This is a genomic window from Vulcanisaeta distributa JCM 11216 (assembly GCF_001315985.1).
GTDB classification, from domain to species: Archaea; Thermoproteota; Thermoprotei; order Thermoproteales; family Thermocladiaceae; genus Vulcanisaeta; species Vulcanisaeta distributa_E.
Genome location: NZ_BBBI01000006.1, coordinates 108,931 through 154,112, shown reverse-complemented (window position 1 = coordinate 154,112; position 45,182 = coordinate 108,931). Strand labels below are relative to the sequence as shown.

The following is a 45,182-nucleotide window of genomic DNA, read 5'->3' as shown; positions in this document are numbered from 1 at the left end:
AATATACTCAGCAGGAGGATGGGGGGGTGATGAACTTTGGTTCTTCGATGGCATTTGCTATAAATCCATAGTTAGTGATTGTCCCGGTGTTAATAAGGAGTACTACGTAACATATTCAGACGGGGCATACATGGTAACTGAGGTAAATGCAGTGAAGAGTGCAATGCCAAGCGGAAAGCCATTCATAGACGAAACATTTCTGTACTTAGACGATGTATTATTAGGATTGGTACTGTGGAATAAAGGGTATAGAATTAAGTATGTACCAATAAATACTGGGTTACATTTTACTAGCATGACCACGAGAGGGCCATTAATATCTCGATATGTCATAAGGAGCTTTACCGCACTAAGTATGATCGTTAAAACTAAGTATTCTAATACTGTGAAGTATTTACTAATGTTTAGGCGAGGTGTTGGTAATAAAATACTATGTTTATTCAAAGATGATTTTTGTTTAAAGTATTATGGCTATGTTGATGGGGTGAGACTTGGGAATTATCTTAGGTCATTCTTAGGAACTTTAAGTCTCTACAAAGCGCCTTACGTTAGGGTTAATACTTATGATGCAGTAAAGGAGACGCTTATGTTGAGAGGGTGGGTAAGAGTTATGCATAGTATGTTAGTAAATCATGAGATATAAGCTTAAATTGCGCAATAGGGGGTTCATTTTACTTTTAGTTTCCTAAAATCTTGTCGCATAATGGAGTGTTATGAGTGCCTATTTTTGTAGTTAATAGATATATAAGGTATCTTAACGTGCCATAAATTAGACCGTACCATTTTATTGAGAAGCTAAGCATTACCCTGTTTGGATTGTTTATGTTTGTTTTTATTATTTCATTTGTATTAATTCCATATTTGAATAATAATTTGTATTTTATAATGAGCTTTTGCGCATCACTTAAGATGCCAGACCCTATTGGTGAGTTTAGGTGTATTATACCTATTTCATTTATTGCACTCTTCCATCCATTACAATTTACGTAATGGTGTAACCACGCATCTTCATAAACGTGAAGCCAGTATGGTATTGTCACATCTTTTATAGCCTCTCTTCTATACAATGTGTCGTGGGTCCCACCCCCCCTTATTTGGAATGCCCTTATTAGGTATTCCCTATACGAATCACCCAATAGCTCCACGTACTCCTTTCTCCTCCTATCAAGGTCCCAATTAATACCCCCCCAGACCTCACCCACCGTTGGATCCTTAATTAATTCCTTAGAAACCTCCCACCAACCAGGTCTTAGTACTGCGTCATCATCTAGGAAAAATAACCATTCATTAATTGTATTCTCAAGGAATGCATTTATTGCTGTTTGACGTGCTATTGCCCTTGTAGGTTTCTCATGGGGGGGACTACGTAATATTATGACTTCTTTATTATACTCATTGGCGAAATTCTTAACGATGAGCCTGGTATTGTCGTTACCATCATCAACAAGTATTATTATGGCGTAAGGAACCTGCAAGCTACTAAGCAATACCCTCCTAAATATGTTTGGACCGATGCGGTTTGCCGAATTCTTCGTAATCATAGATAAGGCAATGCTCATTAAGACTAATGCTTAATGATTGCCGAGTTTTAAAGGATTATTAATCCCTGGGTATTTAATGCTTAATAAGAACTGTTAGTAATGATAATATCAATAGTAGGAATGTTGGTATTAATCCTAAGGTTGGTATTAAGTACCATGGGATCAGCAATTCTCCGGCATATTGTGTTATTACTTTTATTTTTATGACTAATTGAACGTCAGGCTCTATCTTTGGTATGTTCATTGTTAATGACAGTGTTGTTATATTCTTTACTCCTATATTCATTGTTATTTCTTGATTTCCGTTTGTTTCAATTTCATTACTTAATACATCTATTGTTACATTTATTGGTGTTAATTGGGAGTTGCTTTGTACATTTGTTGTTATTATTGTTCCTAGGGTGCATGGTAGTTGTTGTATTGCTTGTCCTGTTGTTGCGTTTATGAGTAGGGCCTTTGGTGTGTTTGGTATTTGTTCGCATATTGTTTGTCCCTGTGTTGGGAATGTTAGTGTTATGTAGTATGTTCCTGGTTTTAGGGTTATGCCTGGGTTTGTGGTTATTGGTGTTGCCCAGGAGTGTGGTGTGCACCACCATGGTGTTGTGAAGGTGTATGTGTATATTGTGTTTTCTTGGTTGGGTGTTGGTGACGTTGTTATTGCTAATTCTGCTGTGGCCAGGTTAGTTGCGTATGATGCGAACACGGTTATTGTGTTTATTTTTGTGGTTTCGTTTATGGTTATTGGTTGTGTTATGTAGGTATCTCCAGGTATTATTATTTCACCAGGTCCAGGGCCGAGTACGTTGCTGCATGCTATTCCCTGGGGGGGTTGTTGTAGTTGTGTTTTGAGTAGTGTTGTGTTTAGTAGTGTGATTGCTTGTTGTGGTTTTGTTTCGGTGGTTATTTGTATTGTTATGTTTGTTGGTGGTATTTGGGCTATTGGGTATTGCCACGTACCTGGTAGTACTGGGTTTATTACATACGTGTTCTCATAATAAAATCCATTAATCACCTTTATTGGCCCCGTATAGTCGGCCTTCAGTATCCATGCACCATCATCAAAGGCGTATGGGCCGTATTCACTACCTCCAGCGCTGTATGGGTAGCCCGTTGGTACAAGAGGTGAGTATACCACGTATTGAGTATTACTGTTTGGTCCGAGGAATGGTACTCCGTGGTTTCCCCCCCATCCGTACCTTGTTATTGAGTACCAGGGGGGGACTGCCGTGGCTGGTACGGCTACTGACGCGTTCCATGGTATGTAGTTGGCTAGTTGTATTATGGCTAGGTCGTATTGGTTGGCTACTGGTGTGTTCCAGTTTGGTATTGTGTTTCCGTAGTATAGTCCGGAGAGTGGTGTTAGTGGTCCCATGAGTGGTCCGGTTATTGCGTTTATTATTAGTAATGCCGTTAGTGCCTTTTTTCTTGTCTCGACATTGAATCTCCTTAATACCCATATTGCTGATGGTAGTGCGACAGCACTAATTAGTATGGTGTAGTATACACTTGGTACGTAGTACGGCGTGAAATTCGTTAGTAACGCCGCTAACCAGGGCATCAATAGTATTGTCTGTGGTTCGAGAAAGTTTATGAACGCCAATGGCCCGAATACATCTATTATGTATTGAGCCTTTATGTTGTATTGAGATGCTGCCTGCTGAATTATGCCATTTAATATGCTCACCATATTTATGTTATCATGTGTCTGCGGATCTATGGCCAGCGTCTTTATGGCATTAAAGTTCAATAGTTTATTTGCTATGCTCGTTAGTAGTGAGCTTAGTGCTGCTCCGTATAGGTTTGAGAATATGTTGTGGGTCCAACCGCTGAAGTACATTACCAGGTAGTAGTCAAGTATTAACCACGCTATTGAGTATGTGAACGTTAATGGGGGGGCTATTTTCCTAGATTCCCTAGTTAACGCTTGGTATATGCTGAGTCCAATGCCGAATAACGGTACATATTCCACAGATGCCATGGCCAGGGTTAGTGATGCCCAGTAGGTTCTTTTGTTGTTTAGATACATGGTTATTAATGCCATTGCCATGAGCGAGCCTGCCAGGGTGACTACTTCGAATGGTGCGTAGGCGGTTGTTATCCATGGGTATAGTATGTAGAGTAGTGCCGTTGCTAACGCATACTTTGGGTTGTTGAGTATTTTCATGCCCAGTTTGTACATTAGTGGCATTGGTAGCATTAGTATTACTACCTGTATCGTCATTAGTGTGAATATTGATGGGTATACCTCGTAGATTGGGTATATTAGGAGTAGTATTGGTGATGCGTGGACCCCCCCGAGAAATGGACCCACGAAGCTTACCAGGAATTGCCTATAATACGTTAGTGATGCGAAGGATTGTAGGTAGGTTGCCGTGTCTAGGCTTGCCCCCCCTAGGCTTAGTCCGTAGTATGGTGGTACTGTGGCTAGGTAGGCTAGTTCGTAGGTTATTGCCAGGAATATTAGTAGTGTTGTTGCGTAGTACTTGTCGTTTATTGCTTGTCTTATCTGGTTTGCTATTGTTGGTGTCAAGAGTAGGAATAGTCCTGCCGTGAATACTATTGCCGATGCATGTATTGCTTCGTAGTTATATAATTGCGGTGTTATGTTTAGGTAGCCGAGTGTGAATATTATGTAGAATTGAATTAGTAGTGGTAAGGAGGTTAGTCTAATTAGGAACTTCTTTTTTCAATCTCATTAATGATGACGTACCCATTAATTACTTGCATGCTATGTGGTATCTCTTCAATATTGATAACATTATTTAAGTATTATTCATAAACGTTTATGCCCCCCCAAGCTCATTCCGCAATCCTACTGTGCATTGCCATTGACAGTGCCTTCATGAGTTTTCTCCTGAAGTTTTCTGGGCTGTATCTTTCCCTACTCTTGAATGTCTTTTCTCTGTCGATTATTTCTTCGGCTTTGTTTATTAGTTGTGGTATTTCCTCTGTGTTTGTGTATCCAAGTCCGTACTTACCCTCCTCGACTATGTCTGTCCAGGGTCCTCCTGTCCTTGGTACTATTGGTATTGTTGCTGTGGCTATGGCGTCTAGTACGGCTATTCCGAAGTGTTCGTTTGGCTTTAGGTGTAGGTATATTGATGCGTGCCTGTATAGTTCCTCCTTTGTCTTTTCGTCTATGTCTGGCATCACGTCTATGTTACTTACACTCCTTAACGCTTGATTACTTCTCTTGATTCCCTCGCGTCTGCCCTGCCGGCTACGATTATTCTCCTGCCTATCCTTGGCGCTATTTTCATTAGTTCCCTGTAGCCCTTGCTCCACTCGAGTCTTCCTAGGGTTAGTGCGTAGTCCTCCTTCTGTGGTATCTTGTCTGTGCTTATTGTGTAGTGTGGGCTTAGTATGTATTCTAGGCTTGGCTCTATGCCCATTTTTGGTAGTAGTTTCTTGGCTAGGTTCATTGTGTATCTTGAGTTGTATATCATGAATGAGCATCGTACATCCTGTATATCCTGGAGAGGACCCAGAAGAGTAGTTGGTTCTTTATGTTTCCGTGTTCATCTATTATGAAGTCCACGAAGGAGAGTCCGTGGAGCACTATTGGCCCCTTGTTATAGGTATGTAGTTCGGGTGGTTGTTTATGACTAGGTCGCAGTCGCTTATGTACTTGCTTAGTAACCCCCCCTGAGCCTCCTATGGTTCATGTAGTTAATGAGTAATGAGATTGGGTCGTAGGATGCCTTGAAACCCACGTCTACGTGCCTCATTGGGTACCTGGGATCAACCTTAATGTCGCCAACGACCACGAACTCCACTGAGTGCCCGAGCTCCGTTAATGCCCTGGCCATTTGTAGGGCGTATACCTGACCACCGCCAAGCCTTGTGAATTCCTCGAGTATGCAAATCCTCATTTTTGTTCATTAAGTCACGTTGAGTTAATAAGCATTGGCTTTAGCTTAAATAGAATCATTGCTGGGCCGTAGGTTAGTTACTTTTCACGCCTAATTCCCTTAATGCCTTGAGTGTATTATCAAGCTACTTAATCCGCTAATCCTTTAATGAACTTAAGGTAGCCATGTGCTCATTAGGTAAAGGATGAGACCATAACCTGGAGTGGACTTTGTAAGTTCTTTGATCCTCTTGTTCATCTTATCGAACTTTTTATTGAGTTTCTGGAGGATGTATCTTGTGTAGTTATTTAGTGCCTTAATGGTATCAGTAATAGCCTTTAGCTTCTCAATAGTCCTCCGCGGTCTCCTTAAGTTTGTTTAAGGTCTATTTACATCAATGGGTATTGAATAGCTTTTATTGAAGTGATTAGTTAATGCGCATGGATTTGTGAAGCAGGGTTTTCGGGATGGCCAGTGCGTGGTGTTGGTCTTCATGGTGTTTGGTCAATGGTTTCTTAAAGTAGGTTGATTAGGTTGGAGGGGGGGAGGATTGCTATGGGTGATTGGTGAGTAGTATTTATTAATGCTGTCTTTATCGTGTCTTTTTGCATGATCGGTTTGTCTGGTGATGTTGCTCGTAGGCTTTTGGAGTTGAGTGAGGCCATTGGTGTTAGCCCTGGTGATTACGTTAACATGCTCCTTACTAGGGCTTCTCAACCTAGGCGTATTGACCTCATGCCCCCTCAGGTTCAAGGCCAGGATCGCTGAGGTTGTGGTTGAGGCTGCCCTCGAGACCTTCAGTAGGCCCCTTGTTGTTTGGAGTGGTGGTAAGGATAGCACCGTGGTCCTGCACATTGTTAGGAATGTGGCCAATAGGTTGGGTAAGTCCTTCGACGTGGTCTTCATTGACCACTACATGCATTTTGAGGAGACCCTGGAGTTCATTAACAAGGTGGCTGGGGAGTGGGGTCTTAGGCTCTTTATTAAGGGTAATGAGAGGCTTAGGGGGCTTCAAGTACGGTGATGTGGTTAGGGTTGATGAGCTTGACCCTAGGGATAGGGAGGAGTTGCTTAGGATTGGTTACTCCAAGCCGGAGTTCACCTTCAGCCTGAGTAACATTGCGGCGAACCACCTCCTCAAGACCGTGCCTCTTCTCGAGTTCATTGGGGGGGATGGGCGGTATGACGGCGTCTTCATTGGTATTAGGTGGGATGAGAATCCGGCGAGGGCTGGTGAGGTTTTCTTCAGTAGGCGTGAGAATCCGCTGCACATTAGGTTCATCCGATATTGCCTTTTACGGAGAGGGATGTTTGGGATTACACACTAGGCAATGGGTTGCCGATAAACCCACTGTACTACAGGGGTTTTAGGAGTATTGATGATAAGTATGAGACTAAGCCACTGGCGATAGGCCGGCTTGGGAGCAGGATCTTGAGGCTACGCCGGAGCGTCAAGGTAGGGCTCAGGATAAGGAGGGTATTATGGAGTTGCTTAGGCGTTATGGTTACATGTGACCATGATGAGGAGGCCGAACGTAGTAATACTAATCATTGACACGCTTAGGGAGGATTACAGCCAGGGCCTGGAGAGGCTTGGGGATCTTGGCTTCGTGAGGTATGAGAATGCCATTGCCCCCCCAGCACCATGGACACTACCAAGCCACGTAAGCATGATCACAGGCCAATACCCAAGCCAACACCAAATACATGAGGCGTATAACGTAGGTCTTGAGGAGTTAGTTAATATATCGAGGGAGGGTATGCAGAGGTTAGGCTATGGTGTGTTGGGTGAGCTTAGGGATTATGGTTATGAGACGTATGTAATTAGTGCGAATCCGTTTGTATCGCAGGACTTTGGGTTTAAGGCTATGAATAATATGCTAATACCTGGTAGGCTCTATTCTCTATTTCACTTTAGGCTTTACAATGTATTGGTTCATGAGTATGGTAGAGATAGTATTAGGACTTTTTTGGGTCTCCTTAATCGTGATAATGTGAGGGACGCCTTGGTTAAGATTGGTCACTCACTTAGGTACTATATTGATGTTTTTTTGAATGGGCTTAAACTGCTTGATTTGACAATGGAGAAGGGCTCTAGGACTATGGTAAAGATTTTGAATGGACTTAAACTTAGTGAGCCCTTTTTCATGGTTGTTAATATGATGGAAGCTCATAGTCCTTACTTCCCCAATGACCTCAATGATAAGCTTTATAATAGTGCCATTGCTGATTGGATTCTTGGTCGTGGTGTTAGTGATGGTTATTTACGTGAGTTGAGGTTTAGGTACGGCATCCACGCTAGGTATGCCGTTGACAGGGCTGTTGAGATTGTGCGTGCCCTAAGCCGTTACCTTGACAACACGCTTTTCATCGTAACGTCAGACCACGGGGGGGAATTACTCGGTGATGGAGCCTCGGTCACGGGTACTTCGTGAAGGACGGCCTATTAAGAGTCCCGCTATGGATAAGGTGGCCAAATTGGTTCAAGGCGCCAAAACAGACAAAACCGTTAATAAGCCTAACAGAGGTACCATCAATAATTAGGATGGTTATTAATAATAATGATAGCCATGAGGTTGGGTCAAGCATAGCAATAACAGAGAGTTTTGGGTTAACGCCCTTCCATAAAATAGACATTAAATCCCTAAGCCACCATGAATTAATGAAGCACTTCAGCCATAAAATCAGGGTATATACAGGCAAGTGCGTCTTCACGTATAATAAGAGCATGGACTTAGTCGAAGAGTCTAGTTGTGAGGATTCCGTCATTAAGAGGATAATTGATGTGGTTAGGCCGTATGCTATGTCGGAATAAGCTATGATGTGGGAATATGAACTTTCGTGTGTGTTACGGGAGGGGGGGAAGGTGTGATTGTTTAGTTTTGTTTCAGGTTAATGATGAGATTATTGTAATGATTAAGCCAATGATAAACAATACGCCGAAGAATCTAAGTATTGCTGGACTATAGAATTGCGGCGCCGTGTTTGTGAAGCCCAGGGCCCAGACTACGTAGAATAATAGCATTAGGCTAGGCCGAGGATTAGCAATGCCCTCCTCATCCTTTGCCTAATCCTTAATCCCGGCATTAGTGGTAATCCAGCGGCTATAGGCAGTGCCGCCAGGCTTATTAACAATGACTTGTCCGGTCTCTCAAGTGCCTTTATTATTATTGGCACTGGGCAGTACGTTGGCTCTAGGGACTTTATTAATACGGGGGGGCCTATGGTTATGTTCGTAGGCAATACGGGTACGTTCGTTGTTATTAATAGGCTTATTGAAGAATTAATCCAATTGGTTATGGTGATTGTACCATTCAATGCATACGTCCCGCCACTGGTTACGTTCATGCCTACTGATTGATTTGCTATGCTCATTGATATAGTCAGCCATGTGGATGCTGTTTTATTCGTCATGTACATTATTGCGTATGCGGGTACATTACTTGGATAGTTAAATGTGGTGTTGCCGCTGATTATTTCCATGCCCGAGCCTCTTGTAACGTATAGGATAAGCGGCTGGTCTGTTGATACGTCTATTTCGTAAATTCCCGGTGTAGTATCTGCATTTAAGTTAAAGGCTATTGGGTATGGTTTCATGCCCTGTGTAATTGACGGTGCCTCGGCGGTTGAGCTGTAATTACTTGCCCGTCCCTAAGTATTGACATTGATAGAATTGCTGGTTGGTCTGTGTATGATACTCCATAGATAATCACTTTACTAACGCTCCCTGTAAAATTAAGTCTCAGGTTAAAGGTTATCGTAGAACCGGCGCTTATTGGTAATACAGTACTCGTGAGTGGTGTTGCCGTAACCTGGGGGTATTTGTGATAAATCTATTATTGTGGTTATTGTGTAGGTGCCCGGCGGTATTACTATCTCACTGGTATTTATCGAAACGATGCCTTGGTCGAGCCCACTGGGTATTGTTAACGAGTAGTAATTCTCCGTATAATTTATTGCATTAGTAATTAATTGATTCGGTATTATTTCGTAATCATTTATTGCCAATGGACCTACGTAGCCATTAATCACTAGTTGGTAATCACCACATATTGCGTATATACCGTTTACTTTATTCACAGGTGTTATATAACCTATGGCCTGCCTGCCCGGATTAATGGCTATTAGGGAATATGTTGGAAGTATGGTGTTATTAATATAACCACCTGGTGCAAGTGATGTAAGGCTGTAAATATCGACATAATCCTTAATCAATGGTTCCCAGTTAATACCTACCTGCCCAATTCCCTGGTATGGCGGCCACATTGGTGATATTGGTGATGTTAGTGCCGTTATTATTATCGCCACGGCAAGCGTTAATACGGCCAATTTACCCTCACGTAACCTGCCGAGAACCTCGACAAGCGTTATCATGAGGATTGCGGGAACAACAGCCACAAAACCAACGCCTCCGAGCACCGTGCTACTAAGGCCGGTATGGCCGTGCCCAGGGTGGCCAGTTGGATGAAGGATGTTGTTGATAGTAGGTAAATGACTTGATTAAGTACTCCCTGCGTTGTTATTTCATGGATTATTGAGTATGCTCCGGCTATCCAGTAGTAGGTGAAGGCCGCCAAGCCTATGGTTATCACGTACTGGCTCGACTCATTAAGCCCCCTCTTAATGAACCAGTGGGTTATTGGGACCAGTACGTTGAGTAGGTTGGTGACTGGGCTTAGGAATGCCATTAATGCCGAGAGGGTGGTGCTGACGAGCTTGTTATCCCTATCAATGTGGTAGTACATGGCTATGGCCAATGCCGTTGATAATGCCTGCGGAAGCCAGGGATTGGTCATTAAATTGATGAGTGAGGCATTAATTATTGATGTGAGGACTATGAGGAGGATGGAGCCCATTTCCAAACCTCTAGTCCTACCTAATTTATACGTGTAGATTGCGATTAATGAGTTTGTGATTACTATGAGGAGCGCTATGAAGATCGGTAGGTAACCACTCATCACCAGTGGACCGAGTAATAGGCTTTGACCAAGGTCATTAGCGTCAACGCTTAATATGCCCATGGACTTCAAGATCAATTCCCCAAGGCCGTAGTAGTAACCGCTCCCATTAAATAATTGTAACCAAACGTAGATAACCTCAATCATGCTGATTATGTACGTCACTACTCCAATCAATGGTTTAATTATTGATTCACATTTCATGAATAATTAATGAAGATAGGCGATGGTTCTTTAATGCTTTACCTCAATGGAGTGTAGGCAGTGCCTAATACCAATTATTAAGTATATTAATTCATTGATTACCTCGCCCAGGGACTTGCCGCTACCCATTATTGTGATCGGCATTTCAATCCTTAATTCATCGCCAACGGCTTTAATCATTAATTGATTAAGCACTGGGTCACCCTTCACGTAACTCATTAGTACATCCATTACTTTGCTGAGTTCATTAACCCTTACTATGCATGGCACGTAATTAACACCATTAATTACGTACTTGCCATAGTCCATGTCACACTCAACGTGGATGTCACCCTCATCCCTAATGAGTGTGCTCACATTAAGTGCTGCTGGGTATAACTTTTTAAAGGGAATGCCCATTAATTGCTTGATGTCATCAATTGAGGAATTAATAACTGGGACTGCGGTTGGGATTAAGGCGAGCGATGGCGTTGTGCTGGCCGCAGAGAAGAGGGTTGCCTATGGATTCACGATGTTTAGCAGGTCTGGTAAGAAGGTGTTTAGGGTTAATGACAGCATTGGCATTGCCTCAATAGGAATACTAGCCGACATGCAGGTCCTCACCAAGATCGCGAAGGCCTACATGTCGCTCTACGCCCTTGACACTAAGACTAGGCCGAGCATTAGGTCCGCGGCCAAGCTCCTCTCATACGTACTATTCTCCAACAGGGTATTTCCATACTTCGTGGAGGTGCTGGTTGGCGGTGTCGATGACGAGGGACCTCACCTCTTCATAATGGACGCACTCGGATCCCTAATTGAGGATGACTACGCAGCAGTGGGTACAGGCACGAAGCTGGCCATTGCCATACTCGAGAGTAATTACAGGCCTGGTATGACTGTTAAGGAGGCCAGGGAATTAGCCATTAAGGCAATAAACCAGAGCATATCTAGGGACCCAGTCTCTGGTGATGGCATTGACATACTAACAATAACGGGCAATGGCTCAACCGAAGAGACTATTCCGCTGCAACCACTGCGATTATAGGATACGTACCTGGATATTTATTTTACTTCTTATCGTCATTACCCATCCACAACTGCCTCGTTAGTTTGATGTACCTGGTCATAAATATATTGCTTTTTAATTAGATTAAACAATTGAGGGGGCATACGGTTATTTTGCCTTTTCCTCGTATAAGGTTCTGAATATATTTACTGCAAATGCATTGTCTATGCTGAGGTAACTGATGAGTATGATATAGAACTGAAATAGTAAGCCCGCTGAAAATGCCCTTATTAGGAAGAACTTGGCTGATTCATCATCACAGATCCTACGTGCCTCCATTGCCTGGAAGGCGGAGATTAGGGCATAAATACCGGAGTTGACGTCATACTTAACAAAATTCATTAATGGCCCATCCAAATACCTCACAAATGCATCCTCTATTTGGCTGGTTTGTTCAGCTCCTTAACCGCCTTCTGAACCAATATAAGCTTGTTCAACGTATCATTTACATCGTTTATAAGCTCCGGGAATAACCTGGCCAGTGAGTCAATTGCATTTTTTGTTATCTTATCGTAGTTTCTCTCTGCACATTCCGTCATTTTAACAGTCAAGCCGTACTTAATTAGTTGCGAAATTTTTCTCAACTTATCGATTGCTTCTGTATTATTAGCAGATGCCATTGGGAATTTAGGATGTGAAGAGGTTTTTAAGTATTATGTAATTAAAATAGTAATAGTAAGTTAAGAAATAATAATGAAAACTACCGAGGTATTATTATATTAACACAGTATGGAATAATAAATTAGTGATACCTAAGAACTGAATGATTAAACAATACATGGTTGCACTAATGACTTAATCAATGAAGATGTGCCCCCCCGCCCTGGAGGAGCCCAGCCTCATTGGTGGGTCAACCCCCCAACTCAGCCGGCCCACGCCAGCGGGGCTACTCATTAGTAATGAGGGGATGTTTTAGTACCTTTTTATCATAAAGACTTAAGAACCACTTATACGCATATCTTCGCGGATGATGTGCCTCCACGGGACTGAGGACCTGATGAAGTTGGTCTTTACTGACCTAGTGCATTTGTGTTTTCATGGTTAGCATTGCCAATCATGGGTGACGTAATCAGTTATTGAGCAAGACTACATTGGTAATGCTAAGTATCGTTCACTTGAGGTAGATTTTTATTCATGGGTGTTTTACCTATAATTGCTGTATGGCGTTGATATTGGTTAGGTATGGTGAGGTTGCGATTAAGGGGGGGGCCGGTACGAGGTCCAGGATGGAGAGGTTGCTCATGCATAACATACTCAGTGGTTTGAGGGGGGGCATTGGTATTGGTGCTAAAGCCATAAGGTCCCAAGGTAGGTTGTTTGTTGAGGTACCTGATGATAGGGTTAAGGAGAGTGTTGATTTGATTAGTCGGGTTTTTGGTGTTAAGTCCTTATCTCCTGTTAGGGCTTATGTGTTTAAGGAGTTGAATGATATAGTAAATGCGGCGGTTAAGGAATGGGGCGACTTAGTTAGGGGGGGTAGGAGGTTCGCGGTTAGGGTTCACAGGGTTGGTTCGCAAAACTTCACCTCAATGGACGTGGCTAAGGCCGTTGGTGCCGCGCTTAAGCCATTCAGTGCGGGTGTTGATCTTGAGAGGCCCGATATCGTGTTGTTCATTGAGGTTAGGGGCGATAATGCGTACCTATTCACTGAGGTGATTAATGGCCCTGGCGGACTACCACTTGGTTCTGAGGGTAGGTTGCTGGCGTTGATATCGGGTGGCTTTGACTCACCGGTTGCCGCCTGGTTCATGATGAGGAGGGGGGGCTCCTACGTAGATGCATTATTCTGTTCCCTGGCTTACCCCATCGATGTTATTAACTTCCTCAGGGTTTCACATGCATTATTCAGTAGGTGGTCCATTGGTTATGACCCGAGGCTATTCATAATAGATTGCTCGCCATTAATCAGCGAGTTTAGGGCTAAGGCTAACCCGCACATGTGGAGTGCGCTGTTTAAGAGGGTTCTTTACGAGGTAGCATCCAGGGTTGCTAGGACAATAGGCGCGTTGGGGGGGTTAGTGACTGGTGAGTCGCTTGGCCAGGTTTCGTCACAGACGCTCCATAACCTAATGGCTATTGAGCATGGAGTTGACATGCCCATCTACAGGCCGTTGATTGGCTTGATAAGGACGACATAATGGATTATGCCAGGAGGATAGGGACTTACGAGGAGTCAATGAGGACTGAGGAGTTCTGTGCCATATTCTCTGAGAAGCCGAGGACGAGGGTTACAATTGATGAGTTGGATGGTGAGTTTAAGAAGCTTGATCAAAACCTCATCAATAACCTACTTAACAGCATTGTGACCCTGAGGGCCAGTGCGGCTGGTAAGGTCATTGACGAGTTGATGCTTGGTACCAGTGATGTGGAGATTGATCACGTGCCGAGAACGCCGTGGTCATTGACCTAAGGAGTAGGGGGGGTGAGTATGAGGCGTGGCATTACCCAGGTGCTGTAAATGTGGATGTTGATAAGTTGGTGAGTACGGCTGAGGCCATGGGTAGGGATAGGGTCTACGTACTATACTGCAGCAGGGGGGGCCTTAGCAGTAGGTGGGGGGGTGCGCTTGAGCTTAGGAGGTTGGGTTTCAGGGCGTTCTCCATAGACATTGATAGGCTGAGGAGGTTGTCATGAGGGTGTCTAGGGGGGGACCTAACGAGGGCTACGTGAGGTCTAGGGTGCCCAGGGGGGGATTCCGCCTCGAGACGGCCAGGAGCATTCAGAGGGCATTGGCAAGTAGGGTTATTGAGGAGGACTTACTCAATGTCGACGATGTTGACCTGGTGTCGGGGGGGATTGACGTGGCGTATATTAACCATGGCGATGCGGAGATAGGAATTTCAGTCGCCAGTACTTACTCCCTGGCCAAGTCATCAATTATTGAATGGAGTTGCTGGGTTGGTCCAGTGACCTTCCCCTACGTACCAACACTACTATCCTTCAGGGAATTAAAGCCTGTGGTGAATGCCTACCTTAGGTTGAGGACTAGGCCTCAGGTGGTCCTCATCGATGGTCACGGTAGGGCACACCCATATAGGCTTGGCATTGCCAGCCACTTCGGCGTGTGCATGCGTGTGCCCACCATTGGCGTTGCTAAGTCATTACTATACGGCAAGGTGGATGGGGGGGTTGAGGGACCAATACTTGACATAGGCACAAACGAGGTTATTGGCTGGGCAATTCAGTGCGCACCGAGTAAGCCGACCTACGTCAGTGTTGGTTATGGAATTTCGCTGAGGAGCGCCGTTAACCTTATCAAGAGGTTGTGCGTGGGTTCTCAAATGCCAATACCAATACTTCACTCGCACAACACAGCCAATAACCTAAAGAGGAGGATTACGAAAAGATTAAGTGAGAGATCAATCGAGGAATTGGATAATGAATGTAAGTCATCAATGGAGAACTACCTTTAATTCATCACCACTTCCCACTGAGCCTCTCAGGTATTAGTAATTTCTGTCTCTCGATAACGTACGTCCTAGCATCCCTAATCATTGAATCAATAACCTGCGGATTAGCCCTTGCCTTGGCAGAGTCCAGTATTGCCTTGGCAGTATCTACGAGCCTTAGGTCATACTCAACCAGCTTCTCCAGGTTCTCGGGAAACACCTTAAACCTATCATGCATACCAGCATCACCAGTTGGTGAGCCCCCCCAGACCTCGGCTATTAAACTCCTTAGGTCACTTAGCACTGTCTCGTACTGCTGTATTAATGGGTCGAATGGGTTATTACGGGCCACCTCCTCCTCAGCCCTCTGAATGAAGTTAAGGGCTTCCTCGAGCATTGAGGCCGCGGTCTTCCTAACGAGGAAGTCATCCTGCCTAATCAAGTCCTTAACCTTATAACCCCCCCTAAACCCAGGCACCATTAATTGCAGCTGCTCTAATGGGCTTAACGGGGACTCCGAAATTGGTGGTTTTGCTTCATTACCCGAGGACATTAATTATTTATCCATGCTCAATTTTATAAACCTAGCTTGGTAATTGAATGGGAATCAGCAATCGACCCCCCCTACGACATCCTTACATGAATTAAGCAATTCCCTGTATAGATGAGTTAAAATCCTGGCAGCCTTAACCTTAGTATCCAATGCCTCAAGCAACTCGTAATAAGCCCTCCTAAGTATTTCCCTAACATCCTCGGGTCTTGTCTTCAGTGATAATTCAAAACTAACGGTGTGGCACACAGCCTTAACAATTGGTTCCTCAACGCACCCCCCCGTCAACCTGATAATCACCCTACCCTCATCAACCCTAAACTCAGGAACTAAATTTAAACTGGACAGGATCCAGTTACTGCCAATTGGCGTTACGTCAGGCATGGCGTATTAGTAAATTCATTTCACCTTTAAAGCAATACACCTAGGAGAATTCCCATGATTTAGTTAGCATCATTAGTCATGCAGTAATTCTTTAACTCTATTAGAAATTAAACGCCTAACCTCGGTGGGGGGGCTTAAGTCCCTTCCTTCGATTATTTTCCTACCGTTAATTATTAATGCAGGTAAGTCAAATATTTCGTATTCCCTCAATTCGTTGATTATTGGCATGAACTCGGCAGGGCCTTCACCGCCAAGTAGCATTCCACGTATTACGTCGATGTAATCCCTACTAATCTTTACTGATATGAACCTAATAATGCTATTACTAAGCCCTAACTCGCCCATTGTTTCCTTAATAACTCTCTTAATCATTTCTAAGTATTTATCATCCCTACCTTCGATCATGTAGAGCTTAATGTTTATTATCATTCAATTACTAATTAACAATTAATTACTAATAAACCCTACCCTTCATTGAAAATAATTAACCAAACCGAGCAGCCAAATACCCACCTATGGTCCCCCCCGCAAGAATGTTCACAGCAATGAAAATGCCGATCTTAGTCCTACTCCAGAGAGGGCCTGGGTACATGTCGAATAATAAGCCCAGTATCGCCACGGCAATTATTACGTAAATAACAGTCCTTTGGGCAGGTCTGAAGTAAATATTGTAGCTCGTCATTTCCTCAGACCTATATGGTTTTGCGAATAATATGAGTAGTCCGTAGAGGACGAGAATCAATACCAGGGATAACCAGTAACCTCTAATTAATGCCCATATTGGGCTAAGGACAAGTGGTGTTGGGTAGAATACGTTAGCCAGTGCCTCAAGTATTAACGTAACCACTGACACGAAGAAGGCATAACCAACACCAGCCACCGCATTATACCTAACCTCCCTTGTCGACATTAATTTTTCAATTTAGCAATAAACTTTATAAATTAAACTAATAATTTAATGTTGCTATGTCGATTAGGGCTCAGGTAATATCCACAATTGATGAGAAGGGAATTGATCAAATGGGTCCGGACGACTTAATAGTGAAGTACCACTCCGTGGATGTTAGGACCAGGTCAAGGCTCATCGTATACTCAAACCAGAAGGCTGTGGTTAGGATACAGGGGCAGATACAGGGCGTCTTTGACCCGGGCGCGCATGATCTTCAAACACCCGCTAACCCAATATCCCAATTCTTCGCCAAGTTCCAATACGCAGGTAATGTGCCTTGGGAGGTCGAGGTACTATTCGCAAGTACGGCAAGGCATGAGGCAAGGAGCGAGGGTATCACCCAGACGAAGGAGTTGGTCCCAATGAGGTATCAAGTGGCCTATTACTTCATGATTACCGACCCGGTCAAGTTCATAAATGCCGTACAATTCAGCGGCTTTAAGTACACGGTTGAGGACTTCAAGAACTACGTATCACCAATCGTAGACCAAGCAGTTAGCCAAGTACTTAACCTAGTCTCATTAAATGAGGTCTATGCCAATCTACATAAGGTCACCGATGCCGTAACTGCAAGCCTCAGGTCATTCCTAGACGAGGTTGGTGTTCACCTAATCACATGTAGGATTGTCAGGCTAGAGCCTGAGGATGAGACTATGAGGAGGGTAGTGCAGTTCATGGCCCTTGGGCTTGACGTTAACACCGCGATTAGGGCTAGGCTCGCGGAGATAATGGCCCAGAGGAGTGATCCGGCGGCCACTAACATGATGCTTGGGGGGGTGCCCTACTACCCAATATACATACTGCCCACGGCCGGGATGCCAAGTGGTTTACCGCAATTAATGGTACCGCCGACACAGCAGCGCCAGCAGTCGCAGCAGGGTGGTTCAAGTCAATCAAGTGACTTTGAGATTAGTGGGGGGGGCTAATGACTGGCTATGAGCCATAGCGTCTTAAAAAGCCTTGGGACGTACAAGAACTCTGAAATAATCCTTGAGGAGGTAAGGATTGATGACTTACCATGCTTCATAAACCTATCAACACTTAATCAGGGTAAGGTACCTGAAATACTCATTGAATTAAGCACTGGCTGTCATCACTATAATGCAATGATTAGGGTGACTAGGAGGTTCATGGAATTATTCGGCGTGGAGACGGCCAGAGTAACGGCGGTTAGGTTAGCTAGGGCGCTTGGTATTGAGGATTACGAGGCAGTTGAGCGTGGGGATATTGAATTAAGGATAAGGAAGAAGCCGAGCCACTACCCAGAGTGGGTTAGTCAAAACATTGATTCCGTAATTAATGCGTTCAGTGAGGTGCTGGCGTCACTCGGCATAATTAATCAATCAATGATTGCTCAATCCTCGGTCACTCAGCCGCAGCAGGAGGTTACGCAAGCACCACAGGAGGCGCAAACACCAGTAAGTACTCCTCGGTCGGTCACTACGAGCGCACTGGTAGCTAGTGTGATTAGGTCCTACGGTAGTGTTGGTAATCAAAGCCTAGTGCTACGGTCACTGGGCGGGAATACTCACGTTGAGCTGTGTCTTGAGAGGATGGGCAGTTGTAAACCATTGGTCACAGTAAGGGCTAAGCCACTTGAGGTGGTAATACATGAGGACGCCGTGAAGGCTTTTGGCGAGAATAGGGCAATCGAGTACGCCACTTGGCTCGCTAACGCCCTCTATATCAGTAATTACGAAATAAACGAGGCGGGTAATGAGGTGGTGCTTAGGTCGAGGGAGGGTGTGGATAATGCGTTAACCAAGGATTTGGTCAGGGTTATGGATATAATAGCAAGTAAGTACCTAAGTAGGGAGTAAATTAAGGAATGAGGAAATTAAAATTAATTACGGTTTTCTCTGGCTTGTGTGATCAATTCCTTAGCCCTAGCTATGAACTTGGCAATTACCTGCCTGGCAACGTCGTCACTCGTTATCTTACTAATAACGCCAGTTGGGTCTGGCCTATTGTATTGATACTCATGTATCACCAGGGCGAGTGATGTTAATTCGACAATGTCGGTACTTCTCTCGGCTAGTTTACTCGCAATTTCCATAAGCATATTCGTAGGCATAACAGCGAGTACCCAGTCGTTCTTCGAAACCCTAACGTTACGGCCAACCCTCTTATAACCTGGGAAATTAAATAAATCCCTATTTCTAATGGCTAAGTACGATAGGTAAGACTTCCAGGCCTGGAAGGCCTTGCTTGCGGCGTTTCTAAGTAATCCATCATTGAGGAACTTCTCGGCTATCCCTATTTCGGCCTGAGCTTCCATGAGCCTTGACTTACCTATTTCATCTAGGTTAAGCTTGATTTCAATCATTTTTACATAAGAATTGTCTATTGAGGGCCTTAAAAGGTATTGGTTTTACTTTTCCCGAGAAAATCTTAAGTAAATACTGAATGAAGCAATACAATAATAATGAAGTTGAGCATTAATAATTTGATTGTTGGTTATGGAGGTAAGATAATCATTAATGGATTAACCGTGGAATTCAATGAAGGCAGAACAGTCATACTGGGTCCCAATGGCTCGGGAAAGACGACGCTGTTAAGGGCCATTGCCGGCGTGTTAAAGCCGTTAAGTGGTTCGATAATGCTTGATGGTAAACCGCTATATAGAGGTGACGTGGGCTACATTAGCCATGCAAGCGGGCTTGATCCTAACATGACCGTGCGTGAAAACCTGGAGTTCTATGCCGAGGTTAAGGGCGCTAATAACTTAGGGGGGGAGGTAATTGATAGACTCGGTATCAGGGGGGGTTTATTGAATACTAGGGTGGGTCCCTTAGTAATGGCCAGAGGAGGATTGTTGAGGTGGCCATAGCCATGTTGGGTAATCCCAGGGTTTACGTGCTTGATGAGCCCACGGACGGGCTTGACGTGAACTTTGCAGGTAGGGTTAGGGAGATTGTGAGGAGTTTACACGGCATTGTTATATACACAACGCACATACCGGCCGAGGCCCTTGAATTGGCTGACGACTTAGTGATCATGAGGAATGGCAAGATGGTTTTTCACGGAGATGTTTCCAGGCTTGGTGGTGTTATGAGGATAGTGGCTAGGAGAGAGCGTGAGACTAGGATTATTGAGGCTGGTTTGAATGAGTTAAATAGCGTTATGAGTAGGTTGAGGTCTGAGGGGTTCAATATACTGGAGGTTAGGAACTCGGCAATTGATGAGTTACTGGGTGGTAGTGAATGATTAAGGCATACCTCAGGAGGGCATGGAGCGTGGGCAGGACCTACTACCTTATAACGTTAATGGTCTTATTACTGGCCACGGTTTTTGTGACCGCCCAGTTTGATTATATAATAATTACGGTTAATCCCGGGAATATTCATGGTGTTAATATGCCCGTGAGTGAGGCCGTAACCTTCACAAGGGTTTTAATGCTAATTATTTTGATCGGTATCGTTTCCACGGTGGTATCCCTATTATCCGCCACTATCGTACTTGGCACGATACAGGCAGATATGCAGAATGGTGTTTTCGAAGTACTGTTTGGTAATGGCTTAAGCGATAAAGAGCTCATTAAGGCCCTCTACATTGTCGGATTAACATCATTTGCGGCATTTTACTTACTGGCTGAGGCCATGGTGGTAATACCACTGTGGCTCACGGTCCCTAACGTATTAAGCACATTATTAATAGCCGTATTGTTGACCCCCCCACTTGGTGTCGGCTTATTCACTACTGGGCTTAGTGCGCTAATTGGGCTCTCAAAGCAAGGTACTTCAAGATATCCACGGGTATTGGGTCAACGAAAAACCTAGCCTTCACCCTCGTTTCACTTCCCAGCATTATAATCCTGTTTTCAGTGATTATACCTGTAATCACGATAACGCCTAACGCGACCTCATACCCAGCGACGCTCCTGCAGCTATTGAACTTTGCCTTAACCGTAGTGTCGATTGCTATGGCTTTAACGTCAATACCCATTGCATTAAGGACACCGGTTAATAGGGTTGGGTTGATAACCAGGGGGGGTGAGGAACCGTAGTCATAATTTAATGATCAAATAGTTAATGCCTAGGTAAGCTAGGAAGAATGGTATTAGTACGAGGTCGGTTATGTCAATTCCAGCCGCCTCAATGGCCCACAGGGTTCCCAAGCTAAAGAGAAGGGCTGAGAGTACGTACTTCAAGTGCGGTAACCTAATCCTGGCGATCTGGTCCTTAATTATTGCCGTGAGGATAATTACTATGCCGCGGCCGATAAAGTGCCTATGAGGTTGATGAGTAACTCCTTGGTATCAATGCGATAAGTACCAGGCAGCCTCAAAGGCCTCTATCGCAGATACCGTAAACACAACGGCTAAATCCCCACGCTCCTCCTCACCGCCCTTGCCCTTTCCGCTTTTCCTGAACGATCTACGCGCACTCCTCAGTAGCCTATACCCGAAGTAGAACAGTATTATTGCTGAGGCGGCCAGTACGTAGTCGAGGGGGGGTAGGTAAATGATGTACTTACCAACAGTGAATGTGGGCACCAGCACCAGGAGTACGCCGGCTATCGCGTAGAGTACTGGCTTAAAGCCTCTGTAAATTCCCTGGTAAATAGCCGTGACTGCACCGGCCTCTGAAAGCTCAAGCAGGCTTATGCCGAATGCTGCAATGAATATTCCAAAGTCCACGGAAGCACCAACAATCACGCCTGGTTTTAAGTATTTCTCATGTGCCTACAATTACGCAAAGCTATATAATTCACCTAGGCATGGTATAAATATAATGACGGAGGAAGTGGTGATACCAAGCATAATCGCCGAGGAATTAAAGAAGAGGGGCTTAATCCCGAGGATGCCGTGCTTGATGCATTAATGAAAGTAATAAACCTAGACCCAAGCGCCATGATTGAGGCGAGAATAGAACTCGCAAATAAATACCTAAAGGAAGGCAAGGAATTAATAGATAAGGACCCCCCCGTGCAGGCCAGCGAGAAGCTCTATAAAGCGGCTGAGGAGTGCGTTAAGGCCCTGGCTCAATATTACGATTTAAAGAACATACTAGGTAGGGTAAATGAAAGGGGGGGCAGATGGACCGTTACGGAGTTGGAAAAGGCTGTTGAAGCCATAAGTGAGAGACTTGGTGATTGGTTTGGGGGGGAAGCGTGGGACAGGGCATGGGCACTACATGTGTGGGGGGATTTCACGAGGCAAAGTTAGACGCTGAAGCCGTGAGAATTAGATATCCGTATATTGAGAGAATCGTGAACGAGACCAATAAGATCATGAAAATGAAGTCCGAACAAACATGAACAATTGGGAAATACGTATAAGCATAAGTCGGATAACACTATCATGCCAAGTTATAAGGTTATTAATGACATCACGAAGGTACGTGAGGAACCACTAAGTATCAGGGGGGGTGCCGTGGGCGTATACACCCAATGGCTTGTGAGTAAGGACGACGGCTCTAAATACGCCGTGAGAAGACAGGTGGTTAAGCCCGGCGGTAAGGCACCACTGCATAGGCATGCCTATGCAGAGACCTTTATAGCGCTGAGGGGGGGTATTGGTAGGATGACTGTTGATAACGAAACTATCGACATAAAACCAGGCATGTGCATATTCGTAAGGCCGAACGCTCCGCACTCAATAATGAATATTGGTAATGAAGACCTGGAGTTAATAACAATAATATCCTATGAGGAGAACATGAATATAGAGACTTTAGAATAACTTTTTATCAAGATTTACGTCATTTCCATACTAATAATACCTATTTTCAATTTCAATTATTAGGAAAAGTTTAAAAATAAATATGTACTATGTTGACTATGACCCACAACTCAGGAATAAATAGCCTAAATACTTCGTTGAGAAGAACAGTAAAGATTATGATCATGATTATCATGTTGATATTCATAGTATTTAACTCAATGGTAATGGCACAGCAATCGCAATGCAATGGTGTTGTTGTTATGAATTTGACAATGGTTGGTCAGGTTTGGTGCACGCCTCATATTTATCAGGGTGATTATAATGGTCAGCCTGTTGGTAATTACCCTGTTTATTACGGCCCTAGTAATGCCTCTCAATACTGGTCCCTAGCAGGCATAAGCAGCAACCAACCAATCCTCGAACTAGTACCACCACAAACAGGCTCCGCAGGCGCCATGTTCTGGAGCGGACACTACAGTGGTGGCCCTGTTACAATAATGCTTGTTGGTACGTACACAACAGGTACAGTAGGATCGGTAGCCGATGGCTTTGAATTCTACCTCTTCATAAAGCCGAGCGGTTGGTCAACAACTAACCCAGCATCAAACTACTCAATACCGTATTATGAGTTGAACTCAGGTGAGCCAAATAGCTATCCCGTAGAGGGTAGTGTAATATTCCCATACGCAATGCCTGGCACGGAATACATAGTGGTTCAGTGGAATCCGTGGTGGAGTTATGGCTATCAGTATGGTCCGTTGAATGGTGGTGATTGGAATGTGTGGATTGGCGTTGGCAATGGTAACTCAACACCAGGTATAACCGATGTCATCGACGGCGTTGGTTCAGGAGCCTTTGAGCCTAATCCGGGTGACTTAATAATGGTGGAGGTAACTTACAACCCAAGCACCAACACCATAAGCGGTTATGCTGAGGATTTAAATACTGGGCAGGTTGCATCACTCAGTTACAGCCTAAATGGTAATTTCACACCACCAAGCCCAGGCCAATACACATTCGGAATAGCAGGAAACACAGGAGGTTGGTATGCAAACTGGGGTGTTATGGCAGTTGGTGAGGAGGGTATCACGTATACGCCAATTACGATTTCCACTAATTATACCGTAACGTTTATTGAAGAAGGTTTGCCCACTGGGGGGGCTCCCTGGTCCGTTACTGTTAATGGTACTACAAAGACCTCTACTACGAACGAGATAACCTTCACATTACCAGCAGGCACATACACATTCTCAGCATCCACAAACGTAACAGGTTACGAAGTATTAAATAGTACTGGGACGTTCACGGTGAGTGGTAATGAAACCCTAAACATACTATTTGCATCAACCAACGAATCCTCATCATTCAAGATATACTCAGAATACATTGAATATTTCTTCACGGGCTTTAATGAGCCCAACGTATTCTACGTACAAGCGCCAAATATCGATAATTCACAACCAATAAGTGTCACAGGATACATAACTCTCAATAATGAGTCGGTGAGCTTCACGTATAACCCATCAATAGGCATGTGGGAAAGCAACACAATAGACATGGGTCAATTACCACCCGGCAAAGGCTACCTAGTGGTAATAGCAAAATATCCTAGCGGACAAATACTAACTAATAACTATACGGTAACGGTAGTGCAATCACCAGCATTAATAGTAAATATATTACTTCTTACTCATTATGCGGTGTTATCTGCATCAGAATTGTATCCTTTAATCACTAATAAAACATTATACAATACAGAAGCAAGTTTTGAGTATAAAATAATATATTCAAGAGTGGGTCTTTATAACAATACGTTCTTAATAGTATCTAACGTTGATGTTAAATGGAATGAAACACATAAGGAAATTGAGGCTTCATACTTAAGTGGTGAATATGAATTTGGTGGATTTAATATTTATGTTCAATTTGATTTTAATTCAACAGGAATTGTAGACATTTCTGGGAAGTACCACCTCTTTACTTTTCATGGAGAAGTACTATCATATCCTATTGATATTAAAGCGGTAGTTGGTGCATCTGGTGTTTTATACGTAAATTATTCGAATTACAGTATTGAATTGCAAAGCTTTAGCGTATTTAATGACCTTTCAGCAGCTGCGTCATTTATAATACCTACGCCATGGACCTGGACAATACCGGTTGTTAATATTAAGGTAGGATTTATACCAGTAGTTTCTGTGGCTTTTAGTAATACCATTTATTTCACCTTCACGCCAACAAATAATCCTCAGCAGGAGTTTCTTGGTTTACCGGTGGCTCTTTCAATTAATGGCCATGCTTTATACCCTTTGGAATAACCGCGTTATTCGGTGGTGGTAGTCAATATGATGATGGAGGCTTAGGAGTATATGCCTGGTTACAGGGGGTCGCTGGAGTTGGTGAATATTATCAAGCTTATCCATCATTATCAGGAAAAGGTGGTGCACTGGTTGGTGAGCTTAATGCAGGAGCTTCAGTTAGTATAATCATCATTTCATGGAGCGGTAGTGTGACTATTTTAGGTCCTGGTGTAATTTATAAATGGGGGGGTGCCATTACTCAATCCGAAATTTCCGAGTTAGAGCATCAACTCGAGGAGGCTGCTTCAGAATTTCAGTTGCAAGCAGTGGGAGCTAGTGACTGGGTTAATGGTTCAACTTACGGTTTAATAGCAAGTAATCTGCCTTTAGGTTATACCTATAGTGCAGCACCGTATAATGGTTCAGTGTATATTTACTATACTGTAACGTTACCAAATGGTTATGCGTGGATTAATGGCGTTATATTCAGAGGTACGTATGAATACTCAGCACCATTACCTAAGTTCAATGACTTAGGTGTGGCATCACCACTTCTAATTCAGCTGCCTAATGGTACCCTAATGATGACTTGGTTCGCAGTACCACATGGAAATTACGGCTTAAATAACCTAACAGTAATACTCCAAGGCTCGGTACTTGAGCCTAATGGTACTTGGGGGGGTCCGGTATTTAACATAACGAATAATGGCGTTGCGCTTTCGGTAACTAGTGATGGCAAATACTTATACATAATTTGGGAGCCGGAGCTTAACTTAAACTATACAAATACGGAGTTGTTGGTAACCTCGTTAACTGGTCAGTTAATTACGGCAATGCAATTACCCAATGCTACAGCATTAAACGGTGCCTTAAATGGTAATGTTGCTATTCAATTATTAAACGGCACATACGCCGTGGTCAATGTATTCAGTAGAAATATTGAGCCATATATTGGTTATTCAGATGTTGGTTTCGTAAATGGTTTATTCTATGCGTTTAGTAATGATACATTAACGATAGTCAATGGTACAAGCAAAATAGAAATACAAACACCGTCTGAAGCATATGCCTGGCCAAGTATAATTAACGGTAAATTACTTGTAATAGCCTATAGACCATCTACACTGAGTATTTATGCATGGAATGGCACCGCACTATTGTCGATAAACAATTACACAATGCCAAACTTCGTAATCGCAAAGCCCACCTACTCAAACGGTTTCATATACATAACCACACTAACTAGGGTTATGAACAATAGCGATCCCACTGCCGACCTCTGGAACATCATATTATACGCATCATCGATCATGCCATCAGCGCCTACGGTATCCGCGACTATTCCACCGCCATCTTCATACCTCTACCTAAGGGTGATAGCTCCAAGTTATGCCGATTGGATGATATACTCAGACGCTTCAGATAATTGGTATGCTAATTATACGGGTGTTGGTTCGGTGGTTTTTGGCCCTGCCTATGTTGGTGGTCCTGGGACTACGGTGATGTTTAATGTCACGGGTCTTGGTAATTGCCCGAGCCCGTCAATAACCTATGAGCCTTCGAATACGTTAAGCCTAGGCTATGGGCCTAATTACGAGACCGTGATAATCAATTGTGAACCGATGATGAACGTGGCACTAAACATAACAAGCGGCGGTGGCATCATAGCAATAATCAACGAACCAGGCCTAGGCCAAAGACAGTTAATACTCAACGGACCAACAACAGAAAACCTAGAACTACCCATAAACACAACAATCACAATATACACATGGCCATACACAGGCTACACATTGAGTGGAATTTATGTTAATGGTACGGAAATTAATTATGTTATGAATATGTACGGTGCGTATGTTTATAAAGTTATGGTAAATAGTAACCAGATAATAATGATAAACTTTAATGCGAAATAGATAAGTAAAAATTAGATTTAAAAGCTTAATTTATTACTTATTTTTTAATGCCTGAGCCAATACTTAAGCTCAAGCCATTTACAGCCGGTAGTGAGGTTGGGAAGATGGTGCTTGCTATGGCTGTCACTAGTGCACTATGGTATGGTATTGGCTATTTATTGCCTCAACGGTATCACGTACCATTGTGGGAGTTGGCATTAATTCAATTATTCTTTGCGTTATTCATGGCGCTTGAGATTTGGGAATTAATAAAAAACGTTAAGGAAAGGAGGGTATACATTAAGGACTTCATACTCTATAAGGATTACGTCTGGTTCGCAACAGTGAAGGGGGGGGATGAGGTCACAATACCCATCGAGGAGTTTAATCCCTGCGTTGTTAAGTATGCATCACCATTAAGTTCATATCCATATCAAGTTAATGTAAGCTCAAACTCAGTACGTGCTGGTTGGACTTGGAACTATCAATATTATCCAGGCAGGGTGTGGTTGAAAATAAGCCACTATGGTGAGGATTACATACTCCATATTGATACAGAACAGTGCAGGAGATTAAACCAAGTCCTCAATATTGACTTTGGGAAGCCCAGGATTGACTGGTGTGGTGGGAGGGTCGTCAAGGACATGGGCAAGTTCGGCAGAATTGAGAGACCGGGCTTAGCATGTTAGGATGGTTACCATGAGCGTTGTTATTGCTCCTGGCCCCTATGGCGATGGCAAGTCGGGCGCGTTAATTAGGCTTAGCCTTGCCTTAATTCTCATTGGGCTTGTTGTAGTGATATTCTCAATACTCGCGCATAGCTGGACTTATTTTAATTACGCCCTTTCTATTATTATACCAGGCGTTGGGTTCCTCATATATGCCTATACAGGACACAAAGGAACCAAGAGGAGGAGGGAGTATGTTGAATCGCATAATGCGATTTGGGGATTTAACAACGCATTGGTCACACCTAGTAAGGGTTTTAAGTCTGGTGAGGTCATTTACACAATATTCATGGCAATAATCACGTTCGTAATAGTGGGGGGGCGGTTGCTACTGACATCATGCATGGTAGGTTCATGTTTAGCGATTCCGTTATCCTCTTAATCTTAGTCGGCTTATACATACCATACTACCTAATAATCAGGAGTGCTAGGAGAGCACTCCAGGCTAGGAAGAATGAGGTTAAGGATATTCTAGTTTACTCAGATTATATTTACGTGAGGACAGCCACCAATGAGGAACTTCAAATACCAGTTAATGGTAGTATAATCTGCATTGGTGAGTTGAATATTCCTGATATGATGTTTGGTATGACAAGTTATGACATATTTAAGATTAAGTATGAGGATAGAGTATTAAAGCTCACGCTGCCTCATGGTGCTGGGAGTGAGCTCATTAACGTGCTTAAGGATAAGTTAGGGCTTGAGGTTCACACGTGTAATTACCTGGGTATTTAAATAATCCTATAGATGTCGATGAATTTGCTATACCATTCATCGTATGCCTTCCTACTGACCACGTGAAACTCAAATACCATGAGTGCTTCATCACGAACCTCTTTAATGATATTCATGATTAATTCCACGTACTTATGTGGGTCATCACCATACACATCAGATAATTATTAGGACATCAACGTCGCTGTCAGGCTTGAAGTTGCCACGTACATAACTGCCAATGAGCATTAATTCTGCATTAGGGTCGAGCCTGAGCATCACGTCTTTAATTCTGTCTAGGTAATAATTAATGTTACCGAGGATTCTATCCCTAATCCTCTTAATATCGATTAGCAAATCTACGAGGGTAGGGTAGGCATTTAACCAGCTCATTGAACTCATGAGCCATGTTAAGTGCTCTCTCCGCATCATCCTTGCTAAACCTAGGTGGCATATAACGACTTGCTATGTACGCAAACTCCAATAATAGAACCACCTTCCTATTTCTAACGTAAAAGTCATTTAGACTGCACTTATTATTCAATATCTTTGTTAATTCAATGAAGAGCTGGGTTAATCCATGGGTATGTGAATAATCACCAACGAGGTTATACAATAATGACTTAAGTTTTAACTGTATAAATTATTCCACATTAAACATTACTAGATCATAGTACCCTCGTTCATACGCAAACCGCGCCTGCTCCAAAAATTCCTCGGCCCTTTGACTTAGGAAACTCATTACTTCGATTACTCAGTACCACATCTATTTAACTATGTCCTTTGGGAACCAATCACTCTTAGTCCTGACCAAGCCCCCCCTCTCCTCAATGTACCTCCTCACTCTATCCCTAATGTCATCAAAGATTCTTGAATCGCCGCAAAGTACCTTACCATCAGTTACGGCATCGAGTATCACCATGGAACTCTCAAGAACCTCATTCAACCTACTCAATGGTAACCAAACCACCTGCCAATATCCCTCACCTCAATCCTAAAATCACCAGTGGGTATAACAGCCATTAAATCCCAATCACTCAACGGAGTATTATCACCTCTAGCCCTGGAACCAAATAGGACTACGACTAAGGACTTACGGCATAACTCATTAAGCACCTCCCTAAACCTAGTCTCCCTCCACTTGCTAACCTCAATTAATGCCTCCAACCACCTGCTGTACATAATCCCGCACCAAGTCCATACGCCTAACGGCTCCCACCTCCTGTAATCGTTAATCCTGGCATCTGAGTAGCGCGCCTGGACGTAATGTTGCTCAAGTAATTCAGCGCACCTAGTAACTTCCTGAGGTACCTCCTTACTCAGGATCTTCACTAGGTATTGAAGTAACTCATATGTTGAGTGTGTGATTGGTCTTGAACCGCTAAACTTAATGAGTAATCCCTTGATCAATGGCTCAACGGACTGCTGGGCAAAAAATGCAGCTGAGTCAAACCTATTATTCGCTAAGTCCTCCCTCGCATAGTCCCTAAATCTCCTCGCTTTATTAAGCCATGGCTCCGCCATTAAATTATTGGGTAATGCATTATGAGGACGCTATTAAGGTTTTATCTCGTAACCTTCGTTGACATTATCATTACTATGAATGCCGTGATCGCGGCTATCACGAAGGATAGTACGAAGGATTCCTTACCAGGTACCTCATAGAATATGGGCATGCCATTTAGGTAGTAGGTGAGTAGTGGAGTCCTGTAGGTGGTCTCTAGGGAACCCGCGATTACTGGGCCTAGCGTATTGCCCATGAGCCTCATGGCGGTGTTAGTGCCGGTCATTGTAGCCATCTTTTCTCTAGAAGCTGATGATATTAATAACGTTATCCTGGTCACGGTCATGCCGCTATGCCCACCATGCTTATGATCATCACGATTATCGTGATCATTAACTCATGTACGTAAACCGTGGTCGCCATCAGTAAGCCTCCAATTGCCGCTATTCCAGACGTTATGATTAACACCCTTCTATAGCCAACGGTGTTCATTAGGATGCCGTATAATGGACCTGCAAAGAGCATTATTAAGGCTATGGGCGCCAGTGTGAGGCCTGTCCTTAGTATTGTCATGCCATAACCAATGGGCTTAGGCAATTCAAACATATACACAAGGGCCTGGAATGATAGGAACATACCAAAGCCAGCGACAAAGGACGAGAGTAGGGGGGGCACTGCTATGTTGGGGGGGTTTGCGAAGTCGCCTATGTTTATTATTGGGTTCTGCGTGGACAGTTCATGATTAATAAATAGGAACAATATGGCCAACCCAAGTGCAATGCCAAGCCAGAAATCCTCCGATAACCAACCCCCCCAGGTCGGAGCTTCTGTGAATGAGTAACCAATTATTACGAAGGACATCGCCAATAGTGCCAGGCCTACATAATCAATGCTTTCACCAACTCTCGCCTCGGACTCAGGCAGTACTAAGTAGGCCATGAGTATTAGCACGGCTAGTATTGGCAATGCCGTCTCATACGCGAACTGCCAGGAATAATACTGGGCTAGGTATGCGCCTATTGGTAATGCTACGGCAGCCCCAATCGCGAATGTTGATGCAATGATTCCCTGGCAACAGGCCATTCCCTGGGCGGCAATTTCTCCCTAAGCAATGTATAGCCAATAGGATTTATGCTGAGTCCAATTCCCTGAATGGTCCTGAGCATTATTAGGATTGGGTATGTCGGTGCCATGCTCGTGAAGAACACAGCAACAAAGTAGATAATCAATGTAATTAGCAATACCTTCTTTCTACCGTAACTATCAGCCAACTTACCAAGGATTGCGCGAGGGCCAGACCAGCCAGCGTCTCCGAGGACAATACCCACGAGACCTCCGACTCTGTTATGCCGTATTGCCTTTCTATGGTTGGTAGGGATGGCATGACAACCATCTCCACGTACATTGCAATTATTGATATAGACGCGAGAACGGCAAGGTACCTCCACGCCTCGGAACTCAATCTAATACCACCGAGGTTCCTTAGCACGTAAACCGATATCAATACTGATTAAAAATCTAACTCACGACCTTACCAAATGCCTCTTATCGGGGTCTCAGTTTCTTTATGTGTTCATGGCATTTAGTCATTTATTGCATCGCCACGGCTTAATGCAGTCCCGGTATTAGCACTAGGTAATCCATGCATGGTATACCAATAGGTTTATTAATTGGTATACCTATACCATCATAATGTCTAGTGTCGTTAGTTTTAAGGTTAGGAGGGAAATTAAGGAGAAGATGGAGAGGTTTAAGGACAGGGTTAACTGGGCTGAGGAGTTGAGGAGGTTTGTTGAGGAGAGGATTAGGGAGTTGGAGGCTGAGGAGAATATTAAGCGTGTCGTTGAGGAGCTTGAGAAGATACCAATAAGCGTTCCCAGGGGGGGATTCTCGGTGGGTTCGGTGAGGGAGGACCGTGATGGTGATTGATGCATCGGCATTAACGGCCTTCATACTTAAGGAGCCTGGTTGGCGGTCATTAATTGGTTATGTCATGAACTCGGTCTCTGTTGATCATGTAATTAAGGAGGTTATGAACGCAATTTGGAGGGCGCAAATTAGAGGGATTATTACTAGGGAGTACTCAATCAAGCTTCGTGACATATTAATGTCGTTAATTGGCAAGAACATTATTATAGAGCCTGAGGAGAAGTACGTCGATGAGGCATTCACGATAGCGATAGATAATAAAATAACCATATACGACACGTTATACATAGCATTAGCAATAAGCAGGGGGGGCTTACCTCTTTTAACGCTCGATAATAAACAGGGAGAGGTCGCGAGAAGGATGGGCATTAATGTGGTGATGCCGTTTTAATAATCACCTCCTAAGAGACTTTATTAGTGGTATTGTATTTAGGTGCATTGTTTCGTCTGGTATCGCCTTATTAATGGCTATCTCCCTGTATATATAGGCCGAGGGCCTCCAGTACTGCTTCTTGGTGGTATAATCGACGTAGAGCAGGCCAAACCTCATGCTGAAGCCTGAGGCCCACTCGTAGTTGTCAGTCAACGACCAGTGCAGGTAACCCCCCCTAACATCAACCCCCCCATCACTCAGGCCCTATGCACTTGGTAAATGTGGCTGACTAGGTAATACGGCCTTAGATAATCAGCCGAGTCGGCAATCCCATTCTCAGTAACGTACATGGGCAGGTGATACCTCCTCCAGTACTTTGTCAATACATCGTATAAGCCCTCTGGTAGAATTCCCAGCCGAAGTCACTACATGGCCTATTGTCAGGGCTTACGGAGTTCCTTTCGCAGTAATGCCCATAGCCAGGGACTATTGTATATGAATTATCGTTTGTGAGTTTAACCACGACCCTTGAATAATAATTAACGCCAATCCAATCAAGTTTATTCCTAAGATCTTCCCTGGCCTCACCATATAAGTTACCGTGAATGATCGCATCAAAGAATAACCACCTGGCGTCTCGTTCAGCCAATTCCACGGCTTTATCATCCTTATCTGTTAGTGGAGTGAAGGAGTTATTTGCGTATATAAGTCCAACAGGCTTCTTACTAATTGACTTTATCGCTTCATAAGCCCTTGCATGAGCTTGAATTAAATTAATTAAGGCCTTAACCGCCAAGAGAGGACTTAGATAACCAGGTGGAAACCCCCCACTTAACATTGATGTAACCATTCCAAGCAACCACATTCGGCTCATTCATTGTTGAATACATATCGACTAAATCATCAAGCTTCCAAGCCACGTAGCTGCGAACCTCGCAAAGTTAATCACCGTCTTAGTATCGAGCCAACCAACGGGTCCGGAAAGATCACCCCTCCTGACCCTTATTGGGTCGTGAATCCACAGTGGTAACGGCCAATGATAGAGGTTCAGTATGAAGAATATGTTCCTATTCTTCAAATCATTGAAGATCACCCTATAGTGCTCAATGGCAGCCTTATTAGCCGCCTCATCAAGTCTCCTTAGGTCACGTTCATCAACATCAACCTTGACTACCCTATCGCCAACAACCTCAACATTACCACTGGGTGGCTCGGGCATTGGTTTCGGGAATACCCTGGACCACTCAACATTGATCCTGGCAATGTCGAGCCCCCATCCTAACGGCATTATCATGAAAAACCCTGTATAGGCTCCAATAACCAGGCCCATTCTCTGGCAGGTCACCACTAACGAGACCAGACATTATGTTATCCCAATCATGAACCCAAACCCACCAATCACTATTTGGATCCTCATCACCTGGGACACCCATCTCATGCTGAAAACCGGCCTGAGACCAGCCAAACCTGAAGTTCTTAGGGAATGATAACGTCACGTATTTAACTTAATTTTAGATTATTTTTAGGAGTTACTATATTGCTATACAGTAATGCCTTGATAATTTTCAGGTTTTAACCATGAGTGGGTTGGCCTACGGGAAAAACGCAGTAATTATTAAAATGATTAACAGGTAAGTTCTTCGTGTGGAGATAACGGCCTTAATTATCAGTACCACTAGGTCTAGGGTTCAATTACTTAAGCACGCTATTTCTTCAGTGATAAACCAAACAAGGAAACCCGATGAATTAATTGTTGTTATGTCATACGATGACAGGGAGATTAAGGACTTAGTTAGTCCACACGGTTTTGTAATCCACAACGTAAGCACCAGAATAGGCCAATGTGGGCCAGGGGGGGCATTGAGGAGTCGAGCGGTGACGTTATTGCGTTCCTTGACGATGATGATGAGTGGCTACAGAATAAGCTTAGTCATGTAGATGAGGCATTCAGTAAAATTGCTGGGCTTGGTCTTTACCATAACCTATTTCAATTCATTGATACTAACGGGAACGAGCTACATCACCATGAATTACCTGCCTATTATCGCTCAATGATCCTTGAAAGAAGCGTCATTATTAGGGGGGGCAATGCCGACTTATACATGCGTTCCAGTGTTAATGATTGGCTAAATGCTAATTACTGGTCATTATTTTACAACACATCAAGCTTGTCAGTGATTAAGGATGCATTAGCCCGTAGGCTTGAACTCGTTGAAAGCACTAACCTATACTCAGATGCCCTATTCTTCATATTGGTACTAACTCAATGCTATGCCGTGCTTCATGAACCAATTATCCTAACCAGGTACAGAATTCATGGAGAACAAACATCAAGGAAAGTCCTAAATGGCGAACTTATGGGCATGGCCGCTAAAGACCACGAACTATTTAATAGAGTAATTAAGGAATACAATACCTGTAGGTAATCTACGGATGCCGACTTAGCACATAACGTAATGCTTATATACATTAGCACCATCGTATCATAATCGTGATCAACAAGAATGAATTCACTAAATACGTAGTTATAACAATACTAATGGCGATAACCACAGTATCGATAACGTCACTAGCGTCACAAAACACAATACAGGTAAATGTAACAATCCAGGGCATAGGTCCTTTAAGTAATGCCTCAATTACGTATATGGAGTTTGTCCAGTCATATACGACCCAGATGCTCCATGCCTACGGCACAACTACCACAAATAATGAGGGTATTGCCGTAATCCCACAACCACCGCCTCCATTACCAGGTAAGGGGGATATTATCACTATCACGATTAACGCGACAATAAATGGAGAAACCATATTCAAAACATACAATTTTTACTTAACAAACGAGAACTTCACAAACCAAATAAACATAACAATACCAATGCCTAAAACAAATAGCCCGACAGGCAATACCAATTATGGCAATCAAAGCATGTTCTTGATAACCGTAATTATAGTAATAATTGTCGTGTTGGTAGCGATAATAATTATATTAATGAGAAGATCGAGGCAATAAATGGCGCGTAACTATAAGATTCAAATTAAAATATCAATTTTCTTCATTTAAATCCTCCGTCCAGGCACTACTTATGGAAATACTACCTCACTCCTCGCCTCCCTTGTTGCGGGCCTTGGCACTATTGGGTATGGCAAATACTCAATCCCAGGCCTACTCGCCCTGGCCTGTGGGTATAGCGTCATTAATTCATAAACCTCAGGCGGCACATCGGTCGATACCTTAAGCCCCATTTCCCTTAGCTGCTCCACGGTTATTGGGTAATCATGAGTGTAATAACCACTCACGAGCTTATCAGCTACTTGCTGCGCCCTCTCCTCACCAACCTTATCCCTTATTAACTCAATGACCAACTCCTTCACCTGGCGAATAGCCTTCTCCGCCATGTCCGCAAGTATTAACGTTTGGTCATCAACCTTATCCCTACCCTTAATCTCAACCGCCCTAAGTATTGACGGCGCTGGTAGGTAAGTTCCACCAGGCCCACCTAACTGTGGGTCTAATGGTCCAAGTACTGCGTTTGGGTCCATTATTATTTCATCAGCTGCCAGGGCAATTAATGTGCCCCCGCTCATGGCGTAGTGAGGTATTACTACGACCTTCTTAGCCGGATGCGCCTTGAGGGCCTTGGCTATTTGTGAGGCCGCAAGCACGAGCCTCCAGGAGTGTGTAGTATGAGCATTATCGGCATGTTGGGTGGGGGGGTCGTCCTGATAGCCCTTATAATGGCCTCTGAATCCTCAATATCTATGTACCTATAAATTGGGACGCCAAGCAAACCAATCCTCTCCTGCCTGTGTATCATAGTTATTACCCTAGATCCATACTTACGCTCCATCAATGCTATGAGTCTCAATCTCGTGCGTTGTAATGACCTCATTGATAGCCACGGTGATAGCATAGCTATGAAGAGGAGTACCCAAAAGAGATAACCAAGTATGTCGGTGTATATATCGAGTATCATCATAAAAATACTATTGATGATTATTAAAAATGTTACTAGGTATTTCATGGCAATAGTGATATAATATTTTAATTTAATTCTAATTATTAATCTATGGGATACCAAATGGGTAAGTACTCATTGATGATGGGTAGTGAGGCCTTGGTCCGTGGTGCCATTTATGCAGGCGTTAGATTTTATGCGGGCTACCCAATAACGCCGGCGACCGAGATTGCTGAGTACATGTCCCAGTTATTGCCGAGGGCTGGCGGTATATTTGTGCAGACTGAGGATGAGTTGGCAGCCATAAACATGGCCATTGGCGCCTCCGTGGCAGGTTGGAAGCTATGGTTGCAACCAGTGGGCCGGGCTTCTCACTCATGCAGGAGGGTATTGGGCATGCTGTTAATGCTGAGGTGCCGTTATTAATCGTTGATGTCCAGAGGGGGGGCGGTCCATCGACTGGCCAACCAACAATGCCATCGCAGCAAGATGTCTTTCAGGCTAGGTATGGCTCTCATGGTCCTACGAGATAATAGTCCTAAGTCCCGCCAATGTTCAGGAATTGTTCTATTTAACGATAGACGCGGTTAACTTATCCGAGCAATACCGCACACCGGTGATACTGCTCACGGAGGAGGTCACCGTGCACCTGTGGGAGAAAATCTACGTGCCAGACCCTGGAGAATACCCGGTGCTACCCCCACGTCACACCACCTACGCATGATGATGAGGGGGGGTTCTTACTCGAAAGTCAGCTTCATGATGAGAGGGGGGGCTATAACGTAGCCAATGATCCTGAACAATCGGCTAAGGCATTGTGGCGATTGATAAGGAAGATTAGGGATAATGTGGATAAGATATCGAGAATCGAGGTTAGGTATGCGGAGGATGATCCCGAGGCCTTTATAGCGTCCTACGGATGTACTGCGAGGTCGGCATTGGCAGCTGTCAAGATGCTTCGGCGGGATGGCTATAAAGTCGGCTTCCTACGGCTTGTGACCCTCTGGCCATTCCCAGAAAACGCCATTAAAAACGCCATGAGGGGCGCGAATACCGTCATTGTGCCTGAGATGAACGCTGGTTATATGGCCAACGAGTTCAGGATGCTCGGCTTAAACGTTGTGCCGATTCCAAAGCTTGGCGGTGAAATGCCGACGCCAGAGGAAATATACAGTGTCGCCAGGGGGGGTGTTACCTCATGAATCCTCTCATTCAGAAGTACCTGCGCAGTGAGTATGCCCAGGGTAGGAGGAGGACTATATTCTGCCCCGGCTGTGGCAATGGCATAATACTTGGATACTTCATTAGGGCGATCGATGAGTTAAAGCGGGAGGGCAGGTTTGATGATTCCAAGCTATACATAGTGACAGGCATTGGGTGCTCAGGTAATATACCAGTACCGCTTAAGTACAACATCGTCCGCGCACTCCATGGTAGGGCATTATCTGTTGCCACGGGTATAAAGCTTGTGAGGCCCGATAGCGAGGTCGTGGTATTTGCTGGTGATGGTGACTTACTATCGATTGGAGGCAACCACCTGATACATACGATAAGGAGGAATGTCGGCATAAAGGTGATCCTCGTCAATAACATGCTCTACGGCATGACCGGCGGTCAGGTGGCCCCCCCAACAACACCCATGGAGGCTATAACCCACACAACACCCTACGGTAACCCAGAACCACCACTTGACGCCTGCAGGTTAGCAGTATCGCTTGGCGCCACATACGTAGCCAGGTGGGCAGTGCCGCTAGCCAAGCAGTGCATTCAGTCAATTAAGGAGTTATTACTTCATAGGGGCTTCGGCCTACTTGAATGTCTATCCCAATGCCCTGTCTATCAGGCAGGTATGTAATCGGCGTTGATAGGCCGTCAAGGATCATGGATTACTTCCTAAAGATAACCGTGGTATCCAATGAGCCGAGGTATGGAGATAAAATAACCATTGGCAAGTTCGCGGATTACGAAAGGCCAACCTATGAGGAAATTATGTGGAGTATGGTGAGTAAGGTGAGGGAGGGTGGTGGTCACGAGGCGTAAGTCGGTTGTGGTGAGGATTGACGTTGATAAGTACCTATGCAAGGGCTGCTACATCTGTGTTGATAAGTGCCCAACGAAGGTCTTTGAGGTATCCAACATCGTTGGTGATTACGGGGCATTCCTACCCGTGGCTAAGTACGTGGAGCGGTGCATTGACTGCGGAATCTGCGAACTCTACTGCCCTGACTATGCAATAACAATTATCAGGGGGGGTGATGAGAGTGAGGCTTGAGGTTAGGTTTGCCGGCTTTGGTGGTCAAGGCGTAATTACGGCCGGCAGGTTATTGGCGTTAACCGTGATAGAGGCCGACCCAGGCTTATACGTGGTCTACAGTCCATCATACGGCTTCCAAACCCGTGGTGGCGATGCGTTGTCAGACGTGATAATCAGTGATGAGGAGATCGACTATCCAAAGGCTAGGAGGTTAGACCTAGCGTTCCTACTCACACAACCAGCATATAATAAGTACTGTGGTTATGTTAAGGATGATGGACTCATAGTCATTGATGACCACGTTAATAAGGGCGACAAAACACAATGTAGTGATAAGAGACACCGTGAATTAGGCATAATAACAGCTGCGAGACAAATTGGCGGTGACGTCTTTGCATCAACGATAGTCCTAGGCGCATCAATAAAATACCTAAGCAAAACCGAGCTACTAAAGGACAAATTATCATTAGAACATGCAAAGCAGATAATTACTAAGTACTTTAAAGAAACACTAATAGGTAGAAGGACCGGAGCCGAGGATATAATTAACAAAAATATTAAGGCAATAGAGTTTGGGTATAAAATTATATAGTTAATGATACATTAAAAATAAATGATTTAAGGTTTATACTTAGCCAAGTATATTTCTTTTTAGTTCCTTCTTATCAATTTTGCCTGTCCTCGTTAGTGGAATCTCCTTAACGAAAATCACATCATCAGACACCCACCACTTAGGTATCCTGCCGGCATCAACCTCTTTATTTAATGCCTCATATATTTGCTCCTTCATTAAGCTATAGCCCTCCTTGGGCTTTACAACGGCTATAGGTCTCTCACCCCCCCACTTCTCATGCGGCCTTCCAATCACAGCCACCAAGTCAACGCCAGGTATGTTTGAAATAATAGCCTCGAGAACGCTTGTTGGTATCCATTCTCCACCGCTTTTGATTACATCCTTAAGCCTATCAAGTATTCTTAATCCGCCGTCATTAAGTATCATTCCAACATCGCCAGTCCTGAACCAACTACCCACATAACTCTCCCTGGTCTTTTCAGGTCCTTGTAATACTCATATGGTAACCATGGAGCTCGCAACCAAACCTCACCAAATTGGCCAGGGCTCACATCCTTACCTGTTGCTGGGTCGACAATCCTTACCTCGACGAAGGGTACGGGGGGTGTGTTGTTAATCTTATGTAGTCGAGGAATTCATCTATTGAATTATAGTTCTTGGGGGGGCTATTGAGATTGACGTGGCAAGCATGTCAGTTCCTCCGTATATGGATGAGAAGTTAATACCGAGCTCATGCATCTTCTTAGCGAGACCGCTAGTTATTGGCATACCACCAACCAACGCCTTTAATCCGCGTAATACGCCGACCTTATTCATCTTTTCAGCCGTGTCAATAAGCATGTACATCATTGTAGGTACGGCATTTACCCAAGTAACTCCTTCAGTCTCAATAAGTTTTAATGCCTTATCAGGTGTAAACCTGCCCATTAATACGTACTTATCGCATAGGTATGGTGCATGAATGAAGCTACCCCCCCATGAGTGAATATGGTAAAATGGTATAAATGGCATTATCGTATCGCCCTGGTGTAGGCTAGCCGGCGTATTGTACATGCTAAGTTGGTATGCTATAGCCAATGCACCATGTACAAACTTCTCATGAGTATACCTAACGGCTTTGGGGAGGCCCGTTGTGCCTGATGTAAATAATATTGAGTAGAAGTCCCTTCCAGTAATCTCAATCTCGGGTTCCTTGGTAGCTTTGGTATTAACTAGGTCATTATAGCAATACTTTGTATTGCACTCAGGGTCCAGTCCTACAGTCTTATCCTTACTTACTAATGCGCTAAGTGCCCTAAAGTCACTGGAGTAAAATAGCCACTCCGTATCGGCCATCTTGATTGTATACGCTATTTGGTCGGGCGGTAATCTTACATTCACTGGGTAAATTATGGCGCCAATCATAGCCGCTGCGTAGTGGAGCTCAAACATCGGTAGCGTATTCCAATCGGCAACGCCAATAACCGTGCCCTTACGAATACCCAATGATAATAATGAATTGGCCAACGAAATAATGCGTTTATACGCTTCGCCGTAACTAATCCTATTGCCTTCCCAAACTATCTCAGTTTCAGGGCACAATATCGCAGCTCTCTTTATAACGTTATGTACCGTAAACCCAATACCGAAGCTCTCCACTCATCATCACCCCCCCTCCTCAATATTTATTATCCTTTTACCTAAGTCATATGAACCAACTTTATAACCACTCTGCAAATACTTCTCAAGATATAACTCAGCCACCAGTGCATACCTATCAATCCCCAATCTCTCTGCAATATGCGTTAGGATTATCACGCAATTGCATGCCCTAGTAGTGATAATACATCCTTAGCCCTGAACTCAACTTCCAATGGACTTAATGACGTGGCCGTCTGCAACGTACTCCTTATAACATTCATCGCCGCCTCAGCAGTATTGTGGTATGCCTTGATCTCGGCCACGATATTCTCAAGGTCATTAAGCATTGCAATATGTGCGTTTTTCTTGGTCATCGCCTCTAGCATGTCCAATGCCTGTATGTTGCTCGTACCCTCCCAAATAGGCGTTATCAAGGCCTCCCTATGCCACCTCTCAATTGGATACTCACTCAGGAACCCAATGCCGCCGTGCAACTCCATGGCAAGTCTGGTTACGTATGCCGCAGCGTCTGCCGTGACATTCTTAGCAATGTGGGTTAGTAATCTGGCATAGTGGTAGTGTTCACTGTATGGTGGTTTATCATGCCATGATTTATCAAATTCATTCACAGCCTTGAAGACCAACGCTGTTGCCCCCTCTATAGTCACCTCCATATCCATCAAGTCCCTAATCACCAATGGATGCTCGATGAGCAACTTACCAAATGCCCTCCTCCTATTGGCATACTCATAAGCTCCAGGTAAGCCTTCCTGGCAACACCAACAGCACCAATAGCGTTGGCAAGCCTTGAAACCATTAAATCTTCCATTATATAGTAAATGCCATTGCTTAAGTCGCCGATGGGGGGGTATGCCTCAGTACCATGAAACTCAACCTCACCGGTGGGTACTGAGTTCGTACCACTCTTCTCCTTTAACCTCCTAACTATGAAATTAAGGTCCCCCCTTCGAATTTAGGCGAGGAACGGCAAATAATGCCAATCCCTTAGCTCCAGCTCTACCACCCTCCGGTCTCGCTGACGTCAATGCAATGTCGGCCAACCCAACCCACTGGCGAAGTACTTATCACCGTAAAGCCTCCATAAATCACCATCTCTTTTGGCAATCGTAGCATTAGCACCCAGATCGCTGCCTCCCTGCACTTCCGTGAACCACGTGGCGCCGAAATTAATTGGACGCTCATCGCCAATTAGCTCGGTACGTACTTCCTCAGTTCATCATTACCATACTTATAGAGTGCATATGCCGTCTGGATTGTTATGGTGATTATGCAGTAAAGACCTGGGTCTGATACTAGGAACCCCCATTGCGTAGTGCTCATGCCAACTACCGCCATGATATGGAGGCTTATTTATGCCGAAATCGAGCACCAACTTCTCAATAGCCCATCTCTCAACCGGATTCAGCCAAACCCTGTCGACCCTATTACCATTGATATCCCACATAATATGCCTTGGTCTCGAAACCTTATCCACATAATCAGTAATTTCAAGTAAATCACGGCCGGCAAAAATCCCTAATTCACTAAAGGAAGGGACCTTACCAATAAAATACTGGAGAAACCGCTGTAATGGCTTATCAGTGTCGTAAACGTTCATACCATAGATATTGGACAGAAAACCATACACGTCTATATTGTTTTCGAGATCATTTGACATACATTATTATTTAATCTAATTCTCTTATAAAGTTTACCTTTATTATAGTACATAAGCAAATATATACATTATATTGAAGATATCAACAAGTACACTCAGGATTTAATATCCTCTCAAGTATCCTATTTACCTCATTAATTACATAATTAGGTATCTTACTATCTACCCATAGGATATATCGTTTAGCTATAAAATCAGCAATGCCCATTAGGGCGAAGGAAAGCACCTCTGGGTCATATCTAGCTATCTCATTCCTATTCATAGCTTCTACTAATCTCATGGAATATCTTTCAGAAAGTTTCATGTAATGCCACTTATAAATTTCAATATTATTCGATTCAGCCTCTATTAATATTTTATAAAGATACTGATTATTGTACATCCAATCAAAGAATGCTTCAAACCCCCCCCTCTTCTCTATTGATACCCTATCAGAAAGTCCTGAGGTACTTAACGTTAAGTAATGTCTCATATCCTTATTTATTCGTTTAATGAGCTCTACCAATAATTCATCCTTGTTATTAAAGTAGAAGTAAAAAAGCCCATGTGATACGCCAGCCCTCGATGTTATTTCATCAATTGACGCATCGTTAAATCCTTTCTCAGCTATTACGGCTATGGCAGCACTTAATATCTTATTTAATGACTCCTCCCCCCCCTCTTTGTTTTCGGAGAATACTTCATGTTTTATTTATCAATAAAACAATGCAATTTAAATTTTACAAGAAAAATTATTCAACGCGTTGAAGTACTGTGGCACCCCCCCATGTCCAACCAGTTCCCGCCGCAACCAAAACTATGATACTACCCTTCCTGACTTTACCGCTTTGTTCCGCTAACCATAATGATAAGAATGGGTCCACAGCCTGCATGTGACCGTAATTCTCAAGGTAAATCGATTTATCAGAAGACACGCCTAATTCTTTTAGTATTCTATCATGGAATGACCTCTTCATATGAAGTATTGCAAAATAATCAACATCATTTATAGTAAGGCCACTTCTCTCCAGGGCATTCTTTATAACATATAAGAAATTCCTTAATGAAATCTCCTCAAAGCTCTTGTTAAATTCCTCATTCCTATTAACCTGTAGTAAATATCCCTGGTTATAATCATTTATGAATCTCTCACCAAGCCTTTGATGCACAACATTAGAGAATCTTCCATCGGTTATTATTGAGCTTTCAAGAACTTCGTACTTTCCATCAACATTACTCAACAAAACCGCAGCGGCTCCATCCGAGAAATCATACATGAATGTTGAGGCTTTGTCCCTGTAATTAACTATCATGCTCTGCTTTGTTGCACTAACTAGTAATATGTAAGAGTCCTCATCCTTTATGGCTAATCTTGGTTTCAATAAGTCAAGCGCGACAATACTGCTAACGCATTGCATTGATACGTCAACGCCATAGGCATTACTTAAGCCCAAATGGCCTATTACATCAGGCGCCACATCCCATACGTACTTATCCTTAAAGTCAGAACCTGCATATACGACTAAATCAATCTTTAAGTTACCATACTTGCTCATTAATTTTTTAGCAACGAGCTTCGCCATATCAGAAACGGACAATGACCTCTCAATGGGCTTCCTACTAATACCCAGTTTATCTCTCACAACCCAATCAGGCAAGCCTGTCTCCAGGGCCAATTGTTTATAATCAACGTATGTACTTGGTATATATAATTCATAATCTACGATATAAGCCTTCCTCATAAATAATCACGAAGTATCAAGTACGTCTTTAAAGCCATCCCTTAAATACCTCTCACGTAACTCCCTTTTTGAAATCTTACCAATCTGTGTCTTTGGGATCTCCCTAACGAATATTATACGCTTTGGTACTTTATATGATGCCAGGACTTTCTTAAGATCTTTCTTTACATCATCCTCAGTCACCTTAAAACCAGGCTTTTTAACCACAATTGCAACAACAGCCTCACCCCCCCAATGTTCATCCGGCCCCCCCAAACACGGTCGCATCATCTATATACGGTAGTTGCTTTAGTGCCACCTCAACCTCTGTTGAATATACATTCTCACCTCCGGTCTTAATCATGTCCTTCTTTCTATCGAGGAATGAGAAGTCGCCTTCATTATCGACGGTGAATAAGTCGCCAGTCATTAGATAACCATCGCTCGTGAATGGTTTTTCACTGGGTCTATTCCAATAACCCTTGAATACGTGGGGGGGTCCCTTTATTAATAGTTCTCCATCACTTGACAGTCTCATTTCAATAAAGAGAAGGGGTTTTCCCACTGACATTAGTTTATCCTTATAGCGTTCCGGCGATATGTAAAAGTTATTGGGACCTGCCTCCGTCAACCCATAGCCCTGAAATAGCCTATAGCCCTTATCAATAAAGCGTTTAGCTACATTTGGCAGTAATGGTCCACCACCACTTATAAATAGCACATGAGAAAGGTCAACCCTATCAAAGAGAGGTGACTTACTTATGGAATCAAGCATTGTTGGCACGCCCATGTATACTGTGCACTTTTCCCTGGCCAAGGTCTCTATTGTCCAATCGGCATCGAATTTATCGGTCTCAGGTAAAACGACACGTCCACCAACTAATAATAGGGGGCATCATTAATACATTCCACCCACCGGTATGATAAAGAGGTAGTGAAACGAGGTACAATCATTTTTTGTTAATCCCCCCCATGACAGCACTGTTATTATGGCGTTCCATAGTATGGATCCTTCATGGATCATCGCGCCCTTAGGAGGTCCCGTGGTTCCACCCGTGTATAATATCATGGCGATTTCATCAAGGTTCATTCTATACTCATACCCATACTCATCGTACGCCTCCTTAAGCACTTCATCCATTCTTACGCCCTCATTGAAGTAATCATCTATTACGAGCGATGGACTAACATCATTAATCACAAATTTTAGGAAGTCCTGCCCAAGCCTTGGATTTACGGGTACTAATACCGCCCCCCCTATTTTCCTTAACGCAAAAAATAATGCTACATGGTATAATGGCGATTTTACGAGGGTGACCACCCTATCACTAGGTTTAACACCCAGCCTACGCAGCGCAAAGGCGACCTTATTCGATAAGGACTCAAGCTGGGAGTATGTGTAGGATTTATCTCCT

At 43.7% G+C, this 45,182-nt stretch carries 67 protein-coding genes and 7 pseudogenes (1 of these 74 running past the window's edge); 35 read left to right on the top strand and 39 right to left on the bottom strand.

Annotation, left to right across the window (positions count from 1 at the left end):
* Positions 1–643, top strand: a pseudogene (locus JCM11216_RS06995) (hypothetical protein); the annotation flags it as partial.
* Between the two features lie 34 nt (positions 644–677).
* On the opposite strand, the gene JCM11216_RS06990 reads toward JCM11216_RS06995, so the two are convergent.
* From JCM11216_RS06990 to JCM11216_RS06970, 5 genes are all read right to left on the bottom strand, one after another.
* Positions 678–1,559 carry a glycosyltransferase family 2 protein gene (locus JCM11216_RS06990; protein ID WP_054853740.1) on the bottom strand — a complete coding sequence of 294 codons (882 nt, stop codon included), beginning with the start codon at positions 1,557–1,559 and terminating at the stop codon, positions 678–680.
* Between the two features lie 55 nt (positions 1,560–1,614).
* On the bottom strand, positions 1,615–4,071 hold the full coding sequence (locus JCM11216_RS06985) for a DUF2079 domain-containing protein (protein ID WP_243675624.1): 2,457 nt from the start codon (positions 4,069–4,071) through the stop codon (positions 1,615–1,617).
* Positions 4,072–4,340: 269 nt separating this feature from the next.
* Positions 4,341–4,691: a glycosyltransferase gene (locus JCM11216_RS06980; RefSeq protein WP_054853738.1), complete on the bottom strand. Its 351-nt coding sequence runs from the start codon at positions 4,689–4,691 to the stop codon at positions 4,341–4,343.
* Between the two features lie 23 nt (positions 4,692–4,714).
* Positions 4,715–4,987: a hypothetical protein gene (locus JCM11216_RS06975; protein WP_243675623.1), complete on the bottom strand. Its 273-nt coding sequence runs from the start codon at positions 4,985–4,987 to the stop codon at positions 4,715–4,717.
* Positions 4,988–5,173: 186 nt separating this feature from the next.
* Positions 5,174–5,413 (bottom strand): hypothetical protein, encoded by a 240-nt coding sequence (locus JCM11216_RS06970; protein WP_054853736.1) that lies wholly within the window; start codon positions 5,411–5,413, stop codon positions 5,174–5,176.
* Positions 5,414–6,047: 634 nt separating this feature from the next.
* On the opposite strand from JCM11216_RS06970, the gene JCM11216_RS17535 reads away from it, so the two are divergent.
* From JCM11216_RS17535 to JCM11216_RS06955, 5 genes are read left to right on the top strand one after another with little or no spacing between them, the layout of a single operon-like run.
* A complete protein-coding gene (locus JCM11216_RS17535) occupies positions 6,048–6,416 on the top strand; it encodes a phosphoadenosine phosphosulfate reductase family protein (protein ID WP_243675622.1) in 369 nt (122 codons plus the stop codon).
* On the top strand, positions 6,385–6,720 hold the full coding sequence (locus JCM11216_RS17530) for a hypothetical protein (protein ID WP_243675621.1): 336 nt from the start codon (positions 6,385–6,387) through the stop codon (positions 6,718–6,720). The genes JCM11216_RS17535 and JCM11216_RS17530 overlap by 32 nt, the downstream gene beginning before the upstream one ends.
* Positions 6,681–6,947 carry a phosphoadenosine phosphosulfate reductase family protein gene (locus JCM11216_RS17525; RefSeq protein ID WP_243675620.1) on the top strand — a complete coding sequence of 89 codons (267 nt, stop codon included), beginning with the start codon at positions 6,681–6,683 and terminating at the stop codon, positions 6,945–6,947. Before JCM11216_RS17530 ends, JCM11216_RS17525 begins: the two co-directional genes overlap by 40 nt.
* Positions 6,910–7,827 carry a sulfatase-like hydrolase/transferase gene (locus JCM11216_RS06960; protein WP_243675619.1) on the top strand — a complete coding sequence of 306 codons (918 nt, stop codon included), beginning with the start codon at positions 6,910–6,912 and terminating at the stop codon, positions 7,825–7,827. The genes JCM11216_RS17525 and JCM11216_RS06960 overlap by 38 nt, the downstream gene beginning before the upstream one ends.
* A complete protein-coding gene (locus JCM11216_RS06955) occupies positions 7,824–8,207 on the top strand; it encodes a hypothetical protein (RefSeq protein ID WP_054853734.1) in 384 nt (127 codons plus the stop codon). The genes JCM11216_RS06960 and JCM11216_RS06955 overlap by 4 nt, the downstream gene beginning before the upstream one ends.
* Positions 8,208–8,279: 72 nt before the next feature.
* On the opposite strand, the gene JCM11216_RS17520 is transcribed toward JCM11216_RS06955, so the two are convergent.
* The 5 genes from JCM11216_RS17520 to JCM11216_RS06945 form a co-directional block, all read right to left on the bottom strand.
* Positions 8,280–8,417, bottom strand: coding sequence for a hypothetical protein (locus JCM11216_RS17520; RefSeq protein ID WP_243675618.1), 138 nt, complete (start codon positions 8,415–8,417; stop codon positions 8,280–8,282).
* Positions 8,417–8,989: a hypothetical protein gene (locus JCM11216_RS17515; protein ID WP_243675617.1), complete on the bottom strand. Its 573-nt coding sequence runs from the start codon at positions 8,987–8,989 to the stop codon at positions 8,417–8,419. Before JCM11216_RS17515 ends, JCM11216_RS17520 begins: the two co-directional genes overlap by 1 nt.
* Positions 8,990–9,139: 150 nt before the next feature.
* The gene (locus JCM11216_RS17510; RefSeq protein WP_243675616.1) at positions 9,140–9,811 is read right to left on the bottom strand and encodes a hypothetical protein; all 672 of its coding nucleotides are present in this window, start codon (positions 9,809–9,811) and stop codon (positions 9,140–9,142) included.
* Positions 9,763–10,527, bottom strand: a complete 765-nt coding sequence (locus tag JCM11216_RS17505) for a hypothetical protein (protein ID WP_243675615.1) — start codon at positions 10,525–10,527, stop codon at positions 9,763–9,765. The genes JCM11216_RS17510 and JCM11216_RS17505 overlap by 49 nt, the downstream gene beginning before the upstream one ends.
* Before the next feature lie 57 nt (positions 10,528–10,584).
* Positions 10,585–10,911, bottom strand: coding sequence for a hypothetical protein (locus tag JCM11216_RS06945; protein ID WP_243675614.1), 327 nt, complete (start codon positions 10,909–10,911; stop codon positions 10,585–10,587).
* A gap of 52 nt (positions 10,912–10,963) precedes the next feature.
* Between JCM11216_RS06945 and JCM11216_RS06940 the strand changes: the two genes are divergently transcribed.
* Complete coding sequence (locus JCM11216_RS06940) at positions 10,964–11,581, top strand: proteasome subunit beta (RefSeq protein ID WP_054853748.1); 618 nt, start codon at positions 10,964–10,966, stop codon at positions 11,579–11,581.
* A 129-nt stretch (positions 11,582–11,710) separates the two neighbouring features.
* Here JCM11216_RS06940 and JCM11216_RS06935 read toward each other — a convergent pair whose 3' ends face one another.
* Together JCM11216_RS06935 and JCM11216_RS06930 are read right to left on the bottom strand one after the other, a co-directional pair.
* On the bottom strand, positions 11,711–11,944 hold the full coding sequence (locus JCM11216_RS06935) for a hypothetical protein (RefSeq protein ID WP_243675613.1): 234 nt from the start codon (positions 11,942–11,944) through the stop codon (positions 11,711–11,713).
* A 35-nt stretch (positions 11,945–11,979) separates the two neighbouring features.
* Positions 11,980–12,222, bottom strand: coding sequence for a hypothetical protein (locus JCM11216_RS06930; RefSeq protein ID WP_054853731.1), 243 nt, complete (start codon positions 12,220–12,222; stop codon positions 11,980–11,982).
* A 540-nt stretch (positions 12,223–12,762) separates the two neighbouring features.
* On the opposite strand from JCM11216_RS06930, the gene JCM11216_RS06925 reads away from it, so the two are divergent.
* From JCM11216_RS06925 to JCM11216_RS06920, 4 genes are read left to right on the top strand one after another with little or no spacing between them, the layout of a single operon-like run.
* Positions 12,763–13,740, top strand: coding sequence for a tRNA sulfurtransferase (locus JCM11216_RS06925; protein WP_243675612.1), 978 nt, complete (start codon positions 12,763–12,765; stop codon positions 13,738–13,740).
* Positions 13,740–14,012: a hypothetical protein gene (locus tag JCM11216_RS17500; RefSeq protein WP_243675611.1), complete on the top strand. Its 273-nt coding sequence runs from the start codon at positions 13,740–13,742 to the stop codon at positions 14,010–14,012. The genes JCM11216_RS06925 and JCM11216_RS17500 overlap by 1 nt, the downstream gene beginning before the upstream one ends.
* Positions 13,997–14,236 carry a rhodanese-like domain-containing protein gene (locus JCM11216_RS17495; protein ID WP_243675610.1) on the top strand — a complete coding sequence of 80 codons (240 nt, stop codon included), beginning with the start codon at positions 13,997–13,999 and terminating at the stop codon, positions 14,234–14,236. Before JCM11216_RS17500 ends, JCM11216_RS17495 begins: the two co-directional genes overlap by 16 nt.
* Positions 14,233–15,015: an endonuclease V gene (locus tag JCM11216_RS06920; RefSeq protein ID WP_054853730.1), complete on the top strand. Its 783-nt coding sequence runs from the start codon at positions 14,233–14,235 to the stop codon at positions 15,013–15,015. Before JCM11216_RS17495 ends, JCM11216_RS06920 begins: the two co-directional genes overlap by 4 nt.
* A gap of 4 nt (positions 15,016–15,019) precedes the next feature.
* Here the strand turns inward: JCM11216_RS06920 and JCM11216_RS06915 are convergent, their stop codons facing one another.
* From JCM11216_RS06915 to JCM11216_RS06900, 4 genes are all read right to left on the bottom strand, one after another.
* Positions 15,020–15,544, bottom strand: coding sequence for a hypothetical protein (locus JCM11216_RS06915; RefSeq protein WP_054853729.1), 525 nt, complete (start codon positions 15,542–15,544; stop codon positions 15,020–15,022).
* Positions 15,545–15,598: 54 nt separating this feature from the next.
* Entirely contained in the window at positions 15,599–15,925 is a 327-nt protein-coding gene (locus JCM11216_RS06910) for a hypothetical protein (RefSeq protein WP_054853728.1), read from the bottom strand.
* Positions 15,926–15,997: 72 nt separating this feature from the next.
* Entirely contained in the window at positions 15,998–16,354 is a 357-nt protein-coding gene (locus JCM11216_RS06905; protein WP_054853727.1) for a hypothetical protein, read from the bottom strand.
* Positions 16,355–16,409: 55 nt separating this feature from the next.
* Complete coding sequence (locus JCM11216_RS06900) at positions 16,410–16,835, bottom strand: hypothetical protein (protein WP_054853726.1); 426 nt, start codon at positions 16,833–16,835, stop codon at positions 16,410–16,412.
* A gap of 56 nt (positions 16,836–16,891) precedes the next feature.
* On the opposite strand from JCM11216_RS06900, the gene JCM11216_RS06895 reads away from it, so the two are divergent.
* On the top strand, positions 16,892–17,800 hold the full coding sequence (locus tag JCM11216_RS06895) for an SPFH domain-containing protein (RefSeq protein WP_054853725.1): 909 nt from the start codon (positions 16,892–16,894) through the stop codon (positions 17,798–17,800).
* A 9-nt stretch (positions 17,801–17,809) separates the two neighbouring features.
* On the top strand, positions 17,810–18,694 hold the full coding sequence (locus JCM11216_RS06890; RefSeq protein WP_054853724.1) for a hypothetical protein: 885 nt from the start codon (positions 17,810–17,812) through the stop codon (positions 18,692–18,694).
* 23 nt (positions 18,695–18,717) lie between these two features.
* Here the strand turns inward: JCM11216_RS06890 and JCM11216_RS06885 are convergent, their stop codons facing one another.
* Entirely contained in the window at positions 18,718–19,200 is a 483-nt protein-coding gene (locus JCM11216_RS06885; RefSeq protein WP_054853723.1) for a PaREP1 family protein, read from the bottom strand.
* 105 nt (positions 19,201–19,305) lie between these two features.
* Here JCM11216_RS06885 and JCM11216_RS06880 point away from each other — a divergent pair, with 105 nt between their 5' ends.
* Genes JCM11216_RS06880 through JCM11216_RS06865 form a run of 4 tightly spaced genes read left to right on the top strand, consistent with a single transcriptional unit; the run spans position 19,306 to position 20,880 of the window.
* Positions 19,306–19,704 (top strand): ATP-binding cassette domain-containing protein, encoded by a 399-nt coding sequence (locus JCM11216_RS06880; protein WP_243675609.1) that lies wholly within the window; start codon positions 19,306–19,308, stop codon positions 19,702–19,704.
* The gene (locus tag JCM11216_RS06875; protein WP_054853721.1) at positions 19,695–20,081 is read left to right on the top strand and encodes a hypothetical protein; all 387 of its coding nucleotides are present in this window, start codon (positions 19,695–19,697) and stop codon (positions 20,079–20,081) included. The genes JCM11216_RS06880 and JCM11216_RS06875 overlap by 10 nt, the downstream gene beginning before the upstream one ends.
* Entirely contained in the window at positions 20,078–20,653 is a 576-nt protein-coding gene (locus tag JCM11216_RS06870; protein ID WP_054853720.1) for a hypothetical protein, read from the top strand. Before JCM11216_RS06875 ends, JCM11216_RS06870 begins: the two co-directional genes overlap by 4 nt.
* Positions 20,654–20,697: 44 nt before the next feature.
* On the top strand, positions 20,698–20,880 hold the full coding sequence (locus JCM11216_RS06865; RefSeq protein WP_054853719.1) for a hypothetical protein: 183 nt from the start codon (positions 20,698–20,700) through the stop codon (positions 20,878–20,880).
* On the opposite strand, the pseudogene JCM11216_RS06860 reads toward JCM11216_RS06865, so the two are convergent.
* Positions 20,881–21,513, bottom strand: a pseudogene (locus tag JCM11216_RS06860) (hypothetical protein). It abuts the gene before it with no gap.
* 168 nt (positions 21,514–21,681) lie between these two features.
* Between JCM11216_RS06860 and JCM11216_RS06855 the strand changes: the two are divergent.
* The 7 genes from JCM11216_RS06855 to JCM11216_RS06825 all read left to right on the top strand — a co-directional run bounded on the left by JCM11216_RS06855 (position 21,682) and on the right by JCM11216_RS06825 (position 28,197).
* The gene (locus JCM11216_RS06855) at positions 21,682–22,041 is read left to right on the top strand and encodes a PaREP1 family protein (RefSeq protein WP_243675608.1); all 360 of its coding nucleotides are present in this window, start codon (positions 21,682–21,684) and stop codon (positions 22,039–22,041) included.
* Positions 22,042–22,176: 135 nt separating this feature from the next.
* Positions 22,177–22,557, top strand: coding sequence for a cupin domain-containing protein (locus tag JCM11216_RS06850; protein WP_054853718.1), 381 nt, complete (start codon positions 22,177–22,179; stop codon positions 22,555–22,557).
* 98 nt (positions 22,558–22,655) lie between these two features.
* The gene (locus JCM11216_RS06845) at positions 22,656–24,857 is read left to right on the top strand and encodes a hypothetical protein (RefSeq protein ID WP_243675607.1); all 2,202 of its coding nucleotides are present in this window, start codon (positions 22,656–22,658) and stop codon (positions 24,855–24,857) included.
* A gap of 407 nt (positions 24,858–25,264) precedes the next feature.
* Positions 25,265–26,755 (top strand): hypothetical protein, encoded by a 1,491-nt coding sequence (locus tag JCM11216_RS06840; RefSeq protein WP_243675606.1) that lies wholly within the window; start codon positions 25,265–25,267, stop codon positions 26,753–26,755.
* Between the two features lie 47 nt (positions 26,756–26,802).
* Positions 26,803–27,423 (top strand): hypothetical protein, encoded by a 621-nt coding sequence (locus tag JCM11216_RS06835; protein WP_054853715.1) that lies wholly within the window; start codon positions 26,803–26,805, stop codon positions 27,421–27,423.
* 1 nt (position 27,424) lies between these two features.
* A complete protein-coding gene (locus JCM11216_RS06830) occupies positions 27,425–27,844 on the top strand; it encodes a hypothetical protein (protein WP_054853714.1) in 420 nt (139 codons plus the stop codon).
* The gene (locus JCM11216_RS06825; RefSeq protein ID WP_243675605.1) at positions 27,817–28,197 is read left to right on the top strand and encodes a hypothetical protein; all 381 of its coding nucleotides are present in this window, start codon (positions 27,817–27,819) and stop codon (positions 28,195–28,197) included. The genes JCM11216_RS06830 and JCM11216_RS06825 overlap by 28 nt, the downstream gene beginning before the upstream one ends.
* Here the strand turns inward: JCM11216_RS06825 and JCM11216_RS17490 are convergent.
* The 9 genes and pseudogenes from JCM11216_RS17490 to JCM11216_RS17460 all read right to left on the bottom strand — a co-directional run bounded on the left by JCM11216_RS17490 (position 28,194) and on the right by JCM11216_RS17460 (position 31,169).
* Positions 28,194–28,352, bottom strand: a complete 159-nt coding sequence (locus tag JCM11216_RS17490) for a hypothetical protein (RefSeq protein WP_243675604.1) — start codon at positions 28,350–28,352, stop codon at positions 28,194–28,196. The genes JCM11216_RS06825 and JCM11216_RS17490 overlap by 4 nt on opposite strands.
* Before the next feature lies 1 nt (position 28,353).
* Positions 28,354–28,578, bottom strand: a complete 225-nt coding sequence (locus JCM11216_RS17485) for a nucleotidyltransferase domain-containing protein (protein WP_243675603.1) — start codon at positions 28,576–28,578, stop codon at positions 28,354–28,356.
* Positions 28,517–28,918 (bottom strand): annotated as a pseudogene (locus JCM11216_RS06815) (HEPN domain-containing protein). The gene JCM11216_RS17485 and the pseudogene JCM11216_RS06815 overlap by 62 nt, the downstream one beginning before the upstream one ends.
* Positions 28,919–28,942: 24 nt before the next feature.
* Positions 28,943–29,146, bottom strand: a complete 204-nt coding sequence (locus JCM11216_RS17480) for a hypothetical protein (protein WP_243675602.1) — start codon at positions 29,144–29,146, stop codon at positions 28,943–28,945.
* On the bottom strand, positions 29,128–29,700 hold the full coding sequence (locus JCM11216_RS06805; RefSeq protein ID WP_243675601.1) for a HEPN domain-containing protein: 573 nt from the start codon (positions 29,698–29,700) through the stop codon (positions 29,128–29,130). Before JCM11216_RS06805 ends, JCM11216_RS17480 begins: the two co-directional genes overlap by 19 nt.
* A gap of 41 nt (positions 29,701–29,741) precedes the next feature.
* Positions 29,742–30,026 (bottom strand): hypothetical protein, encoded by a 285-nt coding sequence (locus JCM11216_RS17475; protein WP_243675600.1) that lies wholly within the window; start codon positions 30,024–30,026, stop codon positions 29,742–29,744.
* Entirely contained in the window at positions 30,023–30,763 is a 741-nt protein-coding gene (locus JCM11216_RS17470) for an MFS transporter (RefSeq protein WP_243675598.1), read from the bottom strand. The genes JCM11216_RS17475 and JCM11216_RS17470 overlap by 4 nt, the downstream gene beginning before the upstream one ends.
* Entirely contained in the window at positions 30,709–30,909 is a 201-nt protein-coding gene (locus JCM11216_RS17465; RefSeq protein WP_243675597.1) for a hypothetical protein, read from the bottom strand. The genes JCM11216_RS17470 and JCM11216_RS17465 overlap by 55 nt, the downstream gene beginning before the upstream one ends.
* A 5-nt stretch (positions 30,910–30,914) precedes the next feature.
* On the bottom strand, positions 30,915–31,169 hold the full coding sequence (locus tag JCM11216_RS17460) for a hypothetical protein (RefSeq protein WP_243675596.1): 255 nt from the start codon (positions 31,167–31,169) through the stop codon (positions 30,915–30,917).
* A gap of 203 nt (positions 31,170–31,372) precedes the next feature.
* On the opposite strand from JCM11216_RS17460, the gene JCM11216_RS06795 reads away from it, so the two are divergent.
* Together JCM11216_RS06795 and JCM11216_RS06790 are read left to right on the top strand one after the other, a co-directional pair.
* The gene (locus JCM11216_RS06795) at positions 31,373–31,609 is read left to right on the top strand and encodes a hypothetical protein (protein ID WP_054853711.1); all 237 of its coding nucleotides are present in this window, start codon (positions 31,373–31,375) and stop codon (positions 31,607–31,609) included.
* Positions 31,599–32,000: a type II toxin-antitoxin system VapC family toxin gene (locus JCM11216_RS06790; protein WP_243675633.1), complete on the top strand. Its 402-nt coding sequence runs from the start codon at positions 31,599–31,601 to the stop codon at positions 31,998–32,000. Before JCM11216_RS06795 ends, JCM11216_RS06790 begins: the two co-directional genes overlap by 11 nt.
* Positions 32,001–32,003: 3 nt before the next feature.
* On the opposite strand, the pseudogene JCM11216_RS06785 reads toward JCM11216_RS06790, so the two are convergent.
* Both JCM11216_RS06785 and JCM11216_RS17455 read right to left on the bottom strand, forming a co-directional pair.
* Positions 32,004–33,201, bottom strand: a pseudogene (locus JCM11216_RS06785) (family 1 glycosylhydrolase).
* 25 nt (positions 33,202–33,226) lie between these two features.
* Positions 33,227–33,478, bottom strand: coding sequence for a hypothetical protein (locus tag JCM11216_RS17455; protein WP_243675594.1), 252 nt, complete (start codon positions 33,476–33,478; stop codon positions 33,227–33,229).
* A 148-nt stretch (positions 33,479–33,626) separates the two neighbouring features.
* Here JCM11216_RS17455 and JCM11216_RS17450 point away from each other — a divergent pair, with 148 nt between their 5' ends.
* From JCM11216_RS17450 to JCM11216_RS06775, 3 genes are all read left to right on the top strand, one after another.
* Positions 33,627–33,920: a hypothetical protein gene (locus JCM11216_RS17450; RefSeq protein ID WP_243675593.1), complete on the top strand. Its 294-nt coding sequence runs from the start codon at positions 33,627–33,629 to the stop codon at positions 33,918–33,920.
* Complete coding sequence (locus JCM11216_RS06780; RefSeq protein ID WP_054853709.1) at positions 33,824–34,408, top strand: hypothetical protein; 585 nt, start codon at positions 33,824–33,826, stop codon at positions 34,406–34,408. Before JCM11216_RS17450 ends, JCM11216_RS06780 begins: the two co-directional genes overlap by 97 nt.
* 65 nt (positions 34,409–34,473) lie before the next feature.
* Entirely contained in the window at positions 34,474–34,995 is a 522-nt protein-coding gene (locus tag JCM11216_RS06775; RefSeq protein WP_054853708.1) for a hypothetical protein, read from the top strand.
* 71 nt (positions 34,996–35,066) lie between these two features.
* Here the strand turns inward: JCM11216_RS06775 and JCM11216_RS06770 are convergent.
* Positions 35,067–35,896, bottom strand: a pseudogene (locus JCM11216_RS06770) (hypothetical protein).
* Positions 35,897–36,052: 156 nt separating this feature from the next.
* On the opposite strand from JCM11216_RS06770, the gene JCM11216_RS06765 reads away from it, so the two are divergent.
* The 6 genes from JCM11216_RS06765 to JCM11216_RS06745 all read left to right on the top strand — a co-directional run bounded on the left by JCM11216_RS06765 (position 36,053) and on the right by JCM11216_RS06745 (position 38,787).
* Positions 36,053–36,367: a hypothetical protein gene (locus tag JCM11216_RS06765; RefSeq protein ID WP_243675591.1), complete on the top strand. Its 315-nt coding sequence runs from the start codon at positions 36,053–36,055 to the stop codon at positions 36,365–36,367.
* Between the two features lie 398 nt (positions 36,368–36,765).
* On the top strand, positions 36,766–37,143 hold the full coding sequence (locus JCM11216_RS06760; RefSeq protein ID WP_054853706.1) for a transketolase C-terminal domain-containing protein: 378 nt from the start codon (positions 36,766–36,768) through the stop codon (positions 37,141–37,143).
* Entirely contained in the window at positions 37,140–37,796 is a 657-nt protein-coding gene (locus JCM11216_RS06755) for a thiamine pyrophosphate-dependent enzyme (RefSeq protein WP_243675589.1), read from the top strand. Before JCM11216_RS06760 ends, JCM11216_RS06755 begins: the two co-directional genes overlap by 4 nt.
* Entirely contained in the window at positions 37,757–37,981 is a 225-nt protein-coding gene (locus tag JCM11216_RS17445; protein ID WP_243675588.1) for a hypothetical protein, read from the top strand. The genes JCM11216_RS06755 and JCM11216_RS17445 overlap by 40 nt, the downstream gene beginning before the upstream one ends.
* Complete coding sequence (locus tag JCM11216_RS06750; protein ID WP_054853705.1) at positions 37,962–38,213, top strand: 4Fe-4S binding protein; 252 nt, start codon at positions 37,962–37,964, stop codon at positions 38,211–38,213. The genes JCM11216_RS17445 and JCM11216_RS06750 overlap by 20 nt, the downstream gene beginning before the upstream one ends.
* Entirely contained in the window at positions 38,197–38,787 is a 591-nt protein-coding gene (locus JCM11216_RS06745) for a 2-oxoacid:acceptor oxidoreductase family protein (protein WP_054853704.1), read from the top strand. Before JCM11216_RS06750 ends, JCM11216_RS06745 begins: the two co-directional genes overlap by 17 nt.
* A gap of 39 nt (positions 38,788–38,826) precedes the next feature.
* Here the strand turns inward: JCM11216_RS06745 and JCM11216_RS17440 are convergent, their stop codons facing one another.
* From JCM11216_RS17440 to JCM11216_RS17420, 9 genes and pseudogenes are all read right to left on the bottom strand, one after another.
* Positions 38,827–39,195, bottom strand: coding sequence for a hypothetical protein (locus JCM11216_RS17440; RefSeq protein ID WP_243675632.1), 369 nt, complete (start codon positions 39,193–39,195; stop codon positions 38,827–38,829).
* Positions 39,196–40,407: pseudogene (locus JCM11216_RS06740) on the bottom strand (AMP-binding protein); the annotation flags it as partial. It lies immediately after the preceding gene.
* Between the two features lie 6 nt (positions 40,408–40,413).
* On the bottom strand, positions 40,414–40,566 hold the full coding sequence (locus JCM11216_RS17435; protein WP_243675586.1) for a hypothetical protein: 153 nt from the start codon (positions 40,564–40,566) through the stop codon (positions 40,414–40,416).
* Complete coding sequence (locus tag JCM11216_RS17430) at positions 40,563–41,261, bottom strand: acyl-CoA dehydrogenase family protein (RefSeq protein WP_243675631.1); 699 nt, start codon at positions 41,259–41,261, stop codon at positions 40,563–40,565. Before JCM11216_RS17430 ends, JCM11216_RS17435 begins: the two co-directional genes overlap by 4 nt.
* A gap of 337 nt (positions 41,262–41,598) precedes the next feature.
* A complete protein-coding gene (locus JCM11216_RS17425) occupies positions 41,599–41,745 on the bottom strand; it encodes a hypothetical protein (protein ID WP_243675584.1) in 147 nt (48 codons plus the stop codon).
* A gap of 404 nt (positions 41,746–42,149) precedes the next feature.
* Positions 42,150–42,572, bottom strand: a complete 423-nt coding sequence (locus JCM11216_RS06730; RefSeq protein ID WP_054853703.1) for a hypothetical protein — start codon at positions 42,570–42,572, stop codon at positions 42,150–42,152.
* Between the two features lie 226 nt (positions 42,573–42,798).
* The gene (locus JCM11216_RS06725) at positions 42,799–43,788 is read right to left on the bottom strand and encodes a 3-oxoacyl-ACP synthase (protein WP_054853702.1); all 990 of its coding nucleotides are present in this window, start codon (positions 43,786–43,788) and stop codon (positions 42,799–42,801) included.
* A 6-nt stretch (positions 43,789–43,794) separates the two neighbouring features.
* Positions 43,795–44,043, bottom strand: a complete 249-nt coding sequence (locus JCM11216_RS06720; protein ID WP_054853701.1) for a hypothetical protein — start codon at positions 44,041–44,043, stop codon at positions 43,795–43,797.
* A pseudogene (locus tag JCM11216_RS17420) lies at positions 44,027–45,182 on the bottom strand (acyl--CoA ligase) (it continues 59 nt past the right edge of the window). Before JCM11216_RS17420 ends, JCM11216_RS06720 begins: the two are co-directional and overlap by 17 nt.

Bases quoted from the DNA above. Each gene is read 5' to 3' on its own strand.
- JCM11216_RS17520 (WP_243675618.1), bottom strand. From the start codon at position 8,417: ATGCTATTATTCTACGTAGTCTGGGCCCTGGGCTTCACAAACACGGCG.
- JCM11216_RS06895 (WP_054853725.1), top strand. From the start codon at position 16,892: ATGTCGATTAGGGCTCAGGTAATATCCACAATTGATGAGAAGGGAATT.
- JCM11216_RS06980 (WP_054853738.1), bottom strand. From the start codon at position 4,691: ATGCCAGACATAGACGAAAAGACAAAGGAGGAACTATACAGGCACGCA.
- JCM11216_RS06990 (WP_054853740.1), bottom strand. From the start codon at position 1,559: ATGAGCATTGCCTTATCTATGATTACGAAGAATTCGGCAAACCGCATC.
- JCM11216_RS06925 (WP_243675612.1), top strand. From the start codon at position 12,763: ATGGCGTTGATATTGGTTAGGTATGGTGAGGTTGCGATTAAGGGGGGG.
- JCM11216_RS06930 (WP_054853731.1), bottom strand. From the start codon at position 12,222: ATGGCATCTGCTAATAATACAGAAGCAATCGATAAGTTGAGAAAAATT.
- JCM11216_RS06805 (WP_243675601.1), bottom strand. From the start codon at position 29,700: ATGGCGGAGCCATGGCTTAATAAAGCGAGGAGATTTAGGGACTATGCG.
- JCM11216_RS17530 (WP_243675621.1), top strand. From the start codon at position 6,385: ATGAGAGGCTTAGGGGGCTTCAAGTACGGTGATGTGGTTAGGGTTGAT.
- JCM11216_RS06795 (WP_054853711.1), top strand. From the start codon at position 31,373: ATGTCTAGTGTCGTTAGTTTTAAGGTTAGGAGGGAAATTAAGGAGAAG.
- JCM11216_RS06975 (WP_243675623.1), bottom strand. From the start codon at position 4,987: ATGATATACAACTCAAGATACACAATGAACCTAGCCAAGAAACTACTA.
- JCM11216_RS06725 (WP_054853702.1), bottom strand. From the start codon at position 43,788: ATGAGGAAGGCTTATATCGTAGATTATGAATTATATATACCAAGTACA.
- JCM11216_RS17445 (WP_243675588.1), top strand. From the start codon at position 37,757: ATGTCTATCCCAATGCCCTGTCTATCAGGCAGGTATGTAATCGGCGTT.
- JCM11216_RS06780 (WP_054853709.1), top strand. From the start codon at position 33,824: ATGTGGGCCAGGGGGGGCATTGAGGAGTCGAGCGGTGACGTTATTGCG.
- JCM11216_RS06900 (WP_054853726.1), bottom strand. From the start codon at position 16,835: ATGTCGACAAGGGAGGTTAGGTATAATGCGGTGGCTGGTGTTGGTTAT.
- JCM11216_RS06915 (WP_054853729.1), bottom strand. From the start codon at position 15,544: ATGTCCTCGGGTAATGAAGCAAAACCACCAATTTCGGAGTCCCCGTTA.
- JCM11216_RS06830 (WP_054853714.1), top strand. From the start codon at position 27,425: ATGGTTACCATGAGCGTTGTTATTGCTCCTGGCCCCTATGGCGATGGC.
- JCM11216_RS06940 (WP_054853748.1), top strand. From the start codon at position 10,964: ATGTCATCAATTGAGGAATTAATAACTGGGACTGCGGTTGGGATTAAG.
- JCM11216_RS06835 (WP_054853715.1), top strand. From the start codon at position 26,803: ATGCCTGAGCCAATACTTAAGCTCAAGCCATTTACAGCCGGTAGTGAG.
- JCM11216_RS06885 (WP_054853723.1), bottom strand. From the start codon at position 19,200: ATGATTGAAATCAAGCTTAACCTAGATGAAATAGGTAAGTCAAGGCTC.
- JCM11216_RS06745 (WP_054853704.1), top strand. From the start codon at position 38,197: ATGAGAGTGAGGCTTGAGGTTAGGTTTGCCGGCTTTGGTGGTCAAGGC.
- JCM11216_RS06960 (WP_243675619.1), top strand. From the start codon at position 6,910: ATGATGAGGAGGCCGAACGTAGTAATACTAATCATTGACACGCTTAGG.
- JCM11216_RS06825 (WP_243675605.1), top strand. From the start codon at position 27,817: ATGTTTAGCGATTCCGTTATCCTCTTAATCTTAGTCGGCTTATACATA.
- JCM11216_RS17440 (WP_243675632.1), bottom strand. From the start codon at position 39,195: ATGATACTTAATGACGGCGGATTAAGAATACTTGATAGGCTTAAGGAT.
- JCM11216_RS06790 (WP_243675633.1), top strand. From the start codon at position 31,599: ATGGTGATTGATGCATCGGCATTAACGGCCTTCATACTTAAGGAGCCT.
- JCM11216_RS17475 (WP_243675600.1), bottom strand. From the start codon at position 30,026: ATGACCGTGACCAGGATAACGTTATTAATATCATCAGCTTCTAGAGAA.
- JCM11216_RS06765 (WP_243675591.1), top strand. From the start codon at position 36,053: ATGGGATACCAAATGGGTAAGTACTCATTGATGATGGGTAGTGAGGCC.
- JCM11216_RS06935 (WP_243675613.1), bottom strand. From the start codon at position 11,944: ATGAATTTTGTTAAGTATGACGTCAACTCCGGTATTTATGCCCTAATC.
- JCM11216_RS06870 (WP_054853720.1), top strand. From the start codon at position 20,078: ATGATTAAGGCATACCTCAGGAGGGCATGGAGCGTGGGCAGGACCTAC.
- JCM11216_RS06920 (WP_054853730.1), top strand. From the start codon at position 14,233: ATGAGGGTGTCTAGGGGGGGACCTAACGAGGGCTACGTGAGGTCTAGG.
- JCM11216_RS17500 (WP_243675611.1), top strand. From the start codon at position 13,740: ATGGATTATGCCAGGAGGATAGGGACTTACGAGGAGTCAATGAGGACT.
- JCM11216_RS06890 (WP_054853724.1), top strand. From the start codon at position 17,810: ATGAGCCATAGCGTCTTAAAAAGCCTTGGGACGTACAAGAACTCTGAA.
- JCM11216_RS17515 (WP_243675617.1), bottom strand. From the start codon at position 8,989: ATGAAACCATACCCAATAGCCTTTAACTTAAATGCAGATACTACACCG.
- JCM11216_RS06845 (WP_243675607.1), top strand. From the start codon at position 22,656: ATGACCCACAACTCAGGAATAAATAGCCTAAATACTTCGTTGAGAAGA.
- JCM11216_RS17470 (WP_243675598.1), bottom strand. From the start codon at position 30,763: ATGGCCTGTTGCCAGGGAATCATTGCATCAACATTCGCGATTGGGGCT.
- JCM11216_RS06910 (WP_054853728.1), bottom strand. From the start codon at position 15,925: ATGCCTGACGTAACGCCAATTGGCAGTAACTGGATCCTGTCCAGTTTA.
- JCM11216_RS06905 (WP_054853727.1), bottom strand. From the start codon at position 16,354: ATGATAATAAACATTAAGCTCTACATGATCGAAGGTAGGGATGATAAA.
- JCM11216_RS06755 (WP_243675589.1), top strand. From the start codon at position 37,140: ATGAATCCTCTCATTCAGAAGTACCTGCGCAGTGAGTATGCCCAGGGT.
- JCM11216_RS17485 (WP_243675603.1), bottom strand. From the start codon at position 28,578: ATGAGTTCAATGAGCTGGTTAAATGCCTACCCTACCCTCGTAGATTTG.
- JCM11216_RS17425 (WP_243675584.1), bottom strand. From the start codon at position 41,745: ATGGCGGTAGTTGGCATGAGCACTACGCAATGGGGGTTCCTAGTATCA.
- JCM11216_RS06970 (WP_054853736.1), bottom strand. From the start codon at position 5,413: ATGAGGATTTGCATACTCGAGGAATTCACAAGGCTTGGCGGTGGTCAG.
- JCM11216_RS06850 (WP_054853718.1), top strand. From the start codon at position 22,177: ATGCCAAGTTATAAGGTTATTAATGACATCACGAAGGTACGTGAGGAA.